Below are 57180 nucleotides of genomic sequence, written 5' to 3'. Positions count from 1 at the left end.
CGCGGAGCAGGCTTCGGAAGAGGGCCATGAACAGGGCGGCGCCGACGCCCTTGTCGCAGACGTCCCCGATCGCCACCACCATTTCGTTTCCGCCGGCCAGCGGGAAGAGGTCATAGAAATCCCCGCCGACGAGCTTGGCTGAGCGGAGGCGTGCGGCGAACTCGAAGCCGTTCATCGCTGGCAGGCTGGCCGGGAGGAAATGCGCCTGGATCTCCCTGCCGATCTCGAGCTCCCGCACCAGGCTCTTCTGGTAGAGCTGCTCCCGCTCGCGCAGACGCTTGCGGGCGAGCGAGGCGCCGAGGCGCGCCTGCAGGATCAGCGGATCGAACGGCTTCGGGAGGTAGTCGTCGGCACCCAGTTCAATGCAGCGGGCGATGCTCTCCTTTTCGTCGATGGCGGAGATCATGATGACCGGCACCTGCCGGAGCAACTCGTCGGCCGCCATCGCCTCCAGCACTTCGTAGCCGTTCAGGTTCGGCATCATGATGTCCAGCAACACGACATCGACGGGCCGGGTCCGCAGCGTTTCCAGCGCCTGTACGCCGTCCTCCGCCAGCAGGATCTCGTGCCCGAGCCGCCGAACTCGGCGGGCGAGGAGGTCGCGGTTCATCTCGACGTCATCCACGACGAGGATCTGGGCAGGCGCGTCGGCGGTCTTGTCGCTCACGCCGGCACCTCCGCCAGCAGCTTGCGGATATAGGGGATATGCGGCATGGCCGCCCGCCGGCCCTCCTCGATGACATAGGGGATCTTGTTCGTGTCGAAGATGCCCACCCGCTGTTTGAACTCCGGCAAGATCGGAATCACCTCGGTGAAGTGGGTGAGGTTGTGGAAGGCGAACCGCGAGCGAAGGAGATTGTTGGACATGATGCCTGTCAGCTGGAGCCCGAGTCGCATCGGACTGGTGAAGCGACTGAGACTGGGACTCTCGAACCCCATCGCCAGGATCACGCCGGCTCGCTCCTGGATGGCGACGTTGACAGGCAATGGGTCGGACAGGAAGCCATCCATCAGGAGATCCGTACCGATGCGCTTCGGGGCAAAGACAAACGGGATCGCCACGCTCGCGCGCATCGCTTCCCAGAGCAGCCCCTCCGACAGCACCACCTGGAGGCCAGTGTGGAAATGGGTGGCGGTGATATAGAGGGGAATCTGTGTGTCGCCAAAGGTGCGCGCCCCGAATGCGGTCTGCAGTCGTTCGTTGAGGAGACGATCGTCGCGAAAGGAGAAATCGGTCGAGAAGCCGAAGAGGCGTGGGAAGGCGGCGCGGAGGAGCGCGATCCGCCGCGGGCGCGAGGTGGTCTCCCGGGTCCAGAGGCGCATGGTCAGGTCGATGGTTTCGCCGACCGTCCAGCCAAGCGCGGCGGCGGAGGCGTAGATGGAGCCCGCGCTGCACCCCACCACCAGGTCGATGTTGATTCCCTCGTCGCGGAGCGCCTGTTGAAGGCCGAGCGCCGCGGCGCACTTGACGCCGCCGGATCCGATAACGAGGGCAATGCGGCTGCGCGGCGGCTCGATGGTCATGGGGGAAGGATGCTGCCGCCCTGTGCGGGGCGCAACAGCGATCAGGCGGGAAGGAAGCCGTCGAGGAGCCGGCGGAACTCCTCGAACGCCTCGACATAGGGCACATGCCCGCAGTTTGCCAGGAGGTGGAACGGCGCGTTGATCGTCTCGGCGAGGGCCCGGGCGGACTCCGCGGGAATCGGGTCGTCGTCGCCGTGCAGGACAATGGCGGGGAGGCGCAGGCCGGCCAGGGCTGGCCTCAGGTCGTAGTCGCCGAGGCTGTCCCAGACTTCCTGTTGCGTGCGACCGGTCACCCGAAAGGGGGTGAGTCCGGTCACCTTGGCGGGGTCATGGAAATATCCGGCCACGGAGAGCTCGAATACTCGACGCTGATAGGCGTCGGGGTCACGCTCGCGCAGGCCGCTGGCCCGGAGGGCGACACGCTCCTCCTGCAGCGCCGGGGCCATGGTGCGCGCCGACAAGCGGTCCTCAAACGCCGCCCGGGCCGCCCGCCATGCCGGGGCGGGGGAGACGAGGGCGAGTCGTTCCACCCGATCAGGGTGCTCCGTTGCGTAGAGCAGCGACAGGAGCCCGCCCCAGGAATATCCGGCCAGGGTCAGGCGTTCCAAGCCCCAGATCTGCCGAAGCGCTTCGAGGTCCGCCACCTGCTCCCGCCAACCGACCGGAACCTCGCGCGGCACCGCGGAGCGTCCTCCGCCGCGTTGATCGTAGTAGATCAGCGTGCGACCGGTGGCCAGCGCGTCGAAGCCCGGAAGGAGGTAATCGTGGTGCGCGCCCGGTCCGCCATGCAGGACGATGGTGGCCGGCCCACTGCCCACCCGTCGTTCGAAGAGGGTTATGCCGCGCACATCGCGCATGCAGGTCTCAACCGAATGCGGCACGCAGTTCCTCCACCGTATTGGCATGGATGGTCACGATGTCTTCCATGCGCTCGGCGTAGCCGCCGGCCAGGGTGACGGCGACCGGCAGACCGCGCCGCGCGCAGGCGTCGAAGACGCGGCGATCCCGCGCCCGAAGCCCATCCACGGAGAGGCCGAGCCGACCGAATCGGTCACCCGCAAAGGGATCGGCACCGGCCAGGTAGAAGACGAGTTCGGGGGCCGCCTCATCCAGCACCTCGTCCAGATGCCGGTCGAGGGTGGCGAGGTAGCTGTCGTCCCCGGCGCCATCGGGCAACTCCACGTCGAGCCGGCTCTGTTCACGATGAAAGGGGTAGTTGCGCTCGCCGTGCATTGAAAAGGTGTGGACGTCCTCGTCGCCCTCGAAAATCCGGGCAGTACCGTTGCCCTGGTGCACATCGAGATCGATCACCGCCACACGGCGGAGCTGCCCCTCGCGCTGGAGGACCCTCGTGGCCACGGCGACGTCGTTGAAGACGCAGAACCCCTCGCCTCGCTCGGCAAAGGCGTGGTGCGTCCCACCCGCCAGATTGATCCCGGCGCCCGTTGCGAGCGCGTCGCGGGCGGCCTCAACGGTGCCCTGCACGGTGCGGAACGATCGCTCGCGGAGGCCAGGACCCCAGGGAAAACCGAGGCGGCGCACGGCGGATTCCGGCAGCGTTCCGTCTTCGATCGATGCCACGTATTCAGAGGTATGGACCAGCACCAGCGCCGTTCGCTCGACCCGCTCAGGCTCGTGGATGGCGTCGGCCGGGAGGAGGCCCCGCGCGACCACGCCGTCGCGGACCGCCTGGTACTTGGCGATTGGGAAACGGTGTCCTGCGGGGAGCGCGACGGAGAAGCGGGAAGAGGACCAGGCTCTCACAGCAGGACGGCGAGGGCGTCCGCCACCTGGCGGACGGCTGCTTCTTCCGCCGGGGTGAAGGGGTCGGGGACGTCGCTGTCGATATCGATCTGCCCGAGGATGGCCGCCCCACGCCGGATCAACACGACAAGTTCCGAGCGGGTGTCCAGATTGCAGGCGAGGTAGTTCCCGACGGCCTGCACATCACCGACGTTCTGGTCCTGCCCGGTGGCCACCGCGGTGCCGCAGACGCCGGTTCCGACGGCGATGCGGGTATGGTCGGTGGCCCGGCCGCTCCACGCCTCGAGCACCAACTCCGAGCCGTGGAGCATGTAGAGGTAGACCGAGGTGTACGGCGGACCCGCCTCGCGAATCCGGTCGGCGGCGAGTTGGAGCAGGCCCTGGCGGCCGACATCGTGCGTAAACGCGCCGCGGAGCGCGGCGACGACGCGATCGGCATCCAGCACCGGCCCGCTCATCCGCCGCGCTTGCCCAGCGTCACATCCAGGCCCATGGTCTTCCCGTCGCGCACCACCACGATGACGACCTTGTCGCCTGGCCGGTAGGCACGGAGCGCATCGGTCATCCCCGCCAGGTCGGCGACGTCATAGTCGCCAATCTTGATGATCTTGTCGCCACCCTTCATTCCTCCCACTTCGGCGGGGCTGCCCTTCGACACACCGGTGATCAGCACGCCCCCGCTCTCGCCGGAGGCCATGTCCGGCACCGTGCCGAGATATGCGCCGTAGCCGGACGTGGCGGCGGCGCCGCCCTTGGGGGCCGGCGGCGGGACATCGACGAAGGTCAGGCGCGACGGCCGGTTGCCGAGCGTCGTCGCCATTGCGGCCGCGAAGTCCGCAATCCGCACCAGCCCCTGGGCGTTGATCTTGTCCCAGTCGTCGGTGCTCCGGTGGTAGTCGCCGTGGAGGTCGGAGAAGTAGTGAAGGACGGGGATCTTGGCCGCATAGAACGAGGTCTGGTCGCTCGGGCCGTACCCCTCCGGTTGTGGGCGGAGGTCAAACTTGGCGTGCCAGTTGAGCGAGTCGAGCAGCGCGGGGAATTCGGTGGCGGTGCCCGTGCCGTAGACGATGAGCTTGTCGTTCTTGAGCCGGCCCACCATGTCGAGATTGATCATCGCCTCGGTGGCGCTGAGCGGGTAGATCGGATGCTTGACGTAGTAGTCAGAGCCGAGGAGCCCGAGCTCCTCACCGCTGAAGGCGATGAACACGATCGTCCGGGCCGTCGGTGCCGCCTGCAGGATCGTCGCGATGGTAAACAGTGCAGCCGTACCGGAGGCGTTGTCGTCCGCGCCATTGTGGACCCGGCCGGTGCTGTCGGGATCGAGGGAGCCGAAGCCACCGAGCCCCAGGTGATCGTAGTGGGCGCCGATGATGACGGTCTCATTCCGGAGCGCAGGGTCGCGTCCGGGAATGATGCCGATGACATTCTTCCCGTGCAGTTCGCCAAGGTTCGCGTGTTGGACGGCTGGGGCGTCCTTGGAAACCGTGAAGGGCTGAAACCACCCGCCGGGGGCTGGCTGCAGCCCGATTTGCGCAAAGCGCCGCGCGACGTAGGCCGCGGCCGAGTCGGCGCCGGCGGTGCCGGTCAGGCGGCCGCCGAGTTCGTCGGCCGCGAGGACCTTGACGTCGGTCTGGGCGCGCGTGGCGGCTTGGTCGAGGGAAGGAGCGGCGGTCTGGGCGGCCAAAGGGGAGGCCAGGAGCACGCCGAAGAGGACACCGAGGGAGTACCGAACAATTTGGCGGGTCACGGGAGGCTCGAAGGTTGAATACCGGCAGGGTTGCCGGGGGTGATCGAACACCTAAGATTCTAACCCCGGAGAGCGCCCGACCCAAGTTGCGCCCGTCTCCGCCTCTCACCTCAGGAGTCCCGTGAACGCCCGTCTCCTGGCCCTGCTCCCTGCCGCGATCGCCATCAACCTGGTCATCGGCGGGCTCGTCAACGCGATGGGGCTGCCGCTCTACCTCGACTCGATCGGGACGATTCTCGCCACGGTCCTGGCCGGCCCTGCCGTCGGAATCCTGGCCGGCGTCATTGGACAGGTGCTGTTCGGGCTCATCAACGGCTACCAGTGGATCCCATTCGGCCTCATTCAGGTGGTGATTGCCGTGCTGGCGGGGGTCGCCGCCTCGCAGGCCGGGTTTCGGTCCGCCGGCCGGAGCATCGCGTGGGGTGTCCTGACCGGTGCCGTGGCCGGCGTGCTCTCCTCCATCATCAGCTATGTGCTGTTCAAGGGGGTCACCGCCACGGGAACCACCGCGGTGGTCACGATCCTCCGGCAGCTCGGCCTCTCACTCCCGGTGGCCGTCACCGCTTCGAGCCTGGCGCTCGACCTGGCGGACAAGGCGGTCGCCTTTCTGGTCGTCGGCTCCCTGGTGCGGTCGTTGCCCAACCGGATGATTGGACGCTTCCCCCGGGCCGCACGAGCCATCGGGCGGTGACGCCAATATCCGGGACGGGGGCTGGCCGCCTCCATCCATTCACCCCGCTGGTGCTCACCCTCTGCGTGGCGGTTCTGGCCGTGGCGGCGCCGGGTCCTCGGACGGCCGCGGCACTCTACGCCGCGACGGTGCTGGCGGTCGTGGCCGCCGGCGCCGGGCGAGCCGCGCTTCGCGCGCTGTTGCCACTCGCGCCGCTGTGGCTCTTCCTCTTTCTGTTGCACGGAGTGCTTGGCAAGGGCGATCAGGTGACGGTGCTGGGCCTCTCGCTCTCGCGCGACGGCCTGGCGCTGGCGGTCACGCAGGCATGCCGTCTTGGCGCCATCGCCACCGCCTCGCTCGCGCTCTATGCCGCGTTCTCACCGGCAAGGTTCGTGGATGCGGTTGCCGAGCGCGGCTGGTCGTTTTCGTGGGCCTACCTGGTGGTGGCCACCCTGCTCGCCCTGCCGCGCTTCCGCGCGCGGGCGCTCGCCATCCTCGAGGCGCAGCGGAGCCGGGGGCTTCGGCTGCGCGGAAGCGTGCTCAACCGGGTTCGCGCCGTCGGGCCGGTCACCTTCCCACTCTTGCTTGGCGCGCTTGCGGAGGTTGATGAACGGGGGTTCGCGCTCGAGAGCCGGTGTGCCAGCGGCGTGACATGCCGGACGCCGCTCGATCCGCCGGAGGATCGCGCGCGCGATCGGGTGGTGCGGTGGCTCGCAAGCGGGCTCGCGGTGGCTGCGGTGGTTTGGCGGGTGCTCCGGTGAGCGCGCTGCACTTTCAAGGTGCCGGCTTCACGTATCCCGGTTCGCCCGCGCCGGCACTGCACGACTGTTCATTGCGCGCCGAGGCAGGGCGGGTCACGTGGCTGACTGGCGCGTTGGGGGCCGGGACCAGCACGGCGCTGCTGGTGGCGGCCGGGCTGGCGCCGGGGCACACGGGCGGCGATCGGACCGGCGTGGTCCGTACCCTCGGCGAAGACCCCGCCCGTCCCTCGTCTCGCGCAGCGCTCGGCGGTCGGGTGGCGCTTGTCCTTTCCTCACCGGCCACACAGCTCTCCGGCATCGCGGAAACCGTGGCGCAGGAGGTCGCGTTCGCGCCGGCGAATCTGGGGTGGCCCCGGGCACGGATCCAGTCGCGCGTCACCGATGCGATGGACGCGCTCCACGTCACGCATCTGGCCGACCGGGACCCAGGCACGTTGTCGGGCGGCGAGATGCAGCGCACCGTGATCGCGGCGATGCTGGTGCTCGAGCCGGAGCTCTGGTTGCTCGATGAACCGACCTCAGCGCTCGACGCCGCCGGCCGGGCGCTGGTACACGGCATGATGCGCCGAGAGGCCACACGGGGGGCGGCGGTGGTGATCGCGAGCGAGGACGCCGACGGACTGCTCGCGGTGGCGGATCAGCTGATTGTCTTTGCGCATGGCCGCCCGGCGCTCGACGGTCCGCCGCGGGGGATCCTCGAGGGGGACCAGGTGTGGAGCGCCGGGGCGGCGTCGACCGCCATTGCAGGGTTGGCGCGCGCTGTAGGGTCGGTCGCGCCGTACCCGCTGACGGTGGACGAGGGGGTGGCTCGGTGGGCGCGGTGATCCCCCTGGTGATGGAGCAGGTGGGCTTCGCCTATGGAACGCACTCCGTGCTGGAGAGGGTGTCGCTCCAAGTGAACGCCGGTGAGGGGGTGGCGCTGCTCGGCGCCAACGGCGCCGGCAAGACGACACTCACCCGGCTCGCCATGGCGTTACTGCATCCCGATGCCGGGCGCGTCATCACGGTCGGGCGGGACACAACAGGCCACCAGCCGGAGGATCTCGCCGGGGCGGTGGGCTATCTCTTCCAGCATCCCGAGGCCCAACTCTTTGCCCGCACCGTGCACGCCGAGGTCGCCTTTGGCCCGGAGCGGCTCGGGTGGTCGGCGGCGCACGTTCACATGGCCGTCGAGACGATGCTCGAAGAATTGGGGCTCGCAGCGCTCGCGGCGCACCACCCCTACGACCTTCCGCAGCCAACCCGGCGGCTGGTGGCGCTCGCGGCCGCGCTCATCGCCGGGCCACAGCTGCTGCTTCTCGATGAGCCGACAGCAGGTCTCGATCGCGCCGCACGGGCTCGGGTGGCCGAGATTGTGCTGGCACGGCGCACGGCTGGCACCGCCATCCTGGCCGTGACGCACGATATGGACTTTGCGGCAGCCGTGCTCGATCGGGGGATTGTGCTGATGGACAGGGGAGTGGCTCAGGATGTCCCGCTGCCGGAGCTGCTCGGGCGTCATCCGGACTTTCCGGCCCCGCCGCTGCTGGAGTTGGCGCGCCGACTCGGGCTGGATGGCGTGCGGCCCACAGCCGCGGCGCTGGCGCCGCTCTTGACTTCTCACCCCAAGACCGGGACGCTTGAGGCATGACCGCACCCTCTTCGATCGTGGCCGCGCTGGCGCGGATGCTTGAGCTGCTCCAATACAGCCCGAACGACCGCGACCAGCTCAAGTCCGGTTTTCGCGACCTGTACGCGGTGTTGGAGCCCGACGGCGCGGCGATCTCCATCGACGTGAAAGGGATGATCATCGACGGGACCGCGTTGCCGCACGGGCTTCCGGGCGGCGGCGAGGTCCGGATTCGGTTCCACACGCATGGCATCGGCAGCATCCGGGTGCCGTCCGGCGTCCGCCCGGCGGACCTCCTCGCCGTGGTGCGGTTGCTCGCGACCGAGCCGATCGGCGAGGCCACGGTCGAATCGTTCGTCAAGCGGCTTCCGGTCGAGGCGGCGCTGGCCATCCAGATCGACGGGCCGCGTCAACTCCCCAAATCGAGTGACACGCGGACGCTCGACAACCTCAGCGCGCCAATTGGCGCCTCCTCGGCACCCATCCCGCCACCACCACCGGAACTCCTCGCGTCGTTGGCCGACCCGGGCGTGCGGGTCCGGCGCGATCAACCGGGCTACGACCCGTTGCGCGACATCGAGGTCAAGGCGGACCTGGCGTACCGCCGCGAAGAGTGGGAGGAACTGCTGGGCCTGGCGACGGAGCTGCTGCACCTCGAAGCGCAGGAAGCCGACGAGAGCCGGCGGAGGCGCTATTCCGTGACGCTGCGGCGGGTGCTGCCGAAGTCCGCGCTCCAGCACATTGCTCGCGCCGCACTCTCCGATGGCCGGCGGGTCGAGGCCACAGCCATCCTGAAGCGCATGGACGCCGACGCGGTCGAGGCGCTCCTTGAGCTGCTGACAGCGGCGCCGACACTCTCCGAGCGCCGCGGGTACTTCACGGTCCTCACCAAGATGGAGACCGGCACCGACCGCATCATCCACCGCCTGCACCATCCTGATTGGTTCGTCGTGAGGAACGTGGCGGAACTCTGTGGCGAATTGCGCCTGACCAGCGCCGTGCGGCCCCTGACGGAGCAGGCGGGTCACCGCGATGAGCGCGTGCGGCGCGCCGTGGCCGGCGCGCTCTGCAAGATCAGGTCGACCGAAACCAACGAGCCGCTCCGGCAGCTGCTGAACGACGCGGAGCCCATGGTCCGGCTGCAGGCCGCCCAGGGGATTGACGGGGAGTGGGCACGGGGACTGGTGATGTCGATCGCGGTCCGTCTTCCGGAGGAAGGCCACGCCGACGTGCTGCGCGAGATGCACCTGGCGCTCGGGCGGGTGGGGACGGCGGATGCGGTGAAGGTGCTGCAGGCGGCCGCGGCACCGGCCAAGGGTCTGCTTGCCCGGAAGCCCGCAGCGGCACGTCTGGCCGCCATCGAAGGGCTGGCCCGTGCCGGCGGGCCGGCCGCCGTCGGGGCGATGCAAGATCTCCTGAGCGACAGCGACGAGGCCGTCCGCGCCGCCGCACAGCGAGGGCTGTCCGGCGGTTGACCGTGCTCCGCGCTACTGCGGTGCGAACGTCGTGTTGGGCTTGACCGAGCGAGCGAAGGCCGCGAGCAGGCGGGCGGCGCGGTCGAGATCCTCCAGCTGCACCAGTTCGTTCGGACTGTGCATGTAGCGCAGCGGGACACTGACCAGCCCGGTCGCCACGCCGCGCGCCGCGGTGAAGATGTTGTCCGCATCGGTGCTGGTCATCCGCGGCGCCGCCTCGACCGAATACGGGATCTTCTCCTTCTCCGCCGCCGCCACCAGCCGATCGAACACGGCGGCATTGACCGCGCTGCCACGGCTGAGCACCGGCCCCCCGCCAAGTTTGTAGTCCCCATGACGTCGCTTGTCGATGCCGGGATAGTCGGTGGCGTGGGTCACGTCCACCACGATCGCCACCTGCGCGTCGAGCTCCGTCGCGCTGGTCCGCGCTCCGCCACCCGTGTAGCCGATTTCCTCCTGCGTTGTTCCCACCGCCGTGACCTTGGCCGCGAGCTTCTTGCCGGCCAGCAATCGCAGCGCCTCAAGCACCACGTAGGCGCCGATGCGATTGTCGAGCGAACGGCTGGACAGGCGCCCGTTCGGCAGCCGCAATACGGTCGAGGTCAGCACGCCGGGATCGCCCACCTTCACGCGCGTCAGCGCTTCCTTCCGGTTCTTCGCGCCGATGTCGACCCAGAGATCTTCAACTTTCGAGACCTTCTCCCGGTCGTCCTTTTCCATCAGGTGGATGGCCTTCTTGCCGATGACACCCTCCACCGGCCCGGCGTGGCCGAGCAGAGTGACCCGTTGCCCGACGAAGACCTGTGAGTCCCACCCGCCGATCCCCGCGAAGGAGAGGAAACCGTCGTCGTCGACGTGCACGACCATCAGCCCGATCTCATCAAGGTGGCCGGCAAACATGACCCGCGGTGACCCGGTCCCGTTGACGGTGGCATAACAGTTCCCGTGCACATCGCTGCGGACGTCGTCGGCAAAGTCGGCCGCCTCGGTACGCCAGAGCCGGGCGGGAGCGGCTTCGAATCCGGAGGGGCCGGGAGCGTCGAGAAGTCGGGTCAGGAAATCGTATGAGCGGGGAGGCATGAGAATCCGGTGCGTAGAGGGATGCGGTGGCGGGAGACGCCAGCGCTAGGGAGCCAGTCGTCCAGGAGTCGTGGCGAGCAGGACGCCGAAGCCGGCAAGGATAACGGCGAAGGCGGCGATCGCCTGGCCGTCCACCACGAGCACCAGCGCGCCCACCAGTACCGTGCCCTCGCCGATGGCCCACACCGCCACCGCCTTGGGGAGGTGCCGGCGCCACCAGGTGTCCGCATCCTGCGCGGCGGCGCGCTCCGGGATCAGGCGTCGAAATGCCAGGCCGGCGAGGAGCCCCGACGCTGCCAGCGCATAGGCGGCGAAGGTGACAGCGCCCCCGGTTCCGTCCGGGATCGCGAGCGAGCCGCGGAACACCCAGGCAAGGACGGCAAGCCCGCAAGCGCTCACGCCCAGGCTCATGTACAAGACGCGGGCAACGGCGGCCGGTGAGGCGGGTGACGGTACCGGTGGTGGTGTCATCGTGTGACAGAAAGTACGGGCTCGAGGTGGGCGCGTCCAGATGTCACGGGCCAGGTCGTTTCTCGTACTTCCAGTTCCGTGACTTGCCTTCCGTCAGCCACTCGACGGTGGTGGCGATCCGTCTGGCACGGGTCTCGGGGCGTTTCGCCTCGGCGATCCAATCGGTGTACTCCCTGCGGTGACTGGGGCTCGCGTGCGCCCAAGCCGCCTTTGCCTTGGCGCTCCTCTCAATTTCGGCGCGGAGGTCGGCAGGGGTTTGCGGCGCCGGTTTGGGCTGTCGTGCCGCCTTCTTCACCGGCTTGCGCTCCCCCGATTCGTTGATCCGCATTGCCGTGCGCACGTATCGCGTCAGGACCCGCTTCGACGGCAGTTGGCCGACCTCGGTCAGGCGTCCGAACTGCCCCATGGCGGAGCCGGTCTTGTCGTCGCTGGCCCCCACGACCTGCCCCCCCTTCCAGAACCCGAGACCGACGTGCTGCTTGAAGCCGGCCATGAAGCAGAGGATGCCGTGATAGGTAAACATCGGCATCCCCCACTTCACGGTTTCCTCAACGTCGGGGCAGGCCGTGTGCACCACCTTCCGAATGTGCGTCAGGATCGGCCGGGCAAAGGGTGCGGCGTCCCGGATGTAGGCGCTGACTCGGGGGTCACGTGTGCCCATCGCTCAGCCTGCCGCCGGGTCGGCCAGCGCGGCGACGTCGGCCGCATCGGTGAACGTCAGGGACTCCGAATTCACGCAGTAGCGGAGTCCGCTGGGGCGAGGCCCGTCTTCGAAGACATGGCCGAGGTGGGCACCGCAGCGGGCGCAGAGAATCTCGGTCCGGCGCATCCCGAAGGCGCGGTCGTCCTCGGTGGTCACATTCTCCTCGGCGATTGGATGGAAGAAGCTGGGCCAGCCGGTGCCCGAGTCGAACTTGTGATCGGAAGCGAAGAGCGGCAGCCCGCAACAGATGCAGGTGTAGACGCCGGCCCGCTTATTGTCGAGGAGGGTGCCGCAGTGGGGGGCTTCGGTCCCCTTGCCGCGCGCGATCCGATACTGGGCTGGCGTGAGCTGCGCCTGCCATTCGGCGTCGGACTTGGTGATCCGCGCCGACTCGACCGGACCGACCAGTTGGCCCGCGCGATTGAAGACCTTTACACGCATGGCGTGCCCTCTATTCAAAGGACGATGGCAGGGGGTTCGAAGGGCGCTCGGCGTCCCAGAAGACCGACAGGACCCACCAGCGCGTCCCATCCCAGAACAACTGAATCGAATTGATGCCGCGCGCGAACGGGGTGGGTTCCGTCCCCCGGAAGCTTGCATACGAACTGAAGGCGTGCGCGATGGCGCCATAGCGCTCGACGGTCCTGTGCAACTCACGCTCGGTGAACCCGCTGGCCACCAGGAACGAGTCCGCCCGCGACTGATACTCCGCCGGCGTCATGATCCGGAGCCTGCACGCGCCGGCGGTGTCACAGCCAGTGGGTATCAGCCGGGCGTCGGGATGCATCAACGAATGGAATCGATCCCACTGTCGTGGCTCGCCGATTGGGCCGCTGATGACGGCATAGAGGGCGGTGATGATGCTGTCGATTGAACGGACGTCCGCCTCGTGTGCGGGCGCCCTGTCCTGCGCGGTGCCGGTACCCACACCGACGGCGAGGAGAAGCGCGGCGACGGGCACGAGGAAACGACGGAGCATCGCAGGTCCTCCCGCTCACAGGGGAACGAAGCCGCCGGCTATCGATCCCAGTGGAGTGTATGAAAGAGCCGGTGCAGCAGCGGCGCGAGCAGGATGCCGGCCGAAAAAATGAAGACGAGGCCGGCAAAGAGGGCATAGAACCCAGCGAAGAGTTTCCCCGCGTCCGTCCGGGGTGCGTTTACCGGCCCCATGCCTCCCAACAGCATCGCAGAATTGAGGAACGCGTCTCGCCACGGGAGTTGCTCAAAGTAACTGTAGCCCGCCATACCGATCGCGAGGGACACCGCCAGGAGCACCAGCACGGCGCCGAAGTGCCTGGCGAGCCGCGCGATAAACTTGCGAATGGGCAGCGGGCGATCCCTGCGTGATTCGTACATGTGCCATTCCTCCGGACTGTACGACACCAATCGCGCCTGAAGTGCTCCGGGCTCAGGCTTCCGAGACGTCGTTCCAGAAGGTGATGTCAGGCGGACCGGCAAAGATGGCCGCGGCGCCCTGGATGAAGGCCTGAATGTGCGGAGTCTGCATGTGCGGGCCGGTATAGGCGGCCTGCGAGGTCCAGCGTTCATATAGCAGGAACCTCGTCTCGTCGCCCACGTCCTGCAGGGTAGTGATCCCGAGGCAGTCGGGCTCCTCGGCGAGCACCGTCGAGATCAGGGAACCGAGCGCCGCCCGGGCGGCCGTGCCCTTGCCGGGCTGAGCGCGGTAGATGATGACAACGGTGACGGGCGTGGCGGACATGCAGGCTCCGTAGCGACAGGTATTATTGAATATCCGCAGCCGCCGGCGAATGCGCCAGCGCGAGGCGCGCTTCCTCACCGGCCGCCGCCGTCATGTCCTGGTCGCCCATGGCCACCCCGACCTTCTTCAGGAATGCGTTGGGCGGCTCCCCTCCCGCGAAGACCCACATCCAGTCGTTCTGAAGCTCCGTGACACTGTCGCCAACAGCGATGAGCACCGATTTCTCCCGGACCTCCGTTGGCTGGGATTCAAACAGCACTCGAATCTTCTTCCCCTTGATCGCCTCCTGCAGCTTCTGCGCGTTCCGCTCCTTGATCCGGCTGAACTCCGCCTTCCGGTACGAGAGCGTGACCTGGTTGCCTTTTTGGTATGCCAGGCCAAGCGCCGCCTCGACGGCGCTGTCGCCGCCGCCGACCACGAGGATCTTCGCGTCGACATAGGCGTCCGCCTCGATGAGGCTGTACATCACCTTCGGCAACTCCTCCCCCGGGATGTTGAGCTTTCGGGGGGTGCCCCGCCGACCCAGCGCCAGCACGACGTGGCGAGCCCGGAAGGTGCCGCCCGTGCTGGTGATGCGAAACGTGCCGTCGGCCTCCTGGTCGATGGCCTGCACCTTCTCCCCGGTCCGGACCGTGAGATCACCCCGCGCGATGACGGAAGCCCAGAACGCGAGCAATTCCTCCTTCGAGATTTCCAACTTCTTGAACCTGCCGTGGAGTGGGAACTCCACCGGGCTCGTCATGACCAGCTTTTGCCTGGGGTACTTGGCGACGGTGCCCCCGACTTCCTCCTGCTCAAGGGTCACGTAGCTGAGCGCGCGTTCCACGGCGCGCAGCGAGGCGCTCAGACCGCCGGGGCCTGCACCGACGATGCATACATCGAGGATGTCCGGCGTGCTGGGTTGCGAGGCGACCCGGCGAGCGATCGTGTCCATGCATTCGCGACCCTGGTTCACCGCGTTCTTGATCAGGGCCAGTCCCCCGAGTTCACCGATGATGAAGAGGCCGGGGATGTTGGTCTCGTACTCGCGCGAGAGCCTTGGCATATCGGCGCTGATACTCGGATCGGCCATCACAATCTCGATGGCACCCACCGGACAGACCTCGGCGCAGACACTGTGACCGATGCACTTGTGTCCGTTGATGATGGCGGCCTTTCCCGCGATTACCGCCAGGACGTTTCCCTCCGGGCAGACGTCCACACAGGCGCCGCAACCGATGCAGTGGGACACGTCGATGTGGGGATGCTGCGCCCGCGGCCCGCTCGAATGGAGCTTGCCGCGTTCGGCGGCCGCGAGCGCCGCGTGCTCCCGGCGCCGGGTCTTCCGGATATGGATCACCAGCGGACCGACGAGGAACAGGCCGAAAATGGCGTAGATCAGCAGGTCCATTGTCACTCAGGCAGTGGGGGTGGATCGGCGATGCAAGGTGCAAACGGCCCGGGCGGACTGCACGTGAGGTACGTCACGCTCGACCAACGAAGGGCATCTGTCTTGGCCATTCTACGCACCGTCTGCGCCGTTGCCGGGGTCGCTCCAGGGCATTCTCTGGGGTTGGAGCCTCGGCCAGCTCCGCGGTACCGCGGTTCGCTTGTCTCCCTTGAAACACGCCGATGCAATTGTAATGAATCGTTTCAGGTCGCCCGATGTCGGACTTCGTCGTTTCCCAGCTAACACCATATACAGTAATATCTTGCGCCATTTCTTCATAGTTCCCATTTCCGGGTAGGATCCTTGCGGAATGGGGCTCCGTAGTCTTACGGCCCTTCCAAGCGCATCTCCACCATGCCACTTCCGCCAAGCGGGGGTTGGGGGGAGCAGATTGGCCGTCAACCACACTAACGAAAGCTCGATGCCTTCTTCGAATCTGGCTCCATCCCCTCGGGCCGCCACCTCGGCGGAACGCCGTCCTGCCGCCCCCGCGGCCGGGGCGCCAGCCGCGCGAGTCCACGTGCCACGCCGGCCTGTCTCGAAGCCGAAACAATCGCCGGCCACGATCGCCGCGCTGGTCTTTGGTGTCGTCCTCGTCGCGCTCAATCTCTTCGGCATGCGGTACTACCTGCTGCCGCGCGCCGAACAGGTCCGGGACCCACTCCATGCCTGGCTGCGTCCGTCAGGGTATCTGGGCCAGACCGCCGGCGTCGTGGCGCTCCTGATTTTTCTCTTCCTCTGGCTGTATCCGCTTCGGAAAAAGTTCCGGTGGCTCGCCTTCACCGGCGCCATCTCCAAGTGGTTGAACGTACACGCGCTGGCCGCGCTCGGCCTGCCCCTCCTGGTGGCGGCGCACGCCACCTGGCAGTTCGGCGGGGTCATTGGGCTCGGGTTCTGGTCGATGATGATCGTCTGGTTGAGCGGCATCGTCGGGCGCTACATCTACGCGCGGATTCCGCGCAGCCAAGCCGGCGTGGAACTGACCATCGAGGAAATCGCCGCGCAACGTCAACAGCTGCTCGATGACATCGCCGGGCTCTCGGGACTTGAGGTGAAGGAGGTCGAGGCGGTCCTGGCTCCCGACCCGGCGCCGACGGCAGGCCTCGGCTTGTGGCAGACGATGCGGCGGATGGTTGCCGACGACCTCAGTCGACGGCGCGCGGCCGCCAGCCTGCGCCACCAGATCAAGCTCCGCCGGCCGATGCAGCGGCGCAGCGACGCGGCCGTGCTGAAGGAAGTCCTTCGCCTCGCGAACCGTGAAATGGCCCTGGTGCAGCAGGCGCGTATGCTCGGTGCGACGCAGAACATCCTCCGGTTCTGGCACGTGGCCCACCGCCCCCTGGCCATCACGGCGCTGGTGGCGGTCGTCATTCACGTCGTGGTGGTCGTGTCGTTGGGCGCCACGTGGTTTCGGTAGGGAAGCGTACCAATAATGTCCTCCGCGGACTGGTGCGCGCCGGCCTTCTGGCCTTCGGATGGGGACTGCTGATGTCCTCGCCGCTGGTTGGACAGATCTCGCCGGGCCCCCTCGCCGCGCCGCATGCGACGCTGGAAGGGCCGACGCAATGCACCACCTGTCACGGCAATCGCCGCGATGCGATGACGGGGCAGTGCGCGGACTGTCACAAGGATATCGGCCGGCTGCTCGCCCAGGGGCGCGGCTTTCATGGAAGCGCCACCGTCAAGGGGACGCCGTGTGCCTCCTGTCACCCGGATCACGCGGGAAAAGAGTTCGACATGATCAAGTGGCCCGACGGCAGTGCAACGGACTTCGACCACAAGCGTGCGGGATGGGCGCTTGCGCAGAAGCACGCCGAGGCCACGTGCGAAGACTGTCATACCGACAAGTTCCAGGTGCCGGGGGTCAAGGACCTCTCGGTCCGAAAGACGGGGCAGATGTACACCGGCCTGGACACGACCTGCACGACCTGCCATGAGGACATCCATCGGGGGGCCCTCAAGCAGAACTGCACCGTGTGCCATGATGCCGGTTCGTGGACGGTGACGCCTGGGTTCAACCACGACACGACCGCGTACGCGCTCACCGACAAGCACACCGAGGTGAAGTGCGACAAGTGCCATCTCGACGCCCGGCTCTCGCCACGGAGCGACGGGAAGGGCCATCTGGTACCGGTCTACAAGCCGGTGTCATCCGAAACCTGCGCTGACTGCCACACCGACCCGCACAACGGCGGGCTCGGACCGAAGTGCGCCGATTGCCACAGCACAAAGGGTTTCGCCGTCATCGACAAGAACCGGTTCGATCATGACCGCACCAAATATCCGCTGCGGGGCAAGCACGTCACGACGGCCTGCGCGAGCTGCCACAAGGACTTCTCGACGCCGGCGCTGAAGAAGCCGGTGTTTGCGGCATGCACCGACTGCCACAAGGACGCCCACAACGGCACCGCCACGCTGGCCGGCAAGCCGGTGGATTGTGCGTCGTGCCACTCGGTGAACGGGTTCGCGACATCGACCTACACCACGGCGAGCCACGCCTCGACCCCCTATCCGCTCGAGGGGAAGCACCTGACGGTCAAGTGTGCTTTGTGCCACACACGGAGCACGGCGTCGGCTGCGTCGAAGACACTTGGCAGCGCCAAGGTCGTCATGCGCCCGAAATTCGCCCGTTGCCTCGACTGCCACGCGGACGACCACGGTGGCCAGCTGAAGGCGAGCGCCAACCAGGGCGAATGCGCGAACTGCCACCGCGTGACGGGCTGGACGCCAAGCACCTTCGACAGCGCGGCGCACGCGAAGACCAAACTGACGCTCGATGGTCGCCATCAGGAGATCGACTGCGTGGCGTGCCACGGGGTTGGGCGCCCCGGGCTGCCGCCGATCACCGCCAGCGCGGCCATCGGCAAGGCCAATTTCCGGTTCCAGCTCGCCGAGATCGACTGTGCGGCATGCCATCTGGATCCCCATGCCGGACGCTTTGTGAGCGGCGGAGCCCGTGCGCAGGCGAATGGCTGTCCCACCTGCCATAGCACCCGGGTCTTCCGTCCCTCAACGACCACCGTGACCGTGCATGCCCTCTTCGACTTCCCCCTCGAAGGCGCGCACCGGGCGACGGCCTGCTCGGCATGTCACGAGGAACTCAAGCGGATCTCCGCGAAGCAACCCGAATCCAGCCTGCTGCTGGGGGGCGCGCAGTTCGGCGCGCTGCAGTTCGAGGCGAAGCGCGAGTGCGCCGATTGTCACGAGACACCGCACGGCGATCAGTTTGCCGCCTGGGACGCCAAGGGTGGCTGTGTCGCCTGCCACACGGCGGACGCTTTTGTGCCCGCGGCCGCATTCAACCACGACACCGATGCGTCGTTCGCGCTCAAAGGTGCGCACGAGACCGTCCCGTGCGCGCAGTGCCACGTGCGCGACGCGGCGGCCCCGCCCACTGCACCGTTGCGCTACCGCCCGCTGTCCGGGCGCTGCGAGACTTGTCACGGCAAGGAGTCCCAATGAGGCGCCTGACTATTTCCGTCTTTGCTGTCCTGCTCGGGCTCGTCGTGAGCACCGTGCAGGCGCAGGAGCGGACCACGTCGCCGCATGGCGACCTCAAGCTGGAGTGCACCGTCTGCCACCAGTCGAGCAGCTGGAACGCCATCCAGGTAAGCGACCAGTTTGACCACGGGAAGCTCGGCTTCCCGCTGACCGGCGCGCATGGGGCGACCACCTGCCGGGCATGCCACGTGTCACTCGATTTCAAGCAGGCAAGCACCAGCTGTGCCGCCTGCCACACCGACAATCACCGCGGGGAGTTCGGCACCGATTGCGCCCGTTGTCACACGACCCGCAGCTTTACCGACCGCGACGCCATGCTGAAGGCGCACCAGTTGACCCGCTTCCCGCTTTCGGGGAGCCACCTGGCCACGGACTGCACCACCTGCCACAAGCCGGGGGCGCGGGGCCAGATGCAGTTCGTGGGCACCCCGACCACCTGCGTCGCCTGTCACGAGGCGAATTACAACTCGGCGCCGAACCACCGGGCGTCAAACTTCCCGACGACCTGCGAGACCTGTCACTCGACGGTCACCTGGAACGCCGCCAACATGGGGGCGGCAAACCACCCCACGGCGCCGATCGCCCTGACCGGGGTGCACAGCAGCAACCTGGTGACCTGCGCGCAATGCCACACGACGTCGCCGTACTCGACGGTCCAGACGACCTGCGTGGCCTGTCACCAGACCGATTACAACGGCGCCAAGGACCCCGATCACGTGGCGGCGAAGTTCCCGACCACCTGCACCGACTGTCACGGCCTGGTGGCCGGGTGGCTTGGTGCCAAGTTTGACCACCCCACCACGCCGGTGGCGCTCACCGGGGCGCACAGCCCGAACCTGGTGCAATGCTCGCAGTGCCACACGAGCATGCCCTACTCGACGGTCAAGCAGACTTGCGATGGTTGCCACCACGCCGAGTTCGTCGCCACCACGAGTCCCAGCCATACGGCGGCGGGCTTCAGCACCGACTGCGCCACCTGTCACCAGGTCGTCGCGAACTGGGCGGGGGCCACATATACCCACCCGACCACCCCGATCGCACTGACCGGCGCGCACAGCGCGAACCTGGTGAGCTGCACGCAGTGTCACACCACGACGCCCTATTCCACAGTGAAGCAGACCTGCGACGGCTGCCACCATGCGGAATACGTGGCCACGACCAATCCGAATCACGCGGCGGCGGGGTACAGTACCGACTGTTCGACCTGTCACCAGGTGGTGGCCAACTGGGCCGGCGCGACGGTGAACCACCCCACGACGCCGATCGCCCTGACCGGGGTGCACAGCAGCAACCTGATCACCTGCACCCAGTGTCACACCACCTCGCCGTATTCGACGGTGCAGACCACCTGCGTGGCCTGTCACCAAACCGACTACAACGGCGCCAAGGATCCGGACCACGTGGCCGGGAATTTCTCCACGACCTGTACGGTCTGCCACGGCCTCGTGGCCGGATGGGCGGGCGCCACCTTCAGTCACCCGACAAGTCCCATTGCATTGACCGGCGCGCACAGCTCGAACCTGGTGAGCTGCACGCAGTGTCACACGACCATGCCGTATTCCACGGTGAAGCAAACCTGCGACGGCTGTCACCATGCGGACTACGTGGGCACCACCAACCCGAACCACACGGCAGCGGGGTACAGTACCGACTGCTCGACCTGCCACCAGGTGGTGGCCAACTGGGCCGGCGCGACGGTGAACCATCCCACGACCCCGATTGCGCTGACGGGCGTGCACAACGGCAACCTGATCACCTGCACCCAGTGTCACACGACGATGCCGTACTCCACGGTGAAGCAGACTTGCGATGGCTGCCACCACAGCGAGTACGTCGGCGCCAAGGATCCGGACCATGTGGCCGCCAATTTCTCGACGAACTGCACCACCTGCCACGGCCTGGTGTCCGGGTGGCTCGGCGCCACGTTCAACCATCCGACCTCGCCGATCGCGTTGACCGGCGCGCACAGCGCCAATCTGGTCAACTGTTCGCAGTGTCACACGAGCATGCCGTACTCGACCGTGAAGCAGACCTGCGACGGCTGCCACCATGCGGATTATGCGGCGACGACCAACCCGAACCACACGGCCGCCGGGTATTCGACCGACTGCTCGACCTGCCACCAGGTGGTGGCTAACTGGGCCGGGGCGAGCGTCAATCACCCGACCACGCCCATTGCGCTCACCGGGGTGCACAGCAGCACCGCCGTGCAGTGCACCCAGTGCCACACCACGATGCCGTATTCCACGGTCAAGCAGACCTGTGACGGTTGCCACCATGCGGAGTTTGTGGGCACGACGGATCCGAACCACGCCGCCGCCAGCTTCTCGCTCACCTGCACCACCTGCCACTCGCTAGTGGCCAATTGGGCGGGGGCACGCTTCACCGCGCACGACGGCAGCATCTCGCAATTCCGCATCTACAGCGGGAAGCACAACGGCAAGTGGGGCCAGTGCTCGGAATGCCACAAGCTCGGCCAGCCGTACGCCGCCACTCCGCAGCTGTTGTGTCTGAATTGCCACGCGAAGGTGCAAACGGACAAGCACAGGGGGAAGAACTACACCCCCAGCGATTGCGTGCGGTCCGGCTGCCACGCCAACGGATCGACACCGTGAACACTGCATTCGAAGGCTCGGGACGAGTTGGGCGCCTGCTCGCACTCCTCCTCTGCTCCGTGATCGGAGCCGGGGCGGCCCAGGCGCAGGGGTTCGCGCGGGACTCCGCGCCACTTGGCGCCCAGGCGCTGGTCGGGCCCGCCGTGGTGTACCTCCGCGAGGGCGGCACCATCCGCGGGACGCTGCTGGCCGACAACGGGCCGAACGGCGTCCGGATTCGGAGCCAGAAGTCCGGCGCCACATTCGTGGTACCAGCCGCGAACATCGACAGCGTGGTGCGGGGGCCGTTCGATGCTTCCGCCAGTCCAGAGCCGAAGACCGTCTCGGCGCCGGTGCAGGCCCCCACGCCTGTGCCCGCCAGAAATTCGGGCGCGGCGGTGGCCCTGACACTCAGCGCAGTCAGGCCCGCCCCGGCGACATCGAAGGCGCCGCCACCGGCCGACGTGGCGATGTCCACGCCGCCTCCGGCAGCGCCCACGACCATCTCGCTGGCGGCAGCCCCTGCTCCGGTTCCGGTGAAGCCGCAGGCGTCCGCCACCCCGGTGCCAACACGTGTGGCTGAGTCCACACCCGCGTCGCCGCCGGCCGCTCCTGCGCCGGTCGTGGCCAAGCCGCAGGCGGTCGCCATCCCGGCGCCAACACCAGTCGCTGCGCCCACGACCACGTTGCCACCGGCCACCTCTGCACCGGAGCCGGCACCCGCCGCCTCGACCACGCTCCAGGCCGGACTCGATGTGCCACCAACGACCATCGAGATCCCCGCCGCCGACGTCGCACTGCCTGCCGCAGCGCCGGACACCCTGCCTTCCGCGCCGGACACGGCCGCCGTCATCTCGAGCATCAGCTTCATCTCCGGCACCGAGATCTACATCTCTTCCGGGCGAATGGACGGACTGGTGGAAGGCTCGGAGGTGGAGGTCATTCGGGGGGATAGCGCGGTGGCAACACTGCGCGTGAAGTTCCTCGCGTCGCACAAGTCGAACACCGAACTGGTCAAGGGGACGCCCGAGCTCGCCCTCGGGGACACCGTCCGGTTCCATCGCCACGTCGCGACGGAGCAGATTGCCATTGGTGCCCCGATCGCCACGCCGCGTCCCCGCCGGTTGAGCGGGCAGGGGCTGCATGGCCGGATCGGGAGCCGGTATCTCCGCGCCACGACGAGCACCGTCTCGGCCGGCCAGCCAGCCGGAAGCAACGGCTTCAACCAGCCGTCGCTTGATGCCCGGCTGTACGGCCTGGCCATCGGGGGCACGCCACTCGGCGTCGCCATCGACCTGCGCGCCCGCCAGACGACGACGTCATCCGCCGGCGGCACCACCGTGGACGGCCACACAAGGGCGTACCAGGCAGTCCTCTACTGGAACGCGCCCGATGCGAAATTCCGTGTGGCCGCCGGGCGACAGTACCTCATGTACATCAGTTCCATCGGCCTGTTCGACGGCGGGCTGGTCGAGCTGAACGGGCAGCACCTCTCGTTTGGCGCCTTCGGGGGTTGGGAGCCCGATGCGGCCACCCTCCAGTATTCCTCCGCGGTCCACGACTTCGGCGCCTACCTGACGATGCACAATGCGCCCGGTGGCCTGACGTCCAGTGCCTTTACGATCGGGGCCGTCGGCTCCTACGAGGGGAGCACCGAGCGCCGCGAGTGGGGCATTGCCCAGGCCACCGTCAGCAACCGGTACCTGTCGCTGTACCTGCTGCAGGAGATCGACTACTACCGGCCGTGGAAGCTCGAGGGCCCCAACGCCGAGTCAAGTGCGGTGTCCTTCACGAGCCAGTTTGCAAATGTGTCCGCTCGCCCGAAGCCCTGGCTCTCGATCAACGCCACGTACGACAAGCGCCGCACCGTGCGCCTCATCCGGGACTTCACCAATCCGGAAACCAACTTCGACGATGCCTATCGCGAGGGCTATGGTGGCGGCCTGCAGTATTCCGGGCGTCGCTTCTACCTGGGCGGCGACTGGCGGCGGAGCACCGGGGCGACGGTTCTCGGCGCCAATTCCTACACTGCGACGTTGGGCGCCAACCGGATCGCCCCGCTCGGTCTCGGCCTCTCCGTGCGTGCCACCTGGTACCAGAACCAGAACGACTCGAGCGCCATCAACCCCGGATCAGTGCAGACCAACGGACATCTGTACTCCGGCCACGTCAATTTCGACCCCACCAACGCCGTGCATGTCGACCTGAACGGCGGCGTCCGGCAGGAGGACAATCCGGCGTTCGTCGAGCGCCAGAAGTCCACCTGGTACGGGGTGGATCTGGACGTCGCCCTGGCCCGGCAGTGGTACCTGAACCTCTCCGGCCTGCGGCAGAAGGATCCCGCCAACCCGGGCACCAGCCAACTGACCCAGATTTACAGCGGACTGACCTGGCGGTTCTAGGCCTGAACAGTGTGGGGCGGCTGCTCGCCGCCCCCCGTTTTCTTCCCAACCGGGCCCATGGTTCTTCGAACCAGCCGACCCAGCCGAACCAGCCGCACCAGACGGCTGGCGCAGGCGTCGGCACCAACTGCAGTCTGCGGGGGGCCGATTTGGCGGCTCCGAAGCATGAAAAAAACGGGGCGGCCACTGGCCGCCCCGCTGTCGTTCCCATCTTGTGCAGCGAATCCTAGAACAACCCGAACCCCACGATCGGTGCCGGCGCCGGCGGAGCCTCATCCTCGCCGCCCAGCTGCACCGGCTCGATGTCGAGCGAATGGTCCTCCGGGATCTGCACCGCGTCGGCGCCGAGCGTCCGAAAGAGCCTCCACTGCTCCTGGCGGGCGGTGTAGGAGTACCCGCCGTTGTACATCAGGGTCACCACGAGCACGCCTTCCGGGCGGCCAAGGTATCCCACCAGTGTGCTGACGTTGCCGAGCGTCCCGGTCTTGGCCCGAACCACGCCGCGTCCCGGCATCCCGCCGAGGCGGCCGAGGGTACCCTCGCCGTTGGCCGGCAGGAGGAGCGGGAAGTTTCGGCCTTCCGGCGTCATCGGGAAGCGGGTCAGGTACGAGACGAACACCGACGGCGCAATCCGGTCTTCAGTGGAGAGACCGCTGCCGTCCACCAGGTGGACGCCCGTGGTCGCACCGGTGATCGACCGGATGTGCTCCATCAGCTTCTGCGCGGCGTTGGTGGCGCCGCCGGCCCACCGGAGCAGCAGTTCGGCCCCGATGTTGAGGCTGCGGGTGTTGACCTCGGAGGCCAGGGAGTCGAGCGTCGGCGATTCGATCTCCGCCAGCACCGTGGCGTTCTCAGGCGATGAGGTGGAGGCCAGCGCAAAGGTGTTGTCCCACTGGATGCCGGCGTCCTTCAATGCCTTGCCCCAGACCGCGCGGAGGACGGCTTCAGGATGGTTGGCCACGGACGTCAGCCGCCGGGCCCTGGCACTGGTGCCGATCGTACCCGAGAGCACCCACCCGCCGCTGGAGGTGGACGAGAGCCGGAGCGAGGAGCGCCGACCGGCGACGGTCCGCGCCCGGTTGGTGACCAGCTGGCTCACCCCGGTGGGGGACTCGCCGATGATGACCGGCCGCGCGCCCGACTTTGAACCGGGCCGGACCGTGAATTCGACGGTGTTTTCGTGCAGCGTGATGGCGCCGATCGGCGGCGCAAAGAGCCGGCCCTTGTGGCGGGATGCCCAGACAGAGGGATAGACCGCATCGGCGGGGCCGTTTGCGCTCCGCACGACGAGGGGACCCTGCAGGTGCGTGATGCCGCGGGCGGCCAACTGCTGGGCCAGATCGGCCAGCTGCGGGCCCTGGCGGGTGGCGCGTTCCAGCGACAGATCGCCATTGAGCTCGAGCGCCCAGGTCCCCATCCACTGGCCCGTGAAGGGGTCCACCATCCCCGTGCCGACCACGCGCGTGGCGACGCGGGCGTCACCGCCGAGGGTGCTGCGGGCAAAGCCGGTGGTGAACAGCTTCACGGTCGAGGCGGGAAGGAGAGGGCGGTCTTCGGCGACGCTCCAGAGGACGCGTCCGGTCTGGTCGGCAATTGCGATGCCCCACTCGCCCGGTGCGCGGCGCTTGGCCCGCTTGTACCAGCTGTCCAGCGCGCGCTGCACTTCTGCGTCGCCCTGCGCCTGCGCCACGGCCGGCAACAGCGCCAGCCCGCCCATCAGGGCGAGCAGGCCGAGCACGGCGCGAAGGGTTGGGCGAGGCGCGCACAGGAAACGCGTCACAGGGGTACCGCCAGGTTGATGATTGGGGTCCGGCTGGAGGGCCGTCCGCCAGACAGGTAGAGCAAAGACCGTTCCCTTGGACCGAAGAGGGGCGGGCCGAGGGCTCAGACGACGAGGCCCGCGGCAACCGCCGCAGGCTCGTTGATCAATACTAGGGTCCAAACCATTGTGGCGTCAAGAGTTGACTTGGTGGACCGTCTCGCCTTGAAACGCGAGGCCCCCTGGGGCTTCCTGGGGACCCGGTCCAGGGAGTCGGCTCGCCAGCCTACTTGAGCATCAGCTTGGCGATGGTCTGGAGTTGCATGTTGCTCGTACCCTCGTAGATCGTGCCGATTTTTGCATCCCGATAGAACTTCTCTGCGGGGTACTCCTTGGAGTAGCCATACCCACCAAAGAGCTCGAGGCATTGGGAGGTGATGCGATCGGCCACCTGCGAGCTGAAGAGCTTGGCCATGGCGGCCTCGCGGAGGAACGGCTGCCCGGCACACTTGATCCGCGCCGCGTTGTACACCATCAGCTTGGCGGCCTCCAGCTCGGTGCCCATCTGCGCCAGCTGGAACTGGACGCCCTGGAATTCGGCGATCGGCTTCCCGAACTGCTTCCGCTCCTTCAGGTAGGCAGTGGCGGCTTCGAGGGCGCCGGTGGCCACGCCGATCATCTGGGCGCCGATCCCGATGCGGCCCTCATTCAGCGTCTCGATGGCAATCTTGTAGCCGAGGCCGACCGGGCCGAGGACGTTCTCGTCGGGCACGACGCAATTCTCGAGAATCAGCTCGGTCGTGCTCGAGGCGCGGATGCCGAGCTTGTCCTCCTTCTTGCCCACCTTGAAGCCCGGGAAGCCCTTCTCGATCAGGAACCCGGTGATCCCCTTGTAGCCCTTGGAGAAGTCGGTGTTGGCGAAGACGATGAAGAGCTCCGCCTCCGCGCCGTTGGTGATCCAGAACTTCCGACCAGTCAGCTCCCAGTGATCGCCCTTCCGCTCGGCCTTCGTTTCGAGGGCGAAGGCGTCGCTGCCGCTCGCCGGCTCGGACAGCGCGAAGGCGCCGAGCATGTCGCTCGCCATCCTCGGCAGGTACTTCTTGTGGATTTCCGGTGACCCCCACCGCAGGACGCAGTTGTTGACCAGGGTGTTGTGGACGTCCACGTAGATGGCCGCCGAGGCATCGACCCGGGCCAGCTCCTCGATGGCGAGCACGGCCAGGAAGATGTTGCCGCCCGCGCCACCGAACTGTTCGGGGATCTCGACCCCCATCAGGCCGAGCTCGAAGAACTTGGGGATGATGTCGGCGTTGAACTGGGCGCGGGCGTCCATGTCGTGGACATGCGGCCGGATTTCCGATTCGGCGAAGTCGCGGACGGCACTCCGGAACATCTCCTCTTCCTCGGTCAGCGTCGTCAGAGGAGGGATGGTCATGGAAAGTTCGGTCATGGGATTCCTCCCCGCCGGGCGGGGGCTTGAGTCGTGCGGGAAGATACCCGCCCGCCTCCGCGCGTTCAATCCGTCCACATTGCGTTCGCCGCGGCGGGAGGTATGTATTCGTGAACCTCCGGCCAGCCGTCCTACGCAGGAGCACTCGCATGGCTCTCTCCCGAGGCATCCCATGGTCTGCGCTCGGCACCCTCGCGCTGGTCGCCTGCAACGACCCCGCAACCGCGCCCCTACCCGACCAGCTGGTCGTGACCCGTGCTCCGTCCACCCTCGTTGGTGCGCCGGGATTCCCGCTGATGGACACCCTCTTTGTCCGGGTGCTCGACGCGGCGGGGAAACCACGGGTCGGGGTGGAGGTCTCCTGGGTAGTGCGGGACGGGGGTGGAAGCGTCCTCCCACTCTCCCCAGCATCCGACACCGATGGCACCGTCGCGGGCGTCTGGACCCTGGGGGCAAGGCCGGGCTACAATGAGCTCCGGGTGAGCCTGGGGGAGGAGTCGTCCCACACCTTTACGGCGACCGGGGAGGTGTTCCGGGCCACGGAGGTCGCTGGCAACTTCTACATCGGTTGTGGACTGGTTGGAGGGGCCATCTGGTGTTGGGGGCGCGGGGGGATCGAGGGGCCGCCAGCGTCCGACTACGACTCAGCCTCGGCAAGGCCTTGGGAAAGCGGAAGCTACTTCAACAGCAAGGGGCCGGCCCTATACGATGGCGCTCGTGAATACACAGATGTGGCGTTCGGGGAGGACTATCGCACTTGTGCCCTCGATGTCTCCGGCAGCGTTTGGTGTGGTGCCCCGCCACACGTCGAGCTTCCCCTGACGCAGGTCGTCGGCTTCCCACCTCTCCGATCCGGGAGCCTGACTGGCTCTACTCGAGGCGGGACGTGCGGACTTGCCGCTTCGGATGGTCGTGCATGGTGCTGGAAGGACGGTGACGTGGCGATGGTGCCAGGATCCCCTTCGTTTACGGCGCTGCGAATGGAATACGATGGACGCCTCTATTGCGGGCTTCAGCGTGATTCAACCGCTGCGTGCTGGGGCGAGGAGCCGCCGGGAAACGGCTCATACATCCCGTCGGCTGTTCCGGTCACCGTCAACGGTGGTGGGCGATTCGTCGACCTGGTAGTGGGTCAGTATTTCGCGTGTGGCCGTACATCCGAGGGCGAACTTTGGTGCTGGGGGAGGAGTTACAGCACCGGAACCCAGTGGCTCGAGCCAGTGCTGTCGGCTACCGGGGTCCTGCTGGTCGGGGCCACTGAGGACAGGCTGATGGTGAAGCTCCAGGGCGGGCAACTCGTTCGGGGGGTCGGCCCCGACTTTCTGCATCCGTCCTGGGACCCATCGCCCACGGTTGAAGGGTTGGGACAACTTCCAGTGGCCGGGTTTGCTGATCACGGGATTGGTTGCGTCCTCGGACCCGAGAACGAGGTCTACTGCGTGCGCGAAATGTGGGACTACTGGACGGGGCAGAACGTCAATGGTTACTTCCCGGTCATGCCCGTCCGCCAGGCGCCGCCCGCCCCAGCAGTGCTGCGCTAGAGTCCCGCCGCACCTCACCGGGATTGCCCGGTGGGGTTCACTCCGTCCCCAGCACCTCCAGCACCACCGGCACCCGCCCGAGGGGCGCGGCTATCTGCACGCCCTGCACGCGCGGCCGCACCGCCTCGAGCATTTCGCGGGCAATTTGGACCCCTTCCGCGAGCCCCGCCTCCCGTCCAGCGGCGCTGGCCACCCGCATCCGCTCCAGCACGGCGAGGGGCACCGAGACACCGGGCACTTCGTTGGCCAGGAACTCCGCGTTGCGGAGCGAGACGAGCGGCCAGAGCCCCGCGATGACCGGAATGCGGTGCTTCGAGGCGCGTTCAAGGAACCGGTCCAATTGCTCGAGGTCGAACACCGGCTGAGTGACGACATACTCGGCGCCGGCGTCCACCTTCCATGCCAGGCGGGACATTTCCCGCTCGATATCCGGCGCGGTGGGGTTGGCGCCCACGCCGATCACGAACCGGGTCGGCGCGCCGATGGCGTTGCCGCCGGGGTCGAGTCCATGGTTCAGTCGGGAGACGAGGTTCGTCAACCCGATGGCGTCGATGTCAAAGACGGCGGTCGCGTCGGGGTAGGGGCCCATCTTGGGCGGATCGCCCGTGATGATGAGGAGATTTCGGAGCCCCGCCGCGGCCGCGCCGAGCAGGTCGGAGAGCATGCCGAGCAGGTTACGGTCGCGGCAGGCGTAATGGACGACCGCCTCGAGCCCCACCTCGCGCTCGATGAGCAGCCCCGAGAGCAGGGCGCCCATCCGACTCTGCGCCCGGGGTCCATCCGGCACGTTGACCGCGTCCACCCCGGCGGCCTTGAGCGCGCGCACCTGCGCGTACATCGGTGCCGGGTCGACTCCCTTGGGCGGTACGATTTCAACCGTGGTGACAAACGCCCCCGCAGCCAGCTTGGCGCCCAGCTTCGAGCGCTCGGCGAGCGGCAGGGCGGGGACGCCTTGCGCCGTGGCCGGCGCGACGGTCAGGTGGGCGTGGCGCGGCGAGGCGCTCTGCACGAAGCCCACCATCGCCTTGATATGCTCGGGGGTGGTGCCGCAGCACCCACCCACGATGCGCGCGCCCGCCTCGACCATCCGCTTCGCGTAGGTGGCCATGTACTCTGGTGAGGCCATGTACATCTTGCGGCCGCCGACGTCGCGCGGGAGGCCGGCGTTGGGCATGGCGCTCAGGGGGAGGTCGACGACCCGCGCCAGGTGCTCAATGGCCTCGAGGACTCCGTGCGGGCCAACGGAGCAGTTCACTCCGATGACATCCACCCCCATGGCGGCGATGGCCGGTCCGAAGGTGGAGGGCGCCGTCCCGTAGTGGGTCCGTCCGTCCTCGCCGACGGTCATCTGGGCGATGATCGGCAGGTCGGACAGGCCGCGGACGCCGTTCACCGCCGCGCGGAGTTCCTCAACGTCGCTGAACGTCTCCAGGAGGAAGCCGTCCACGCCGCCGGCCAGGAGCCCGGCCGCCTGTCGTGCGAAGGCCGCCTGCGCCTCCTCCACCGAGGTCTCGCCGAACGGCTCGATGCGGATACCGAGCGGACCGATGGCGCCTACCACACACGCGCGATCCCCGGCCGCCTCTCGCGCCAGGCGCGCGGCCGCCTCGTTGATCGTCTCGGTGTCGTCCGCCAGTCCGTGGTGCGCCAGCTTCACGGGATTGGCGCCGAAGGTGTTCGTTTCGATCACCTCGGCGCCCGCGCGGACGTACTCGCGATGAATCTCGCGGATGATGTCGGGCTGCCGGAGGTTGAGTTCGTCGTAACAGACGTTGAGGAAGACGCCCTTGCTGTAGAGCATCGTCCCCATCGCGCCGTCGGAAACGTGGACATGGCCGTCGGCGAGCAGCTGGCGCAGGTCAGGCATTCGGTGTCCCCCGGCGTGACTCAGCCACGGTCGTACCCCAGGTTCGGCGCGAGCCACTCTTCAGCTTCCGCCAGGCTCCAGCCCTTTCGACGGGCGTAGTCCTCGACCTGGTCGCGTCCAAGGCGGCCCACGCCGAAATAGGAGGCGCCGGGATGCCAGAAATACATCCCGCTCACCGCGGCGGTGGGTGTCATGGCACAGCTCTCGGTGAGCTGGATCCCCGCGCGTTGCTCGGCCTCCAGCAGCGAGAGGATGGTACGCTTCTCGGTGTGCTCCGGGCAGGCTGGGTATCCCGGAGCTGGCCGAATGCCCTGGTACTGTTCCCGGATCAGCGACGCGTTGTCGAGTACTTCGTCCGGGGCGTATCCCCACAACTCCCGGCGCACCCGCTCGTGGAGGCGCTCCGCGAACGCCTCCGCCAGCCGGTCCGCGAGCACCTTGGCCATGATGGCGCCGTAGTCGTCATGCACCGCTTCGCGCGCCGCCACGATCGCGTCCAGCCCGTGTCCGGTCGTCACGGCGAACAATCCCAGGTAATCGGGGGCAACGTCCGCCGGCGCGACATAATCCGCGAGCGCGCGGTTGGCGCGACCCTCCGCCTTGGCCATCTGCTGGCGCAGGGTGTGGATCACGGCGCGCACCTCCGTGCGTCCTTCGTCCGCGTAGAGCGCGATGTCGTCGTCGCCCAGCCGCGATGCGGGGAAGAACCCGAGCACGGCGCGCGCCTCGAGTCGCCGGTTCGCCACGATGTCCTGCAGGAGCCTTTCAGCGTCCGCCATCAGCTCCCGGGCCGCCGCGCCGGTGGTGGGATCGTCGAGAATGGCCGGATAGAACCCCTTGAGCTCCCACGCCTGGAAGAACGGCGTCCAGTCGATACGGGGGACGAGTTCCTCCAGCGGGTAGCTGGTGAATTCGCGGAGGCCGAGGAAGGTCGGGCGCGGTGGCTGCGTCGGCCACTCGAGGCGCACGGCGCGCTGCCGCGCCTCGGCGAGCGGTCGGATCGGTGTCGCATCCTTCGCCGCGTGTTCCTTGCGGAGTATCTCTTGGGCCGCGCGCGTCTCCGCCACAAAGGCAGGGCGGAGGCCGTCGCTGAGGAGGCTGCTGGCCACCGCCACGGCGCGCGAGGCGTCTTGCACGTGCACCACCGCCTCCGGGTAGGCCGGCGCGATGCGGACGGCGGTATGCGCCCGGCTGGTGGTGGCGCCGCCGATGAGCACCGGCTGCGTGAATCCCTCGCGCGCCAACTCCCCCGCCACGAACGCCATTTCCGAGAGCGACGGGGTGATCAGGCCGCTCAGGCCGATCAGATCGACGCCGTGCTCGCGTGCGGCGTCGAGGATCTTCGCGGCGGGCACCATCACGCCGAGATCGATCACCTCGAAGTTGTTGCACTGCAACACCACACCGACAATGTTCTTGCCGATGTCGTGGACATCGCCCTTGACGGTGGCGAGAAGAATCTTCCCCTTCGGGCGGCCGCCGTCCCGCGCCTTGGCCGCCTCGATATATGGGATCAGGTGCGCCACCGCCCGCTTCATGACCCGCGCGCTCTTGACCACTTGCGGCAGGAACATCCGTCCTGCGCCGAACCGGTCGCCTACCTCATTCATGCCATCCATCAGCGCGCCTTCGATCACGTCGAGCGGATGCGCCGCCTCCTGCCGGGCCTCCTCCGTGTCCGCCTCGATCCAGTCGGTGAGGCCTTCCACCAGCGAATGGACCAGCCGGTCGTGGACCGAGCGCTCGCGCCACTCGAGGTTGGGTCCCGCCGACACGGCCTGTCCGGCCACGCCGGCGGCCACCGCCAGCAGCCGCTCGGTCGCATCAGCGCGGCGGTTGAGGACCAGGTCCTCCACCCGTTCCCGCAGGTCGGCAGGGAGATCGTCATACAGCGCCAGTTGCCCCGCGTTGACGATGCCCATGTCGAGGCCGGCGCGAATGGCGTGGAACAGGAACACGGCGTGGATCGCCTCGCGCACCGGGTCGTTGCCGCGGAACGAGAAGGAGACGTTGCTGATGCCGCCGCTGACCGACACGTGCGGCAATTCTGCCTTGATGCGTCGGGTGGCCTCGATGAATGCGAGCCCGTAGCCGGCGTGCTCCTCGAGGCCGGTCCCGATGGCGAAGACGTTCGGGTCGAGGATGATGTCTTCCGGCGGGAAGCCCGCCTGGGTGGTCAGGAGCTCGACGGCCCGTCTCCCGATCGCCACCTTCCGTTCCACGGTGTCGGCCTGGCCCTGCTCGTCGAAGGCCATGACCACCACGGCCGCACCGTAGCGACGCACCAGGCGGGCCTGCTCCAGGAACGCCTCCTCACCCTCCTTGAGCGAGATGCTGTTGACCACGCTCTTCCCCTGCACGCACTTCAGCCCGGCCTCCAGCACCTCCCAGCGGGACGAGTCGATCATCACGGGCACCTTGGCGATGCCCGGCTCGACCGCTGCCAAGCGGAGGAACCGGGTCATGGCCGCGACGGCGTCCAGCATCCCCTCGTCCATGTTCACGTCGATCAGCTGGGCGCCGTTGTCCACCTGCTGCCGCGCCACCTCGAGCGCGGCCTCGTATTGGCCGTCGAGAATCAGCTTGGCGAAGCGGCGCGAACCGGTGACGTTGGTCCGCTCACCGATATTGACGAAATTCGTGTCTGGCCCCACGACGAGGGGCTCGAGGCCGCTCAGGCGGAGCCGGGGCTCGAGTTCCGGCGGGTGACGGGGCGCGAGGCCGCGCACCGCGGCCGCCACCGCGCGGATGTGGTCGGGCGTCGTCCCGCAGCAGCCGCCGACGATGTTCACCAGCCCTTGTTCCGCAAACTCCCGCACCACCGCGGCCAGTTCCGCGGGGGTCTCATCGTAGCCGCCGAAGGCGTTCGGCAATCCCGCGTTCGGGTAGACGCTGATGCGGGTCGGCGCGACCCGCGAAAGCTCCTGCAGGTGCGCGCGCAGCGCCTTGGCGCCGAGGGCACAGTTGAGGCCGACAGCCAGCGGGCGCGCATGCGACACCGCCAGCCAGAACGCCTCGACCGTCTGCCCCGACAGGGTGCGCCCGCTCTGGTCGACCACAGTGCCGGAAATGATGACCGGCAGCCGGGCGCCCCACCGCTCGAAACACTCCTCGATGGCGAAGATGGCGGCCTTGGCGTTGAGCGTGTCGAAGACCGTTTCGACCAGCAGGAGGTCGGCGCCTCCTTCGACCAGCCCCTCCACCGCTTCGCGGTAGGCGCCGGCCAGCGTATCGAAGTCGATGTTGCGGTGGCCTGGGTCGTTCACGTCGGGGCTGAGCGACGCGGTCCGATTGGTCGGCCCGATGGCGCCGGCCACGTAGCGGAAGTGCCCCGGTTCCCGCGCCTCCGCCCGGTCGGCGGCAGCCCGCGCGACCTCGGCGGCCGCGCGATTCAGTTCCCGTGCAATCGGCGAGAGCGCGTAATCGGCCAGGGCGATGGAGGTCGCGTTGAAGGAATTGGTCTCGATCAGGTCGGCGCCGGCGGCGAGGTAGGCGTCGTGGATACCGCCGATGATGTCGGGCCGGGTCAGGCAGAGCAGGTCGTTGCAGCCGCGCAGGTCGCTGGTGTGTTCCGCGAAGCGGTTGCCGCGAAAATCAGCCTCGCCGAGGTCGTGCTGCTGGATCATTGTGCCCATGGCGCCATCGAGCACGAGAATCCGCTCGCTCAGCAGGCGCTCGAGCGCGGCCAGGCGGCGGGGGCGGGTGGGGAAAGCGGGACCAGGGAAGGACATGACGCAGGGCTCCAACAACGACGCCCGGAACCAAAACGGCTCCAGGCGAGCGTTTTAGCAGGTTGTTTAACGTGGCCGCAATATGCGCAAATCACCACGAATCAGTTTGTACGACACCTGAATTGTACCCACCAGCCTCTCGATGGCAAGGGCGGAGTCACTCTGGCGGCAGTCCCATTGCTTCCACGGCGGCCGCGCGCCCGACGCCCCGGACAAGCACGGTCTTCTGGCGCCCACCGTGGCCGGCCGTGATCTCCACCGCCCGTGCCGGCACCCCGAGCGTCGTGGCGAGAAATTGGATCAGCGCGTCATTGGCCGCGCCGTCCACCGGAGGGGCGGAGAGCCGGATCCGGACGCTGTCCCCATGGAGCCCGGCCACTTCGGTGCGGGAGGCCCGCGGCTGGATCCGGAGCCGGAGCCGGACCCCGTCGCCCGTGCCCTCCACCGGGTTCATCGAACGAGACCGAGCAGCAGCGACCGCAGCAGCACGAGTGCGAGCCAGGCCACGAGCGGACTGAAGTCGATCATCCCCATCGGGGGCAGGACTCGTCGGATCGGGGCGACCAGCCACTCGGTCAGCAGGATGACAGGCCGAAAGTGACGATGATAGACACCGATGCCAAACCACGACGCCACGACCCGGATGATCAGGGCGGCGATCAACAGGGCAAAGACCCCGTTGATCAGGAACGCGGCCATGCCGCCGGCGCCGGCGCCGGCCGCCAACCGGGCGCGGAACCAGAATCCGATCATCCAGTCGGTGAGCGAAATCAGCAGCAGGCCGCCGAGGACGGTGAACCCGAACAGCCAGAGCGGCGCATCCTGGGGGTTTCGCCCGGCGCGAGTCAGACGAGCCTCGAGCGGGCGGAGGACGGGGTCGGACACCCGGCGCACCAGCCGGGGCCAGGCCCCGAACGGCGCCAGGTGCCGCGCGCGCACCAGCCAGAAGGTGAGCGCTACCACTGCCGCGTAGCAGAGCGCCGCGATACTGAGCCCGCGGGCGACGAGCGCGAGGAGGGTCGGGATGCTCATGCGGGCCTCATCGGCCGCTGGCGCGTTGCACCTTGTAGGGAGAGCTCAGCCCCTCGGAGTTGGTGCAGGTGACCGTGAATCGGCCGTCGTTGAGCGCCGACTCCTCAAGGAGGTCTGTGGTGCCCCGGCAACTCGTCAGCTGGTGGCCGAGCGGGTTGCGGAACATCGCGAAGGCCATCGGGGGCTTGGTGCGGGTGTCGATCTGCCGCGCAATCTTGGGGGTGAGGCTGTCGATGCCGGCCGACCGCAGTGACGTCGGATACTTCCGCTGGTTGGCGGCGGCGTAGGCGGCGAGACGGTCGACAAGCAGGAACACGTCACGGCCGAGAAGCGTGGCCTCCTCCTGCGCGACATCCCCCGCGGGCGGGGCAGGACGGGACGCCGGATTGGCCTGTGGTGGTGCCTTGTCCTTCCCGCAGGCGCCGGCCAGGGCGCAGAGCAGCGAGAGGGCGACAGCGCGGCGGGTGACCCCGCTACTCCATGGCGAATTCACGATTGAATACCACCTCGAACGTGAAGGTCTTGGCCCGGCTGCGGGTCTCGATCAGGTCGGCGATGCGACGGAGACGGTCGGGCACCGCCATGATCCGCTCCTGCGCCTTCCGCCCCATCTCGTTCAGCCCCTCGAGCTTCTCGATCTTCCAGTAGGCGATCTGCTCCTGGACAATTTTGAGGTAGTCGCGCGGTCCGTAGATGCCGGCGCGCCGGATCACCTCGGCGAAATCGCGGAAGCCAGGAATGGTGAGCCCCGGCATGTCGATCCCGGGCAGGATATGCGACGCCGACTCCAGGCCACGGTTCGGATCGCGCTTGAGCACTTCGGCAAACACCGAACGGTAAAAGGTGAAGTGCCGTGCCTCCTCCATCGCGACCTTCTCGAGCACCTCGCCAAGTTCCGGGTCGTACTCCGACACGATCTTCCCGGTCTCGGCATGGGAGCGCTGTGTCGCACGTTCCTGGACCGACGTGTAGACGAACACGCGATAGGGGTCCTTGTCCCAGTCCGGATTGAACCCGGCCCGCATGTATTCGAACTGAATTTCCTCCAGCTTCCGCTGGTCGAGAAGCCCGGTGTCGCGAACGTAGTCATGGAGCACCTGGCCGTGGCGGTCCTCTTCGGCGGTCCAGAGGTTGAGCCAGTCCCGCCAGTGGCTGTCCTCGCCGGCGTGCGCCGCGAAGACCCGGTGGAAATGAGGGAGCCCTTCCTCCGTGAGGAGGTTGAGGGCGACGGCGGCTCGGGCCGGCACCGGAATCCCGTCGGCGCGGCGCCGGGCGCGTTTGAGGTGATCGTCAACCGACTCGTCGGGGCCGGGACCGAGGAGGTCGTGCGGGAACCAGAGGGGACGCTTCGCTTCGTGCGCGGCCATCAAGTCGCGCACGGTGGTCTCGAAGTCCCGCAGCACCTCGAACTTCTCGATGATGTCCCGCGCAGTGTCACGAATCGTCATGATGCCCCCGGGGCCGCCGGCCCGGAACGAGAGAGAGTCGAGGTGGCCACGCCACCTCGACTCTCTAAGCTAACGTCCTCCCCGCGCCTCCGCAGCACCGGCTCAGGACGACGGCAACGCCTTTTCCATCAGGTACCAGACCTGGCGACCGATGTAGCCCTCACGGGTCATCACGCGACGCCACCCCATCGCCGTGAGGAAGGCTTCCGAACGGAGGTCGTCGGTCCAGAATTCGACCAGATGCGCCCCGTAGCTGGCGGCCCGCTCCTCGAAGGCGCCGAGCAGCCGATGCGCGTGCCCCTGCCGCCGTTCCGCCGGTGCCACCGCCACTTCGACCAGGTGGGCCACGCCGCCCTGCAGTGTGTAGCGCAGGCCGCCGACCCAGTCGCCGATTTCACTGGTCAGGACGAGGTACCGATCCTCGACACGAATCGTCGTCCCCTCGGCTTCGTCTTCCTCGGTCAGGAGGTCCGAAAACCAGGCGGCAAACTCTTCATCCTGTTCCATCTCACGGATCGTGATTTCACTCATCGGTCCGGTGTCTCCCGGTGACGGGCCAGGCGCCAGTGCCTGCCCATCGATAGGTGTTTGCAACTTGGGTGCCATACCGGCCCGCTCCCGATCTGCCGCGGTGGGCAAGTGCCCATCCCATAATACTGTTACAACGGTGGGCGGCATTTCGTTCCCGTCGCTGGGCGTCCCCCGGAAGGGACGACCGGGGCGGGGTGGAATTCCCTCAGGTGAGTCCGATCGCGATGGCGGCGGTCAGTGCAATCGTCGCCAGCGCCGTCAGGAGCAACATCACCGGGATGGCGAATTTCCACCACTCCTCCAGGCGGACGCCAACGGCGGCGACCATGGCCAGCAGCGCGCCATTGGTGGGATTGACGAGGTCCATCAGCCCTACGCCGAACTGGTAGGCGAGTACCGTCACCTGGCGCGCGAGCCCCAGGAGATCCGAGAGCGGCACGAGCAGGGGCATGGTCAACACGGCCTGGCCGCTGGTGCTCGGCACGGGGATGTGCAGAAGTGCGTGCGCCACCATCATCCCGAACGCCGTCAGGGTGACGGGAAGCTCGGCGACGGGGGCGAAGAGCCCGCGGACCACCGTGTCCACGATGTGGCCCTGGTTCATCACGACGTAAATGGCGCGGGCGAAGCCGATGATCATGGCCGCGTACGCCATGGACTTGAAGCCGTCCACGTACGCTTCGGCGGTTCCCTCGAAGCCCAGTTTGCCAACGAGCCCCGCGATGAGACCCATCGCGAAGAAGAGCGCCGACATCTGGTCGAAGTCCCAGTCCCAGCGGAGCACCCCCACCACGAAGAGCGCGAAGGCGCCGATAATGAGCGCCAGGATGGTGCGCATCCGCCATCCGCTTGCCCCCGCCGCGGCCTCCTGTCCCGTGGAGGCGACCGCCGCGGTCTGGGTGCGCGCCGCGTAGCGCATGGTGTACCAGATATAGATGGCGAGCGCGGGGATCAGGAAGGCGATGCGAAAGGCCGACCCGCTCAGGAGCGGCAGGCCAGCCACCTTCTGCGCGATGCCGACCATGAAGGGGTCGATGGGGCTGAAGGCGGCGCCGACGATGGCGGCGCCGATGCTCATCGCGACGGCGGTGACCCGGTTGAATCCGAGGCGCGCCACGAGGAGGAGGAGGATGGGGGCGAAGGCGATCAGCTCTTCCTGCATCTGGATCAGGATGCCGCCGGTGGCAAAGACCAGGCAGGAGATCGGGATGACGAGGGTGTCGTGGCCGCGCAATCGCGCCACGAGTTCGTCGAGGAGGGTACCGAAGACACCGGTCCGCTCCACCACGGTCCAGGCGGCGCCAACCAGGAAGACGAGAAAGATGACGGAGGCGGCGTCGGCCATCCCCTTCGGGATGTCGACGAGCGCGTCGGTCAGGGAGACCGGTGCGGGAGCGACGGTCCGGTAGGTGCCGGGGACCACCACCTGCCGGCCGGTGGCCGGATCCTCCTGGCGCTGATATTCCCCGGCGGGGACGATCCAGGTCAGGGCCGCCGCCGCCAGCACGAACCCGACCAGGAGGACGAGCGGGTGCGGGAGGCGGAGCCCCGTCATGCTCACAGCGGCCTACACGACTTTGCGACGGGAATTGCCTTGCCGCAGGCGATCGACTCGTTCATGCCGGCGATGATCGGGCCGCACGCCGTGGTCTGCGCCTGTTGCAGGGCGTCGGATTCGGACGCGCCGGAGGCGGTCGCGGTGTTGCTGCGCCCGTTGTACTCGACGGTGACGGTGCACTCCACGTTCTGGCTGTTGAGCGTGGAGTAGAGGAGCATGGCGCCGAAGCCCAGGGCGACGGCAATGGTGATGATGGTGCTGCGCTTCATGGGTTCTCCCGCGCGGGTACTTGGGTGGTCAGCCGGCCATCAGGGCGGGCAGGACCTTGGGAAGCGCGCCGATCACCCAGACGATGGCGCCGCCGAGCAGCGCCTTGCTCATCGGGATCTTGCCGACCACATGGAGGCCGACCGCGATGAGGAAGGTGATCCAGAGCGTGAAGACGTCCACGCGCATCAGGGTTGCCATCAGCACGCCCGACGTCGTATCCGGGTTGAACATCCGCGCCACCCCGAGCTTGACCGACGCTTCTCCGGTCAATTGTTCCTCCGGCAGGAGGAGCGCCTGGGCGCCGGAGACGAGCAGCTCGAGGATCCGCGGGAAGTAGCTGTAGGTGGCGATCATCATCGCCGCCCCAACCGACACGGCCGCCCCGACCATCTTGCCGGCCACCCAGGTGGTGAGCCCCAGCAGGAGCACGATGACCGGGAGGCTGACCACGATGCCCACCACCGCAAACTTCTCGGAGGCGGCGCGCATGCCGGCCGCCATCTCTTCAGTCATCTGGGGGTTCTTGGCCATGGCCTTCGCGATGCCGCGCGACATCTCGGCGTCCATGATGGGCTGAAACGCGCCCTTCAGGCCGAACCAGATCGCGATGAACACCACCAGGAAGACCAGCAGCGGGACGAAAAAGCCGGCGTCCTTGCGCCGTTCAAAGACGGCGGACGGCTTGATAAAGATTTCGAGGAAGTCTTCCCAGATCGGGGTGGATTCGGGGGCCGGTGCAGTTGGAGCGGTCATGTCGATCCTCCGGTTGATGGCGCCGTTTCGGCGCGGAGCCAGGCGAGGTAGTCGGCGCTGCCCGCCAGAACGGCGGTGGCGATGATCTCAGGGTTGTCGTAGCTGTGCGCTGCGCGAAGCAGTGTCTCCAGCTCGGAGTAGCGTGCCCGCGTGGTCTTCAGGATGCAGAGCCACTCCTCCGCATGGCGCACCTGCCCTTCCCAGCGATAGGTGGATACTATCGGGCCGGCGACCTGGCCGCAGGCGGCCAACCGCCGTTCGACCGCACTCCCCGCGAGCTGGTCCGCCTCCTCACGAGAGGAAGCGGCCACCGTCACCTGGAGGCAGTCGTCGGTCACGAGGCAGGTGCGGCCGCCGAGATGCCGGGGGTCTCGTTGCCACGCCGACCGTCGGCGATCGGATCAACCGCGGTGCGCCAGCCGCTCCGGAACTGCAGCGTGATACGGTGGCCGAGGCTGTCGACGGTCACGTTGACCACGTCGGGCATGGTGCGGGCATAGGCGGCGCCGGCGGCCGCCTGCGCCCCGAAGTCCGCCGGGGTGTCGCCCTGGTACGCGAAACCGAACTCACGCGCCACGGCCACGGCCTGCGCCTGCTCCTTCCCGTACCGGGCAAACTGGTCCGGCGGAATGAGCCCTTTCTGGGACACCACCGGGGTGTAGCTGTCATAGCTCGGGCAGCCGGACAGGGCGATCGCAAGCAGGGGGAGGGCAAAAAGGCGGCGCATGTCAAGTCGTCCTGGGGTGTAGTGGACCGGCCGGGCGCCTCCGGACCGTGCGGACCGGAGGGGGATTCAACTACCTTAAATAATGCCGACTGCACTTTCTCCCAAGGGGTGGCTCCTCCGATCGCTCATTGGCGCTACCGTTCTCTGGGCGCAGGCATCGCCACTCCTCGCCCAAGATGCCCCCCCACCCTACCAGATCCAATGGTACCAGCCGCTCGTCGTGGCCGCCGGTGTGTCGGTGCTCTTCCTGGTCGACAATCCGGTCCGGAGCTACATGCTGGACAACCAGACCAGCACCAAGGACGACGTCGCGAGCGCGTTCAAGAAGGTCGGCGAGCCGGAGGTCTGGGCGCTCGTGCCGGCGGTGATGGTGGGGACCGGCCTCGCGTTCAAGAAACCGGGGCTGACGCGCTCCGGGCTGCGGGCGGTCACCTCCGCCGTGCTGGCGGGCGGCGTGACCGCCTTCCTGAAGGTGGCCTTCGGCCGGGAACGGCCCAGCGCCGCCGGGTCGGAACCGCTCGATTTCGAGCCGTTCGAATTGTCCAGCGACGACGCCTCCATGCCCTCGGGCCACACCTCGGCCGCCTTCGGGCTTGCCGCCAGCCTGGCGGAGGATGTCCACCCGCTCTGGGGCAAGATCGGCCTCTACATGGTGGCAACGGGCACCGCCTGGTCGCGGGTCTACAATAACCAGCACTGGACCAGCGACGTGGTTGCCGGGGCCATCGTCGGCATCACTTCCGCCAAGCTGGTGAGCGGGAAGTGGCAAGTGTGGGGAATCCACCCTCCATCCGTCTTCACCAACGGCCATCAGGTGACGGTCAGTTGGCAGGGCACATTCTAGGAGTCTCGCGCGTGCGCTCCCTGCTTCTCAGATGGTCGCTGGTTGCCGCCACCCTCCTCGTCCTTGGGTTTCCCACGGCGGCGCTGGCCCAGGATGTCCCGCTCAAGGGTGACCTGGTTGTGTTCAACGCCGGCAGCCTCGGGCTCCCCTTCCGCAACCTGCTCAAGGCATTCAAGAAGGCGAACCCCGAGGTCCGTACCTCCCAGGAGTCGGCGGGGAGCCTCGAGTCGGCCAGGAAAGTCACCGAGCTCGGCAAGACGCCGGACATTCTGGCCGTGGCCGACTACGCCATCATCCCCAAGCTGCTGGTCCCGGCCCACGCCGACTGGTACGCCACCTTTGCCACCAATTCCCTGGTGCTCGCCTTTCGGAACGAATCCCAGGGGGCGCTCGACATCGACACCCAGAACTGGTACCGGGTGCTTCTCCGCCCGGGGATTCGCACGGGACGGTCGGACCCCGCGCTCGACCCGGCCGGGTACCGCACGCTCATGGTGTGGCAGCTGGCGGAGCGGTACTACCGGCAGCCGACGCTTGCCCGATTGCTCAAGAACGCCAGCCCGCCGCGCTACATGCGGCCCAAGGAGTCCGATCTGACGGCGCTCCTGCAGCTCGGTGAGCTTGATTACGTCTGGACCTACGCATCAATCGCACGGACCAGCGGGTTCCGGTGGGTAGACCTGCCCCCGGAGATCAATCTGAGCGATCCCTCCCAGGCCGCCACCTACGCGGAGGCGCGGGTCGTACTCCCCGGCGCAAATCGCGCGGCGAACGACAGCGTCGAATTCCGCGGCGAACCGATCGTCTATGCGTTTACCATCCCGCGCGGCGCACCCCATCCCGAGATTGCCGAGGCGTTCGTGCGGTTCCTCTTCTCACCGGATGGACAGCGGATCCTGGCCGACGCCGGGTTGCAGCCCGCGGTGCCGCCGTCGCTCGGCGGACCGGGCCAGCCGCCGTTATCTTTGCAGGGACTTTTTCCCCATGAGTGAACCGACATGAGCGCGTATCGCACCCCCGCCCCCCGCAACGAACCGGTCCTCAACTACGCCCCGGGCTCGCCCGAGCGGGCGGCGCTGAAGGCGGCCCTGGCCAAGATGTCAGGTGAGACGATCGAGATCCCGGTCGTGATCGGCGGGCAGGAATTCCGGACCGGCCGCACCATCGACGTGGTCTCCCCGCACCAGCACGGGCGGGTCCTTGCCAAGGCGCACCTGGCGGACCCGGCCCTGATTACCAAGGCAATCGCCAACGCGACGGCCGCCCAGCGCGAGTGGGCGGCGATGCCGTTCGCCGACCGGGCGGCGGTGTTCCTGAAGGCGGCGGACCTCCTGGCAGGGCCCTGGCGGCAGGTGGTCAATGCCGCGACGATGCTCGGCCAGAGCAAGACGGCCTACCAGGCAGAGATCGACAGTGCCTGCGAGTTGATCGATTTCCTTCGGTTCAACGTCCACTTCGCCGAGCGACTCTACGAAGAGCAGCCGGTCTCTTCCCCCGGTATCTGGAACCGGATGGATCACCGCCCCCTCGAGGGGTTCATCTACGCGATCACGCCATTCAATTTCACGGCCATCGGCGGCAACCTGCCGACGACGCCGGCCATCCTGGGCAACGTCGTGCTCTGGAAGCCGGCTTCAGCGGCGTTGCTGAGCAACTGGTACGTGTACAAGCTGCTTGAGGCGGCGGGGCTGCCGCCCGGCGTGATCAATTTCGTGCCCGGGAGCGCGGCGCAGGTGTCGGACCTCCTGCTCGCCGACCGGCGGCTGGCGGGCATCCACTTCACCGGCTCGACGGAGGTCTTCCAGACACTCTGGCGCACGGTGGGCACCAACCTGCCGAACTATGCCTCCTATCCCCGGCTGGTCGGCGAGACGGGCGGCAAGGACTTCATTGTGGCGCACCAGAGCGCCGATGCCGACGCGCTCGCCGTGGCGATGGTGCGGGGGGCGTTCGAGTACCAGGGACAGAAGTGCAGCGCCGCTTCGCGGGCCTACGTACCGGACAACCTCTGGCCGGCGGTCCGGGAGCGGGTACTGGCTATGATGGCCGACATCAAGATGGGCGATGTGTCGGACTTCCGGAACTTCGTCGGCGCCGTCATCGACAAGAAGGCGTACGCCAGCATTTCGGAGTACATCACGACGGCCAGCAAGGCCAAGGGTGTGGAGGTGGTGGCCGGCGGAGGGTGCGACGACTCCGTCGGCTACTTCATCGAGCCGACGCTCCTGAAGGCCGAGGACCCGAAGTACCGCACGATGTGCGAGGAGATCTTCGGGCCGGTGCTGACGCTGCACGTCTATCCCGCGGCGAAGTGGGAGGAGACGCTGGCGCTGGTGGACAGCACGAGCCCGTATGCGCTGACCGGCTCGGTATTCGCGCGGGATCGCCGAGTGCTGGCCGGCGCCTCCGACGCCCTGCGAAACGCCGCCGGGAACTTCTACCTGAACGACAAGCCGACGGGGGCGGTCGTGGGGCAGCAGCCGTTCGGCGGCGCGCGGGCCAGCGGCACCAACGACAAGGCGGGTTCGATCCTCAACCTGATGCGCTGGATTTCGCCGCGCACGATCAAGGAGACCTTTGATCCGCCGACGAAGTACCGGTATCCGTTCATGGACGCGGAGTAGAGGAGGCGGGGCTGCGGGGCAGGGAGGCAGCGAGGCCGTGGGGGGTAGGGGCGCAACGCGTTGCGCCCCTACCCCTTGTGTTTCTGCTTTGCACCATGGTGTCGACGGCTGGTAGTGCGCAGGCGCCGGCCTACACGGCGGCGACGATCGGTTGCGCACGGTTCATGGAATCGACGCGCGGCGAGCTCGAGTCGGCGTTCGGGTCAGTGCGTCGCACCGAGACCCTCGGGCGTGACGGCGTGCTCCTCGTCCGGGCGGTGCCAACCGGCGCGGGCCTGGAGGTGGAGGCGTGGTACGATACGCTCGCGGTCTTCCGGGAGGGCCCGGAAGGGCGGTTTGTGCCTGACGCCGACGGAATCTTTGGCGGACGATACAACGGCCTTCTCGATGCCGATGGTGACTACCTCTCCAACGTGACTCCCTTCGTCCCGGCCGCGCTGCGGGACATCTTCGACTTCAGCCGGATTCTCCTGCATTTCTTCCCGCCGCTGCCCCCGAAGCCCCTCCGTCCGGGCGGAGAGTGGACCGAGGACGCCGGGCTGACGATCTGGCGGCTGTCGGACAGCGCGTCCCCCCAGGGTCCCGTGAGCCGCTATCGCTGGATTCGACGGGACGCGTGGGACGAAGGGGTGAACGTCGGCGACGCGACGGTCGTGGTGCATCGGAGCGAGTCGGAGAGCGGGCGCCTGCAGTGGCGGGAGGGGGAGGGACCGTTGGGGTGGGCGAGTTCCACCGACGCGAGCGTGGAGTTCGTGAATGGCGCAGGGCGCAGCAGGCTCACCCAGGAGACGCAGGTCCGCCGGGTGGCTGAAGACTGCCAGTGAGGCCTAGTGGGCGGCCGGACCAGCGCCGGCCGCGGCCTTTCCGGTGCGCATGAACAGCAAGAGGGGGAGTGCGAGGAGGAACGCCGCCCCCATGGTGAAGAAGACCTTTTCAAAGGCGATGACCGCCGCCTGCTGATGCAGGACCCTGTCGAGGAGGGCCATCGCCTTGTGGGTGGCCTCTTGTGGTGTGCCTCCCTGCCGCAGGAAGAGGTGCTGCAGCCCCCCGAGCCATTGCCGGGGTGCCGCATCGGTCACACCGAGGTGGGGGCGAAGCGCCTCGCGCGCCTGTTCGGTGAAACGCTGGAGAATCGTCGCCGTGATGGCGATTCCGAAACTGCCGCCCAGTTGGCGCGACAGATTGAAGAGCCCAGTTCCCTGCGCCATCTGCTTCGATGGGAGGTCCGCAACGGTGGCGGCGGTGAGCGGCACGAAAATGAGCCCCATGGCGACACCGCGCAGGATCATCGGGACGAGCAGATCGCCCATGCCGAGCTCAATCGTGAAGTGGTAGTGGCGCCACATCGAGAGGGCGAACAGGAGCACGCCGACGGTGATACTGAGCCGGGCGTCGATCCGGGTGTTGAACCGGCCTGCCACCGCCATGGTGACCGCGCTGGCGAGCGCGCCTGGCAGGATCACGAGGCCAGTGTCCCAGGCGGTGTAGCCCAGGAAGTTCTGCAGGAACACGGGCAGGGCGAAGACGCTCGAGTAGAGGGCAAAACCGAGCAGCAGCCCGAAGACGACACCGATCGACAGCTGGCGATTGGCGAGCACCCGGAGATTGACGACGGGAAACGGGGTGCGGAGCTCGTGCCAGACAAAGAGCAGGATCGCGGTGACGGCAACCGTCATTTCCGTGATGATTTCTCGTGAGGCGAACCAGTCGTGGGCCTCGCCGCGCTCGAGACAGATCTGAAGCGACCCGATCCCGATGATGAGGAGCGCCAGGCCCTTCCAGTCCACTTGGTCCGGCATGTCGATATGGTGCTCGGGCTCCGGCACATACCGCCAGGTCATCATGCCGGCAAAGATCCCGAGCGGCACGTTGATGTAGAAGATCCACGGCCAGGCGTAGTTGTCCGTAATCCACCCGCCGAGGGTCGGACCGAGGGTCGGGCCGACCATGACCCCCATCCCGAAAATGGCCATGGCCGTGCCGGCTTCCTTTCGGGGGAAGACGTCGAAGAGAATTGCCTGCGCCGTGGAGATCAGCGCGCCGCCGCCGATGCCCTGGATCGCCCGCCAGAAGACCAGATCGTGGAGCGTGGTTGCGTGTCCGCAAAAGAACGAGGCCAGCGTGAAGAGGGCGATGGAGCCGGTGTAGTAGTTGCGCCGGCCGAGCCGCTCGGAGAGCCACCCGGTCAGCGGCAGGATGATGACGTTGGCCACGATGTAGCCGGTGCTGACCCAGGCGATCTCGTCCAGCGTGGCGCCAAGATTTCCCATCATGTGCGGGATGGCGACGTTGACGATGCTCGTGTCCACGAGCTCGAGCACGCTCGCCAGGGTGACCGCAAAGGCGATCATGTAGCGCGCGCCGTACACCTCGGAGCGGGCGAGTTGTGGCCGCCCGCTTCGGGGCAGGGCAATGGACGTCACGGCGAGCTCAGCGGGTCGTGATGGTCACGGTGGCGGAGAGGCCGGGGCGGAGTGGATAGTCCCCGGTCGGTTCGGGCCGCACCGCGATTCGGACCGGCACGCGCTGCACGACCTTGGTGAAGTTTCCGGTGGCGTTGTCCGGCGGAAGCAGGGCGAACCGCGCCCCGGTGGCGGGGCTGACGCTCTCCACCGCGCCGTGGAAGGTATGTCCGGGGTAGGCATCCACCGTGAAGACGGCGGAGTCGCCGGGGGTGACCCCCTCGATCTCGGTTTCCTTCAGGTTGGCGGTGACCCAGACGGTTTCGCTGGGTACGACCGTCATCAGCGTCTGCCCCGCCTGGACCAGCTCGCCGATTTCCACTTGGCGGCGGGCCACGATGCCGTTCGACGGTGCCACCAGCGTGGTGTACCCAAGCTGCAGCCGCGCCGTTTCCACGGCGGCCTCCGCCGCGCCGAGCCGCGCATCGGCGCCCTGCAAGGCGGCCAGTGAGGCAGAGATCTGGTCGCCGGCGGCGCTGGCCTGGCGGCGGGCCGCATCCAACTGCGCGCCCGCGACGGCGTAGGCCGCTTCAGCGGCGTCGAGCTGCTGGGCGGAGACGACCTGGCTGGCGGCGAGTCGCCTTACCCGCTCGAGGTCCGCGGTCGCCTTGCGCAGCGTTGCCTCGGCCGACACCACCGACGCCTGCGCGCTCGCGGCGTTGGCGCGACTGGCGGCAAGTTGTGCCTGCATCTGGCCCGCGCGCCGGTTGTTGCTTGCCATGGCGCGGGCGGAGGCGAGGTCCGCCTCCGCCTGCAGCAGCCGGGCGTTGGCGTCGCGCGGGTCCAGGAGTACGAGGGTGTCGCCCGCCTGTACCGCCTGGTTCTCCTCTACCAACACACGCAGCACGAAGGCGCTGACCTTGGGCGCTACCGGCGTGATGTGCCCGTCGACCTGCGCATTGTCGGTGCTCACGTGAGTGCGGCCGAAGAGCCAGGTCCGCAGGGCCCACCCGCCGCCGAAGAGCAGGAAGGCGGCGAGGAGGACGAGGGGGATTTTCGATCCGCGCGGCGAAGCAACGGCCTCGGGTGCGTCCGAAGGCGGTGCGGTGTCGGTGCCCGGCATAGTAGCTGTCATGATCGTTTCAGCGTGAATGGGGTCGTGGTTATTGGAGTCGGTCGAGCACGCCGAGGGCCTGGTAGAGCGTAATGCGCGCCACCCCGTAGCTCGCCCGGGCTTGGATCAAAGCGTTGCGGGCGCTGACCACCACCGACTGCGACTGGGTGGTTTCGACGCTGCCCACCACCCCGGCGTCGAACCGCTCGCGGGCCTGGCTGAGCTCGAGTGTGGCGAGCGCAAGGCGGTCGGTGGCGAGGGATACGGCGCTCTCGGCGGTGGCCAGGTCCAGCAGGGCGCGCCGGACCTCCTGCTCCGCCTGCCGCTGCACGTCATACTCACGCAGCTGCTGCGCTTCGAGTCGAAGCGACTGCTCGGAGGCGCGGCGCTGGCGCCGGAGTCCGTCGAACACGGGGATGTGCACTCCAAACATCAGGCTGTAGCTGCCGAGCAAGCGGTCGGACTGCTGCCCCGCCCAGTTGTATTGACCCTGGAAGCCCAGGCTTGGCAGGTACTCATTGTTCACCGCGCGAAGGTTCTTGCGGGCCACCTCCGTGCGCCCCGCCTCGGCGGTCACGTCGGTCCGATGGCCGAGGGCAAACGCGACCGCCTGATCCGGCTCGACGGGCACGTCGACCGGCGCGGCCCCGAGGCTGTCGGTGAGCCGGAGCGTGGCGTCGAGTGGGAGGTTCAGGAGGCGGAGCAGGTCCAGCCTGGCTCGGGCCAATTCGTTCCGTGCGGTGAGCAGGTCCGATTGCACGGCCCGGGCGTTGACCTCATTGCGCGTGAGGTCGATCGCCGGCGTCACCCCGGCGGACTGGAACTGCCGGGCCTGGGCGAGGAGTGTCGCCGCGATGGCGCTGTCGGCCACCCGCGCGGTGACCAGTTCAGTGGCAGCGAGGACGCGGAGGTATGCCAATCCGGCCGCGGTTCCCGCCAGGCTGCCGGCGTATTGCGCGTCGAGTCCCGCCACCGTCACGGAATCCGATGCCGCCTTCAGGCGCTCGATGACGGCGGCGTCGAAGATGACCTGGCTCGCCTTGAGCTGCAGCGCATAGAGCGTGAACGGCGGCGTCACGCCGATGGCCCCGGGAAATCCGAACTGCTCGAAGTTCACGGTTTGCGGCGTGATGGCGCCGTCGGCGCTGACTTGCGGCAGCAGGGCGGACCGGGTGATGCCTGCCTTGTCGCTTGCCACCCTAGCGTTGAGGTTGGCAAGGGTGGCCGTCACCGCCTGGTGGCGGCCGAGCCGCACTGCGTCGAGCAGGGAGAGTTCCGCGGGTGCCTGGCTGACCGCCTGCGCGGCGAGCGGGGCGGCCATGAGTACGCCGAGGGCGGAGAGGAGCAGGGTGCGAAGCGGGTGAGGCATGCTCAAGCCGCCGGGCCGGCCGATGGCCGGGCCTCGACGCCGTGGAGGAAGAGATCGAGGATCCCGTCGAGCACCTGTGCGTCCGCGATGCGGTCCGGGTCCATGGCGGAGAAGAAACACTGCGACTGCGCGGAGAAGACCATCAAGTGGGGCAAACCGCGCGCGGCGAAGCCGTGGAGGTCGGCGCGGAACTCCCCGCTCGCGATGCCGCGGTCGAGCACCGACTGAATCATCCGGCGTCCGCGGAGGATGACCTCATCAAAGTAGAAGCGTGCCAACTCCGGAAACTCATGCAGTTCCGAATGCACCAGGCGGGCGATCCGCGCCCGGGTGGGGTCGCGGAGGTGGTCCCACATCCGGCGAATGAGCAGCGCGAGGAGTTCTCGTGAGGTACCGCGGTGCGCGCGAATGAGTTCTTCGCCGGCGGTGAGGACCGTGATCACGTTGGCGCGCACCATTTCGCGGAAGAGCGCTTCTTTCGAGTCGAAATAGCGATACAGCGTGCCCTTGCTGACGTCGGCGCGGCGCGCCACGTCATCGAGCTTGGTACGTGCGAAGCCGGCTGTGGCGAATACTTCCGTGGCGGCCGCGATGATTTCTTCGTGGCGGGCTTCGGGGCGGCGTTGCCAGCGGGGGCGCGGGGCGCGACGACGGGTCTGGGGCATGGTGGCCTGGATGACGAATAAGTAACTGACTGGTCAGTAACATAATTTTGCGGTCCCTGTTGTCAACCGCGGCCACCGTGGCCGCCTCGTTACGCAACTCCCTGTCATCGCTACTCTTGCGTGGGAACCCTGTCCCGCCCTAATTTGTGGCAACCAGCCTCCGGAGGCACCGCCGATGTCGGAAAGCTTTCTAAGCTCCGACGAATACGACGAAAGCGCCCATTCCCTCTATAACGAAGGCCGGTACGACGAAGCACTGGATCTACTCCGCGTCGGGGTGACGCTCTATCCGCACGCGGTGGAACTGCACGTGGGCATGGCCTACGCCTACCTCGCCCGCGAAGAATACGCCTGGGCACGTCGCAGCTTCGACCGTGCCGTTGCGCGCGACCCCGACCATGAAGACGCGCTCGCCGGACTTGGCGAGACTCTCCTCAAGATCGGCGACCGGGGCGGTGCCCTTGCCGCCTTCGAACGCGTCGTGGCCCTCGGGTTCCGTGACGACCACGAGCTCATGCTGCAGCTCGGGCGCGCCCTCTTTCGCGAGGGCCTGCTGGCGCAGGCGCACCGCTTCTTCGAGTTCGCCGTGTCCGCTCACCCCGATTCGCCGGAGGCCGCCGCGTGCGTGGGGTACGCCTCGCACCGGCTTGGCAACGAGAGCGGCGCGCTCTACTGGCTGCGGCGCGCCCTGGAAATCGATCCCACCTACGCCGAAGCGCGCATCTACCTCGCGAATCTGCTCTACGACCGGGGCGAGTCGGAGGCGTCCTTGCATCACCTGGAGCGCACCCAGCCCGAGGAGCACTTCGACGAGCTGGCCCTCTGGCGCTACATCGAGCTGAAGAAGTCGCTCTTCCGCCTGCCCGACGATGACCCCGAGCTGGTGCCCTGGCTCGCGCGCCTCGGCGAAGTGGCCGCCGAGCCCGACAGCATCGACATGCTGCTCGCGGAAATGGAGGCGCTCCTTCCCGACGGTACCCTGCGCGACCCGAACCAGCTCGAACTCTTCGGGACGCTGCTCACCGAGCTGCAGGCGATGCAGAAGCGCCCCAACGTCGGGGAGTCGCACCTGGTGGCGACGCTCTCGGGCCATCTGTTCAACGGCACCTGGGAGGAAATCCTCCTCCAGATGAAGGCCGCCGACCAGGAAAGCCCGTCGGCCTCGCTCGTGGAGTTCATGGCGGGCCTCGCGCGCCGCGGCCAGGCCGAGACCGGGATCGTCATTCCGGTCACCGATGCCGAGGCGTTCATCCGCGGCAGTTCGGAGGCGGGCGTCCTCCGCATCATTCAGTAAAGCTTCCTCCAATTCGTGAACGACCGGGGCCCGCGAGGGCCCCGTCGTGCATCCGGCCCCTGTTCGCATACCTTTCGGCATGCCGACAACGAAATCCTGGACCGCGGGCGTCGTCCGCGAAGTCCTGCCGAACGGGTTGACCCTGCTCGCACAGCGCGATCCCTCCGCCCCCGCCGTGGCCGTGGTGACCCATGTGAAGGCGGGGTTCTTCGACGAGCCCGACCGGTGGGCCGGCATCAGCCATGTGCTGGAGCACATGTTCTTCAAGGGGACGCCGAGCCGGGGTGTGGGAGAAGTGGCCCGGCAGACCAAGGCGGCGGGTGGCTATCTCAACGCCGGCACCGCCTACGACTACACCACCTACTACGTGACGCTCCCCGCCGCGGAACTCGAGACGGCGCTCGAGATCCAGGCCGACGCGTTGCAGCACGCTTCGCTGGACCGCGAGGAGCTGGCGCGCGAACTCCAGGTGATCATCCAGGAGGCGAAGCGGAAGCTCGACTCCCCCGGGTCGTTGGCCCACGAAACGCTGCACGAGGTGCTCTTCGACCGGCACCGGATCCGGCGCTGGCGCATCGGCACGGAGGCGGCGCTGGCCGGCTTCACGCGCGACGACGTCGCCGGCTACTACGAGTCCCGGTATGTGCCCGGCCGCACGATCGTGGCGATCGTGGGCGACGTCGATCCTGCGGAGGCACTCCGGGCCGCGCGCGCCCGCTATGCCGACTGGCCGGCCCGCGCGGCCGGCACTGACCCCTCGCCGGTGGAACCGCCCCGCCGGGACGTCCGGGCCCGCACGCTGCGCGGCCCGATCACGCTGGCGCAGCTGGCGCTCGGCTGGCGGACGGTGTCCGCGCTCCATCCCGATACACCGGCCCTGGACCTGGCCGCCGCGGTGCTCGGCAGCGGGCGCGGGTCTTGGCTCTACCGCGGCGTGCGGGCCCCGGGGCTGGCGACCAGTATCTCCGCGTATCACTACTCTCCCACGGAAGTCGGCGTGTTCAGTATCGGCGCGGAGCTCGAGCCCGCGCGACTTCCGGCCGCACTCGAGGAAATCGCACAGGCCGTGCTCGCGCTCCGGGACAGCGGGCCGACCGAGGCCGACGTGGCGCGGGCCCGGGCGCTCCTGCTGACACGGTGGGGCAGGCGTCTCGAGACGATGGACGGTCGCGCGAGCGCCCTCGCTTCCGCGGAGGCGCTGCGAGACGTGGCGCTCCTCGACGAGGAATTTGCGCAGCTCGCCGCGGTGACCGCCGCCGACGTGCGGCGCGTGGCCGCGGAGTATCTCCTGCCCGACGCGGTCGGTGCCGTGGCGTACTTGCCCGACGGGGAGGGAGTCGATCTCGAGCCGCAAACGCTCGCCGCGACATTCGCACGGCCAGCCGCCGCACGCCCCGCCCCCGGCGCCGAGCCGGTGCCATCTGCGCGACAGGCACACCGACGCCCGGCGGGACGGACCACGGCCGAGGTCCTCCACGTCCCGCTCGACGGGGCGGACCTTCTGCTCCGCAGGAAGACCGGTGTGCCGGCCGTCTCGCTCGGGGTCCACGTCATGCGGAGCGGTGTGGAGACGCCGACCGAGGCGGGGCTGGGGGCGCTCGCCCTTCGAAGCGCGATTCGCGGGGCGGGGCCCTACGATGCCGAGCAGTTCGCCCTGGCGTTCGAACGCCTGGGGGGGACCCTCGGATCTTCGGTTGCCACGGACCGGCTTGGCATGACCACCTCCGTCATGTCGGAACGGCTGGGACCGGCGGCCGCCCTGCTGCGGCTGGCGGTGGATGAACCGAGGTTCGCCGAGGCGGAGGTGACGCGCGAGCGGGACTTGATGATCGAAGAAGCGAGGCAGGTGGCCGACGACACCTTTCGCTACCCCTTCCAGCTCGCCTTTCGCTGCGCGTTCGGCGACACTGGCTATGGCTTGCCCCCCTCCGGCCTGGAGGAAACGCTTCGGGCCATCGCGCCCGCACGCGTGCCGGCCTGGCACCGCGACGCCGTCCGGGGACATCGGCTGACCATCGTGGCTGTCGGCGATCTCGACCCGGCGCGGGCCGCCGACGAACTTGCCGCGGTGTTCGGTGACTGGCAAAGCCAGCCGCAGGAGGCCGCTTTGCCGGTCAGCTGGATGCCGGCCGCCTCGCCCGTCGAGCGCCGCGTGGATCTCGGCAAGGCGCAATCGGCCTTTGCGATGCTGTTTCCGGGCCCGACGCGGCGGGATCCGCAGCGGCACGCGGCCGAAGTGTGGGCGGCGGTGGCGAGCGGCCTGGGTGGACGGCTCTTCGACGCGCTGCGGGAGCAGCGCTCGCTTGCGTATACTGTGCTGGCCTTTGCCTGGCCCCGCCTGCGGGCCGGGGCGCTGGGCACCTACATTGCCACCGCACCGGAGCGGGAGGTCGAGGCGCGGGACGCCATGCTGGAGGAGTTGGCCCGCTTCGCGAACGAGGCGGTCACCCCCGAGGAGCTCCGCGGCGCCATTGGATACCTGGCGGGCCAGGCGGCGGTCCAGCGCCAGAGTGCCGGACACCTGCTGACGGAAATCGCGGACGCGTGGATGCTGGGCGAGGGGCTCGACGAGCTCGAGGATCCGGGGGCGCCGTACCGCCGGGTGACGGCCGAGGCAGTCTGGGCGGTGGCGCGTGAGTCACTGCAGCCGGGGCGGCGCGCCGAAGGAGTGGTCTGCGGGAATGGTGGCGGGCGGTGACGACGCGGACCAGGTTCACGATCGCGGACTTCTTCACCGTGATCCGCCTGCCGCTGGCCGTCGCATTCCCGCTCGTGGGCGAGACATGGCGTCTCGTCGTGCTGGCGGTCGCGGCCGCCTCCGACCTGCTGGACGGGTTCCTGGCGCGCCGCATCGGCAGCTCGCGGTTCGGGCCGTTCATCGACCCGGTCGCCGACAAGCTGTTCATGGCGGTGGCGTTTGGCACCGTGCTTTTTTCCGGGGAACTGACCTGGTGGGAGTTGCTCGGGGTGCTGGCCCGGGATATTGCAGCCAGCGTCGCGTTCTTCATCACGACCATTCGCGGCCGGGCCAGCGCCATTCCGGCCCGCGCGGGTGGCAAGGCGGTCACGGTGTTGCAGGTGGCCACGCTCTTTGCTTTTGTCCTTGGCTCCCCGTTGCTCCGCCCGCTGGCGTGGGCCACGGCGGCTGTCGCGCTGTACGCCATCTGGGACTACACCCGGGCGGCGAAGGTGTCCTCACGACCACTCTAGGAATGGAACCATGACGGAAACCAAGAAGGTGACCCTTCACTGGCTGGACGACCTTCGCTTTGAGGGAGGCGAGCCCGGCGGTCCCCAGGTGCTCATCGATGCCGAGAACGCCGACGCCCCCGGTCCGATGCTCCAGGTCCTCCTGGCCGCGGCCGCGTGCAGCGGCGCGGACGTCGTCTCCATTCTCAAGAAGATGCAGGTGGCACTTGAGTCGGTGGAGATTGCCATGACGGGGGATCGGCGGACGGAGCACCCCAAGCGCTACACCGCCATTCACTATGCCTGGACCATTCGGGGCCTCGGCCTCGACGAGACCAAGGCGCGGCGGGCCATCGATCTCTCGATGGAGAAGTACTGTTCCGTCCTGCATTCCCTGGCCCCGGACATCGCCACGAGCTATGACCTCACGCTGGGCTAGCCGGGCGCTGGTCCAGACACTCGTCCTTGCTCTGTGGGCCGCGCCGCTCGCCGGGCAGGGCGGACCGGTACGGGAAGCGGGGCTGGAGGCGGTGGTAACGGCGGCGGATCCGGGCGTCTACACCGCAGGTCTCACCGCCTCGGTGCGGCCGAGCCTGCGGACCCGTATCGGGCTCTACGCCGGCGGCGGTGTGACCGGAGATGGGGACGGGGTAGGGCGCGCCGAACTGCTGGGTCAGTTCCTGCTCAATCCCCGCAGCATGCACCTGGGCGTCTATGCCGGCGGCGGGCTGGCGGGGGTCTTCGCGAGCGGTGCCGACAACGGCTACCTGGTGGTGATGGTGGGGGTCGAGAGCCGGCCCGGGGGCAGGGGGGGCTGGTTCGTGGAGGCGGGCGTGGGCGGGGGGGCCAGGTTGGCCGCCGGATACCGGTGGCGAAAACTCCCGCCGGGGTGGCGGGCACAGCGGTGAAGTCAAACCGCCCCGGCAGCAGAGCCCGGGGCGGTGCGTGCTACTCGGCGGATCCGCTGCCGACGGTTTCGGTCTGGCGCTGCACCACCGGCTGACAGTACCGCTCGCCGAGGAGGCGAAGGTTCGCGCGATCCTCTTCCGCAAGGTCGGGATAGCGCTCCGTCAGGTATTGCATGGTGTCGTCGAACCAGTCCTTCTGGTGCTCGAGTTCGGCTTCCATCACGCCGCACCGAAGGATGTGGCTGAAGAGTTCGTCGCGCGCCTGGTCGAACGAGGCGGGCGGCGCCGACCGCTGGGTCTTTTTCTTGGTCATGCACCTTCCTCTGGGTGGAACTCGGCCCCGACGTCCTGTGCGCCGGGCGTGCGGAAACATAACAGGGGATGGGGGCAAATCGCAAAGGTTCCGGCCCGAGCGGCGGTCACGTAATCCATTACATTCCAGTCGGTTGATGGGGTCGGCCGTCTCGGCGGCCGGGCCTTCCGCAAAGCCCTGCGACTCAATTGAGGACAATTTCCCATGGCCGGATCCAGCTCGCTGAACCGCTTCTACCTCATCCTCCTCGTCATCGCGATTGGCGGCGGCGGGCTCCTCTACTGGCAGGTGCGCCGTAACGTGCCATCCATATCCTCGGATGTGGTGGTGACGGTGGCGGACACGGCGGGCTTTTCAGGCTACTACCTTGGTAACGAGGGCGCCCCCATCGTCATCACCGAGTACGCCGACTACCGCTGCTCCCACTGCCAGGCCTTCGACCTGGTCCAGTTTCCTGATGTGGTTCGCCAGTTGATTCAGACGGGCCAGGTGCGGTGGCGGTACAGGGATTTTCCGCTTGGCAGGAATCCGGTGTCGACGCTGGCCGCGCATTCGGCCGCCTGCGCGGACGACCAAGGCAAGTACTGGGAGCAGCACGCGGCGATCTACCGGGGCGGGGCCCAGTGGTCTCGCGAAACAGAGCCATCCGGCACCTTCCGGGATTACGCCGAGAAGGTCGGCCTCAATATGAAGGCCTATGACGAATGCATGATGTCCGCCAAGTTCGCCGGCCGCATCAAGGCGAGCTATGACGAGGGGGCGACGGCTGGCGTCGGGGGGACGCCCACCTTTTACGTGAATGGCCGCCTCTACTCGGGCAACCCGACGTCCGACGCCTTCAAGCGAATCGTCGATTCGCTCACCCCGGCACCCGCCGCCGCCCCGTGAAGTTCCGGATGGGGGTGGCCGTGCTCAGCCTGACCGGGCTGATGATTTCTGTGTATCTCTGGATGTTCAAGCACGGGTACATCGGAGCGCTCGCCTGCGGAACGGGGGAGTGCGCCACCGTGCAACTCAGCGAGTACAGCAGTTTTCTCGGCGTGGACGTGGCGCTCCTCGGCGCGCTGGCCTACAGCGCACTTCTGGGTCTGGCGATGCTCGGCCTCCAGCCGGGTTGGATCGACCGGCGGGAACCCACGCGAGCCATGCTGCTGCTCGCGGCCGGCGGGGTGCTGTTCGCCGCGTACCTGACCGGGCTTGAGCTGTTCGTGATTCACGCGATCTGCCGGTGGTGCGTCGGATCCGCGGTCATCATCGTGCTCGTCCTGATCCTGACGGTGCTGGACCACCGCCGGCTGGCCCGTCGCTGAAATGAGCTCCCACCACGACGCAGGCCAGGCCCGCAAGGCGGGGCTCGCCGCCCTTGCCCTCGGGGCCCTCGGCGTCGTGTACGGAGACATCGGTACCAGCCCGCTGTACGCCATGAAGGAGGCGTTCACCGGGGCACACGGACTGCCACCCACCCCCGAGAACGTCTACGGGGTTCTTTCACTGATTTTCTGGTCGCTCAACTTCGTCATTTCCTTCAAGTACATCGGCTTCGTGATGCGGGCGGACAACCGGGGCGAGGGGGGCATCATCGCCCTCCTCGCCCTCGTCCGCTCCCGCAAGGCCACCGGCCGGGGACAGGCCATCCTCGTGGGGCTCGGCCTTCTCGGCGCGGCGCTGCTCTACGGCGAGGGCATCATCACCCCCGCCATCAGCGTCCTGGGCGCGGTCGAGGGCATTGCGGTGGCCTCGCCCACGTTCGCGCACTTCGTGGTGCCGATCGCCCTGGTGATCCTGGTTGGCCTGTTCTGGTTTCAGCACCACGGCACCGACCGGATCGGCAAGGCCTTCGGGCCGATCATGGTGATCTGGTTCGCGTCCATCGCCGTCCTGGGGGTCCGGGGCATCACGATGCACCCGGAAGTGCTCCGCGCCATCAACCCCTGGTACGCCGTGGAGTTCTTCATCAACGACCGCCTCGAAGGGTTCCTGATCCTCGGCGCAGTGGTGCTGGTCATTACCGGCGGCGAGGCGCTCTACGCGGACATGGGGCACTTCGGTCGCAAGCCGATCCGGTTGGCGTGGTTCGCGTTCGCCCTGCCGGCGCTCCTGCTGAACTACTTCGGGCAGGCGGCGCTCCTGATTCAGAGCCCCGGCGTTGAAAACCCCTTCTTTGCCCTGGCGCCGGATTGGTTTCTCTACCCGATGATCGGGATCGCGACGCTCGCGGCGATCGTGGCCTCGCAGGCGCTGATCTCAGGGGCGTTCTCCCTGACGCGTCAGGCCGTCCAACTCGGCTACAGTCCCCGCGTGACGATCGTGCACACGTCGCGGACCGAGGCCGGGCAGATCT

The 57180-nt window shown here is 67.9% G+C and carries 55 protein-coding genes and 1 riboswitch (2 of these 56 only partly in view); of the genes, 22 read left to right on the top strand and 33 right to left on the bottom strand.

Translation table 11 applies throughout. The features are described from left to right. The 6 genes in view from R2910_01820 to R2910_01795 are tightly spaced (at most 41 nt apart) and all read right to left on the bottom strand, a layout consistent with a single transcriptional unit that may run on beyond the window. Positions 1-667 carry the 5' portion of a SpoIIE family protein phosphatase gene (locus tag R2910_01820; GenBank protein MEZ4411709.1) on the bottom strand. 575 nt of this gene lie to the left of the window's left edge, so 667 of the gene's 1242 nt are visible here — the first part of the coding sequence; its start codon is at positions 665-667; its stop codon lies off the left edge, out of view. Next, positions 664-1524 carry a patatin-like phospholipase family protein gene (locus R2910_01815; protein ID MEZ4411708.1) on the bottom strand — a complete coding sequence of 287 codons (861 nt, stop codon included), beginning with the start codon at positions 1522-1524 and terminating at the stop codon, positions 664-666. Before R2910_01815 ends, R2910_01820 begins: the two co-directional genes overlap by 4 nt. A 41-nt stretch (positions 1525-1565) precedes the next feature. After that, positions 1566-2405 carry an alpha/beta fold hydrolase gene (locus tag R2910_01810; protein ID MEZ4411707.1) on the bottom strand — a complete coding sequence of 280 codons (840 nt, stop codon included), beginning with the start codon at positions 2403-2405 and terminating at the stop codon, positions 1566-1568. Next, positions 2389-3288 carry a histone deacetylase gene (locus R2910_01805; GenBank protein MEZ4411706.1) on the bottom strand — a complete coding sequence of 300 codons (900 nt, stop codon included), beginning with the start codon at positions 3286-3288 and terminating at the stop codon, positions 2389-2391. Before R2910_01805 ends, R2910_01810 begins: the two co-directional genes overlap by 17 nt. Next, the gene (locus R2910_01800) at positions 3285-3746 is read right to left on the bottom strand and encodes a GAF domain-containing protein (GenBank protein ID MEZ4411705.1); all 462 of its coding nucleotides are present in this window, start codon (positions 3744-3746) and stop codon (positions 3285-3287) included. The genes R2910_01805 and R2910_01800 overlap by 4 nt, the downstream gene beginning before the upstream one ends. After that, the gene (locus tag R2910_01795; GenBank protein MEZ4411704.1) at positions 3743-5035 is read right to left on the bottom strand and encodes a M28 family peptidase; all 1293 of its coding nucleotides are present in this window, start codon (positions 5033-5035) and stop codon (positions 3743-3745) included. Before R2910_01795 ends, R2910_01800 begins: the two co-directional genes overlap by 4 nt. Positions 5036-5156: 121 nt before the next feature. Here R2910_01795 and R2910_01790 point away from each other — a divergent pair, with 121 nt between their 5' ends. From R2910_01790 to R2910_01770, 5 genes are read left to right on the top strand one after another with little or no spacing between them, the layout of a single operon-like run. Beyond that, positions 5157-5726, top strand: coding sequence for an ECF transporter S component (locus R2910_01790; protein ID MEZ4411703.1), 570 nt, complete (start codon positions 5157-5159; stop codon positions 5724-5726). Beyond that, on the top strand, positions 5723-6466 hold the full coding sequence (locus R2910_01785) for an energy-coupling factor transporter transmembrane component T (protein MEZ4411702.1): 744 nt from the start codon (positions 5723-5725) through the stop codon (positions 6464-6466). Before R2910_01790 ends, R2910_01785 begins: the two co-directional genes overlap by 4 nt. Beyond that, entirely contained in the window at positions 6463-7290 is an 828-nt protein-coding gene (locus tag R2910_01780; GenBank protein MEZ4411701.1) for an ABC transporter ATP-binding protein, read from the top strand. The genes R2910_01785 and R2910_01780 overlap by 4 nt, the downstream gene beginning before the upstream one ends. Then, on the top strand, positions 7287-8096 hold the full coding sequence (locus R2910_01775; protein ID MEZ4411700.1) for an ABC transporter ATP-binding protein: 810 nt from the start codon (positions 7287-7289) through the stop codon (positions 8094-8096). Before R2910_01780 ends, R2910_01775 begins: the two co-directional genes overlap by 4 nt. After that, entirely contained in the window at positions 8093-9550 is a 1458-nt protein-coding gene (locus R2910_01770; protein MEZ4411699.1) for a HEAT repeat domain-containing protein, read from the top strand. The genes R2910_01775 and R2910_01770 overlap by 4 nt, the downstream gene beginning before the upstream one ends. Positions 9551-9562: 12 nt before the next feature. Here the strand turns inward: R2910_01770 and R2910_01765 are convergent, their stop codons facing one another. From R2910_01765 to R2910_01730, 8 genes are all read right to left on the bottom strand, one after another. Then, entirely contained in the window at positions 9563-10630 is a 1068-nt protein-coding gene (locus R2910_01765) for a M42 family metallopeptidase (protein ID MEZ4411698.1), read from the bottom strand. 45 nt (positions 10631-10675) lie between these two features. Continuing rightward, entirely contained in the window at positions 10676-11029 is a 354-nt protein-coding gene (locus tag R2910_01760) for a hypothetical protein (GenBank protein ID MEZ4411697.1), read from the bottom strand. A 115-nt stretch (positions 11030-11144) separates the two neighbouring features. Then, entirely contained in the window at positions 11145-11762 is a 618-nt protein-coding gene (locus tag R2910_01755; protein ID MEZ4411696.1) for a YdeI/OmpD-associated family protein, read from the bottom strand. A 3-nt stretch (positions 11763-11765) separates the two neighbouring features. Beyond that, the gene (gene msrB / locus R2910_01750) at positions 11766-12245 is read right to left on the bottom strand and encodes a peptide-methionine (R)-S-oxide reductase MsrB (GenBank protein ID MEZ4411695.1); all 480 of its coding nucleotides are present in this window, start codon (positions 12243-12245) and stop codon (positions 11766-11768) included. 10 nt (positions 12246-12255) lie between these two features. Continuing rightward, a complete protein-coding gene (locus tag R2910_01745; protein MEZ4411694.1) occupies positions 12256-12783 on the bottom strand; it encodes a hypothetical protein in 528 nt (175 codons plus the stop codon). A 38-nt stretch (positions 12784-12821) separates the two neighbouring features. After that, positions 12822-13160 carry a hypothetical protein gene (locus R2910_01740; GenBank protein ID MEZ4411693.1) on the bottom strand — a complete coding sequence of 113 codons (339 nt, stop codon included), beginning with the start codon at positions 13158-13160 and terminating at the stop codon, positions 12822-12824. Between the two features lie 52 nt (positions 13161-13212). Next, on the bottom strand, positions 13213-13524 hold the full coding sequence (locus tag R2910_01735) for a putative quinol monooxygenase (protein ID MEZ4411692.1): 312 nt from the start codon (positions 13522-13524) through the stop codon (positions 13213-13215). 22 nt (positions 13525-13546) lie between these two features. Beyond that, on the bottom strand, positions 13547-14914 hold the full coding sequence (locus R2910_01730; protein ID MEZ4411691.1) for an NAD(P)-binding domain-containing protein: 1368 nt from the start codon (positions 14912-14914) through the stop codon (positions 13547-13549). Positions 14915-15473: 559 nt separating this feature from the next. Between R2910_01730 and R2910_01725 the strand changes: the two genes are divergently transcribed. The 4 genes from R2910_01725 to R2910_01710 are packed head-to-tail and all read left to right on the top strand — an operon-like array spanning position 15474 to position 23450. Then, positions 15474-16370 (top strand): hypothetical protein, encoded by an 897-nt coding sequence (locus R2910_01725; GenBank protein MEZ4411690.1) that lies wholly within the window; start codon positions 15474-15476, stop codon positions 16368-16370. Between the two features lie 32 nt (positions 16371-16402). Next, on the top strand, positions 16403-18415 hold the full coding sequence (locus R2910_01720) for a hypothetical protein (GenBank protein ID MEZ4411689.1): 2013 nt from the start codon (positions 16403-16405) through the stop codon (positions 18413-18415). Continuing rightward, positions 18412-21069: a hypothetical protein gene (locus R2910_01715; GenBank protein ID MEZ4411688.1), complete on the top strand. Its 2658-nt coding sequence runs from the start codon at positions 18412-18414 to the stop codon at positions 21067-21069. The genes R2910_01720 and R2910_01715 overlap by 4 nt, the downstream gene beginning before the upstream one ends. Next, positions 21066-23450 (top strand): hypothetical protein, encoded by a 2385-nt coding sequence (locus R2910_01710; GenBank protein ID MEZ4411687.1) that lies wholly within the window; start codon positions 21066-21068, stop codon positions 23448-23450. Before R2910_01715 ends, R2910_01710 begins: the two co-directional genes overlap by 4 nt. A 226-nt stretch (positions 23451-23676) precedes the next feature. Here the strand turns inward: R2910_01710 and dacB are convergent, their stop codons facing one another. Both dacB and R2910_01700 read right to left on the bottom strand, forming a co-directional pair. Continuing rightward, positions 23677-25230, bottom strand: coding sequence for a D-alanyl-D-alanine carboxypeptidase/D-alanyl-D-alanine-endopeptidase (dacB, locus tag R2910_01705; GenBank protein ID MEZ4411686.1), 1554 nt, complete (start codon positions 25228-25230; stop codon positions 23677-23679). Positions 25231-25495: 265 nt separating this feature from the next. Further along, entirely contained in the window at positions 25496-26659 is a 1164-nt protein-coding gene (locus tag R2910_01700) for an acyl-CoA dehydrogenase (GenBank protein ID MEZ4411685.1), read from the bottom strand. A gap of 1271 nt (positions 26660-27930) precedes the next feature. Here R2910_01700 and R2910_01695 point away from each other — a divergent pair. Then, positions 27931-28200: a hypothetical protein gene (locus R2910_01695; GenBank protein ID MEZ4411684.1), complete on the top strand. Its 270-nt coding sequence runs from the start codon at positions 27931-27933 to the stop codon at positions 28198-28200. Between the two features lie 37 nt (positions 28201-28237). On the opposite strand, the gene R2910_01690 is transcribed toward R2910_01695, so the two are convergent. The 12 genes from R2910_01690 to R2910_01635 all read right to left on the bottom strand — a co-directional run bounded on the left by R2910_01690 (position 28238) and on the right by R2910_01635 (position 40117). Next, a complete protein-coding gene (locus tag R2910_01690; protein ID MEZ4411683.1) occupies positions 28238-30067 on the bottom strand; it encodes a bifunctional homocysteine S-methyltransferase/methylenetetrahydrofolate reductase in 1830 nt (609 codons plus the stop codon). Positions 30068-30087: 20 nt separating this feature from the next. After that, positions 30088-33798: a methionine synthase gene (gene metH, locus R2910_01685; protein ID MEZ4411682.1), complete on the bottom strand. Its 3711-nt coding sequence runs from the start codon at positions 33796-33798 to the stop codon at positions 30088-30090. A gap of 33 nt (positions 33799-33831) precedes the next feature. Then, a riboswitch (SAM riboswitch) is annotated at positions 33832-33906 on the bottom strand. A gap of 49 nt (positions 33907-33955) precedes the next feature. Then, on the bottom strand, positions 33956-34252 hold the full coding sequence (locus R2910_01680; GenBank protein MEZ4411681.1) for a DUF167 family protein: 297 nt from the start codon (positions 34250-34252) through the stop codon (positions 33956-33958). Next, positions 34249-34830 carry a YggT family protein gene (locus R2910_01675; GenBank protein MEZ4411680.1) on the bottom strand — a complete coding sequence of 194 codons (582 nt, stop codon included), beginning with the start codon at positions 34828-34830 and terminating at the stop codon, positions 34249-34251. The genes R2910_01680 and R2910_01675 overlap by 4 nt, the downstream gene beginning before the upstream one ends. Positions 34831-34837: 7 nt before the next feature. Further along, positions 34838-35323, bottom strand: coding sequence for a hypothetical protein (locus R2910_01670; GenBank protein ID MEZ4411679.1), 486 nt, complete (start codon positions 35321-35323; stop codon positions 34838-34840). After that, positions 35304-36278: an acyl-ACP desaturase gene (locus tag R2910_01665; GenBank protein MEZ4411678.1), complete on the bottom strand. Its 975-nt coding sequence runs from the start codon at positions 36276-36278 to the stop codon at positions 35304-35306. Before R2910_01665 ends, R2910_01670 begins: the two co-directional genes overlap by 20 nt. Before the next feature lie 102 nt (positions 36279-36380). Further along, positions 36381-36809 (bottom strand): GNAT family N-acetyltransferase, encoded by a 429-nt coding sequence (locus tag R2910_01660; GenBank protein ID MEZ4411677.1) that lies wholly within the window; start codon positions 36807-36809, stop codon positions 36381-36383. A gap of 205 nt (positions 36810-37014) precedes the next feature. Beyond that, positions 37015-38364, bottom strand: coding sequence for a hypothetical protein (locus tag R2910_01655; GenBank protein ID MEZ4411676.1), 1350 nt, complete (start codon positions 38362-38364; stop codon positions 37015-37017). Positions 38365-38366: 2 nt separating this feature from the next. Continuing rightward, the gene (locus R2910_01650) at positions 38367-38636 is read right to left on the bottom strand and encodes a hypothetical protein (GenBank protein MEZ4411675.1); all 270 of its coding nucleotides are present in this window, start codon (positions 38634-38636) and stop codon (positions 38367-38369) included. Positions 38637-38664: 28 nt separating this feature from the next. Continuing rightward, positions 38665-39390: a YIP1 family protein gene (locus tag R2910_01645; GenBank protein MEZ4411674.1), complete on the bottom strand. Its 726-nt coding sequence runs from the start codon at positions 39388-39390 to the stop codon at positions 38665-38667. Then, positions 39387-39728, bottom strand: a complete 342-nt coding sequence (cutA, locus tag R2910_01640; GenBank protein ID MEZ4411673.1) for a divalent-cation tolerance protein CutA — start codon at positions 39726-39728, stop codon at positions 39387-39389. Before cutA ends, R2910_01645 begins: the two co-directional genes overlap by 4 nt. After that, entirely contained in the window at positions 39725-40117 is a 393-nt protein-coding gene (locus R2910_01635; GenBank protein MEZ4411672.1) for a hypothetical protein, read from the bottom strand. Before R2910_01635 ends, cutA begins: the two co-directional genes overlap by 4 nt. An 82-nt stretch (positions 40118-40199) precedes the next feature. On the opposite strand from R2910_01635, the gene R2910_01630 reads away from it, so the two are divergent. The 4 genes from R2910_01630 (at position 40200) to R2910_01615 (ending at position 44409) form a co-directional block, all read left to right on the top strand. Beyond that, entirely contained in the window at positions 40200-40961 is a 762-nt protein-coding gene (locus R2910_01630) for a phosphatase PAP2 family protein (protein MEZ4411671.1), read from the top strand. An 11-nt stretch (positions 40962-40972) separates the two neighbouring features. After that, complete coding sequence (locus R2910_01625) at positions 40973-41953, top strand: extracellular solute-binding protein (GenBank protein MEZ4411670.1); 981 nt, start codon at positions 40973-40975, stop codon at positions 41951-41953. A gap of 6 nt (positions 41954-41959) precedes the next feature. Then, positions 41960-43585, top strand: a complete 1626-nt coding sequence (pruA, locus tag R2910_01620; protein ID MEZ4411669.1) for an L-glutamate gamma-semialdehyde dehydrogenase — start codon at positions 41960-41962, stop codon at positions 43583-43585. Between the two features lie 164 nt (positions 43586-43749). Continuing rightward, the gene (locus R2910_01615; GenBank protein MEZ4411668.1) at positions 43750-44409 is read left to right on the top strand and encodes a hypothetical protein; all 660 of its coding nucleotides are present in this window, start codon (positions 43750-43752) and stop codon (positions 44407-44409) included. A gap of 3 nt (positions 44410-44412) precedes the next feature. Here R2910_01615 and R2910_01610 read toward each other — a convergent pair whose 3' ends face one another. From R2910_01610 to R2910_01595, 4 genes are read right to left on the bottom strand one after another with little or no spacing between them, the layout of a single operon-like run. After that, complete coding sequence (locus R2910_01610) at positions 44413-46008, bottom strand: DHA2 family efflux MFS transporter permease subunit (protein ID MEZ4411667.1); 1596 nt, start codon at positions 46006-46008, stop codon at positions 44413-44415. A gap of 7 nt (positions 46009-46015) precedes the next feature. Continuing rightward, entirely contained in the window at positions 46016-47122 is a 1107-nt protein-coding gene (locus R2910_01605; GenBank protein MEZ4411666.1) for an HlyD family secretion protein, read from the bottom strand. A gap of 28 nt (positions 47123-47150) precedes the next feature. Continuing rightward, on the bottom strand, positions 47151-48470 hold the full coding sequence (locus tag R2910_01600; protein ID MEZ4411665.1) for a TolC family protein: 1320 nt from the start codon (positions 48468-48470) through the stop codon (positions 47151-47153). Between the two features lie 2 nt (positions 48471-48472). After that, complete coding sequence (locus tag R2910_01595; protein ID MEZ4411664.1) at positions 48473-49135, bottom strand: TetR/AcrR family transcriptional regulator; 663 nt, start codon at positions 49133-49135, stop codon at positions 48473-48475. Between the two features lie 175 nt (positions 49136-49310). Between R2910_01595 and R2910_01590 the strand changes: the two genes are divergently transcribed. The 5 genes from R2910_01590 (at position 49311) to R2910_01570 (ending at position 54526) form a co-directional block, all read left to right on the top strand. Further along, positions 49311-50429, top strand: coding sequence for a tetratricopeptide repeat protein (locus tag R2910_01590; GenBank protein MEZ4411663.1), 1119 nt, complete (start codon positions 49311-49313; stop codon positions 50427-50429). Positions 50430-50508: 79 nt separating this feature from the next. Next, positions 50509-53127, top strand: coding sequence for a pitrilysin family protein (locus R2910_01585; GenBank protein MEZ4411662.1), 2619 nt, complete (start codon positions 50509-50511; stop codon positions 53125-53127). Then, positions 53124-53639 carry a CDP-alcohol phosphatidyltransferase family protein gene (locus R2910_01580; protein MEZ4411661.1) on the top strand — a complete coding sequence of 172 codons (516 nt, stop codon included), beginning with the start codon at positions 53124-53126 and terminating at the stop codon, positions 53637-53639. Before R2910_01585 ends, R2910_01580 begins: the two co-directional genes overlap by 4 nt. A gap of 10 nt (positions 53640-53649) precedes the next feature. Further along, the gene (locus R2910_01575; GenBank protein MEZ4411660.1) at positions 53650-54057 is read left to right on the top strand and encodes an OsmC family protein; all 408 of its coding nucleotides are present in this window, start codon (positions 53650-53652) and stop codon (positions 54055-54057) included. After that, the gene (locus R2910_01570; GenBank protein MEZ4411659.1) at positions 54038-54526 is read left to right on the top strand and encodes a hypothetical protein; all 489 of its coding nucleotides are present in this window, start codon (positions 54038-54040) and stop codon (positions 54524-54526) included. The genes R2910_01575 and R2910_01570 overlap by 20 nt, the downstream gene beginning before the upstream one ends. Positions 54527-54566: 40 nt before the next feature. On the opposite strand, the gene R2910_01565 is transcribed toward R2910_01570, so the two are convergent. Then, positions 54567-54839, bottom strand: coding sequence for a hypothetical protein (locus R2910_01565; protein MEZ4411658.1), 273 nt, complete (start codon positions 54837-54839; stop codon positions 54567-54569). A 204-nt stretch (positions 54840-55043) separates the two neighbouring features. Between R2910_01565 and R2910_01560 the strand changes: the two genes are divergently transcribed. The 3 genes in view from R2910_01560 to R2910_01550 are tightly spaced (at most 14 nt apart) and all read left to right on the top strand, a layout consistent with a single transcriptional unit that may run on beyond the window. After that, a complete protein-coding gene (locus tag R2910_01560) occupies positions 55044-55727 on the top strand; it encodes a thioredoxin domain-containing protein (GenBank protein ID MEZ4411657.1) in 684 nt (227 codons plus the stop codon). Positions 55728-55741: 14 nt separating this feature from the next. Beyond that, positions 55742-56149, top strand: a complete 408-nt coding sequence (locus R2910_01555; GenBank protein ID MEZ4411656.1) for a vitamin K epoxide reductase family protein — start codon at positions 55742-55744, stop codon at positions 56147-56149. Between the two features lies 1 nt (position 56150). Then, a protein-coding gene (locus R2910_01550; GenBank protein MEZ4411655.1) for a potassium transporter Kup crosses the window boundary here: on the top strand, positions 56151-57180 show its 5' portion. The gene runs 905 nt beyond the window's last position; the window shows 1030 of its 1935 coding nt (coding positions 1-1030); its start codon is at positions 56151-56153; its stop codon lies beyond the right edge, outside the window.

The organism is Gemmatimonadales bacterium, assembly GCA_041390145.1.
Classification (GTDB): domain Bacteria; phylum Gemmatimonadota; class Gemmatimonadetes; order Gemmatimonadales; family GWC2-71-9; genus SPDF01.
The sequence above is the reverse complement of the archived record's forward strand: the minus strand, read 5'-3'. Positions and strand labels throughout refer to the sequence as shown.

What these genes read in the sequence shown, in the direction of transcription:
- R2910_01815 (MEZ4411708.1), bottom strand. Translation starts at nt 1,524, where the DNA reads ATGACCATCGAGCCGCCGCGCAGCCGCATTGCCCTCGTTATCGGATCC.
- R2910_01800 (MEZ4411705.1), bottom strand. Translation starts at nt 3,746, where the DNA reads ATGAGCGGGCCGGTGCTGGATGCCGATCGCGTCGTCGCCGCGCTCCGC.
- R2910_01770 (MEZ4411699.1), top strand. Translation starts at nt 8,093, where the DNA reads ATGACCGCACCCTCTTCGATCGTGGCCGCGCTGGCGCGGATGCTTGAG.
- R2910_01765 (MEZ4411698.1), bottom strand. Translation starts at nt 10,630, where the DNA reads ATGCCTCCCCGCTCATACGATTTCCTGACCCGACTTCTCGACGCTCCC.
- R2910_01755 (MEZ4411696.1), bottom strand. Translation starts at nt 11,762, where the DNA reads ATGGGCACACGTGACCCCCGAGTCAGCGCCTACATCCGGGACGCCGCA.
- msrB (MEZ4411695.1), bottom strand. Translation starts at nt 12,245, where the DNA reads ATGCGTGTAAAGGTCTTCAATCGCGCGGGCCAACTGGTCGGTCCGGTC.
- R2910_01745 (MEZ4411694.1), bottom strand. Translation starts at nt 12,783, where the DNA reads ATGCTCCGTCGTTTCCTCGTGCCCGTCGCCGCGCTTCTCCTCGCCGTC.
- R2910_01740 (MEZ4411693.1), bottom strand. Translation starts at nt 13,160, where the DNA reads ATGTACGAATCACGCAGGGATCGCCCGCTGCCCATTCGCAAGTTTATC.
- R2910_01735 (MEZ4411692.1), bottom strand. Translation starts at nt 13,524, where the DNA reads ATGTCCGCCACGCCCGTCACCGTTGTCATCATCTACCGCGCTCAGCCC.
- R2910_01730 (MEZ4411691.1), bottom strand. Translation starts at nt 14,914, where the DNA reads ATGGACCTGCTGATCTACGCCATTTTCGGCCTGTTCCTCGTCGGTCCG.
- R2910_01715 (MEZ4411688.1), top strand. Translation starts at nt 18,412, where the DNA reads ATGAGGCGCCTGACTATTTCCGTCTTTGCTGTCCTGCTCGGGCTCGTC.
- R2910_01700 (MEZ4411685.1), bottom strand. Translation starts at nt 26,659, where the DNA reads ATGACCGAACTTTCCATGACCATCCCTCCTCTGACGACGCTGACCGAG.
- R2910_01695 (MEZ4411684.1), top strand. Translation starts at nt 27,931, where the DNA reads ATGGTGAAGCTCCAGGGCGGGCAACTCGTTCGGGGGGTCGGCCCCGAC.
- R2910_01690 (MEZ4411683.1), bottom strand. Translation starts at nt 30,067, where the DNA reads ATGCCTGACCTGCGCCAGCTGCTCGCCGACGGCCATGTCCACGTTTCC.
- metH (MEZ4411682.1), bottom strand. Translation starts at nt 33,798, where the DNA reads ATGTCCTTCCCTGGTCCCGCTTTCCCCACCCGCCCCCGCCGCCTGGCC.
- R2910_01680 (MEZ4411681.1), bottom strand. Translation starts at nt 34,252, where the DNA reads ATGAACCCGGTGGAGGGCACGGGCGACGGGGTCCGGCTCCGGCTCCGG.
- R2910_01675 (MEZ4411680.1), bottom strand. Translation starts at nt 34,830, where the DNA reads ATGAGCATCCCGACCCTCCTCGCGCTCGTCGCCCGCGGGCTCAGTATC.
- R2910_01665 (MEZ4411678.1), bottom strand. Translation starts at nt 36,278, where the DNA reads ATGACGATTCGTGACACTGCGCGGGACATCATCGAGAAGTTCGAGGTG.
- R2910_01660 (MEZ4411677.1), bottom strand. Translation starts at nt 36,809, where the DNA reads ATGAGTGAAATCACGATCCGTGAGATGGAACAGGATGAAGAGTTTGCC.
- R2910_01655 (MEZ4411676.1), bottom strand. Translation starts at nt 38,364, where the DNA reads ATGACGGGGCTCCGCCTCCCGCACCCGCTCGTCCTCCTGGTCGGGTTC.
- R2910_01650 (MEZ4411675.1), bottom strand. Translation starts at nt 38,636, where the DNA reads ATGAAGCGCAGCACCATCATCACCATTGCCGTCGCCCTGGGCTTCGGC.
- R2910_01645 (MEZ4411674.1), bottom strand. Translation starts at nt 39,390, where the DNA reads ATGACCGCTCCAACTGCACCGGCCCCCGAATCCACCCCGATCTGGGAA.
- R2910_01635 (MEZ4411672.1), bottom strand. Translation starts at nt 40,117, where the DNA reads ATGCGCCGCCTTTTTGCCCTCCCCCTGCTTGCGATCGCCCTGTCCGGC.
- R2910_01630 (MEZ4411671.1), top strand. Translation starts at nt 40,200, where the DNA reads ATGCCGACTGCACTTTCTCCCAAGGGGTGGCTCCTCCGATCGCTCATT.
- pruA (MEZ4411669.1), top strand. Translation starts at nt 41,960, where the DNA reads ATGAGCGCGTATCGCACCCCCGCCCCCCGCAACGAACCGGTCCTCAAC.
- R2910_01615 (MEZ4411668.1), top strand. Translation starts at nt 43,750, where the DNA reads ATGGAATCGACGCGCGGCGAGCTCGAGTCGGCGTTCGGGTCAGTGCGT.
- R2910_01605 (MEZ4411666.1), bottom strand. Translation starts at nt 47,122, where the DNA reads ATGACAGCTACTATGCCGGGCACCGACACCGCACCGCCTTCGGACGCA.
- R2910_01600 (MEZ4411665.1), bottom strand. Translation starts at nt 48,470, where the DNA reads ATGCCTCACCCGCTTCGCACCCTGCTCCTCTCCGCCCTCGGCGTACTC.
- R2910_01595 (MEZ4411664.1), bottom strand. Translation starts at nt 49,135, where the DNA reads ATGCCCCAGACCCGTCGTCGCGCCCCGCGCCCCCGCTGGCAACGCCGC.
- R2910_01590 (MEZ4411663.1), top strand. Translation starts at nt 49,311, where the DNA reads ATGTCGGAAAGCTTTCTAAGCTCCGACGAATACGACGAAAGCGCCCAT.
- R2910_01585 (MEZ4411662.1), top strand. Translation starts at nt 50,509, where the DNA reads ATGCCGACAACGAAATCCTGGACCGCGGGCGTCGTCCGCGAAGTCCTG.
- R2910_01575 (MEZ4411660.1), top strand. Translation starts at nt 53,650, where the DNA reads ATGACGGAAACCAAGAAGGTGACCCTTCACTGGCTGGACGACCTTCGC.
- R2910_01570 (MEZ4411659.1), top strand. Translation starts at nt 54,038, where the DNA reads ATGACCTCACGCTGGGCTAGCCGGGCGCTGGTCCAGACACTCGTCCTT.
- R2910_01565 (MEZ4411658.1), bottom strand. Translation starts at nt 54,839, where the DNA reads ATGACCAAGAAAAAGACCCAGCGGTCGGCGCCGCCCGCCTCGTTCGAC.
- R2910_01560 (MEZ4411657.1), top strand. Translation starts at nt 55,044, where the DNA reads ATGGCCGGATCCAGCTCGCTGAACCGCTTCTACCTCATCCTCCTCGTC.